The sequence below is a fragment of the Massilia pseudoviolaceinigra genome (assembly GCF_030846505.1).
GTDB lineage: Bacteria > Pseudomonadota > Gammaproteobacteria > Burkholderiales > Burkholderiaceae_D > Telluria_A > Telluria_A violaceinigra.
In genome coordinates, this window is the sequence record NZ_JAVCWL010000005.1 from 1 (window position 1) to 55,489 (window position 55,489).

General features: G+C 64.8%; 56 protein-coding genes and 1 tRNA gene (1 of these 57 cut by a window edge). 36 read left to right on the forward strand and 21 right to left on the reverse strand.

Annotated features, from left to right (window positions below):
• On the forward strand, positions 1-496 hold a 496-nt coding region (locus tag RBA40_RS06175; RefSeq protein ID WP_510184481.1), incomplete at its 5' end, for an RpnC/YadD family protein.
• Positions 497-513: 17 nt separating this feature from the next.
• On the opposite strand, the gene lysA is transcribed toward RBA40_RS06175, so the two are convergent.
• Together lysA and lptM are read right to left on the reverse strand one after the other, a co-directional pair.
• Positions 514-1,791: a diaminopimelate decarboxylase gene (gene lysA / locus RBA40_RS06180; protein WP_306646813.1), complete on the reverse strand. Its 1,278-nt coding sequence runs from the start codon at positions 1,789-1,791 to the stop codon at positions 514-516.
• A 3-nt stretch (positions 1,792-1,794) separates the two neighbouring features.
• Positions 1,795-1,977 (reverse strand): LPS translocon maturation chaperone LptM, encoded by a 183-nt coding sequence (gene lptM, locus RBA40_RS06185; protein ID WP_306646815.1) that lies wholly within the window; start codon positions 1,975-1,977, stop codon positions 1,795-1,797.
• A 41-nt stretch (positions 1,978-2,018) separates the two neighbouring features.
• On the opposite strand from lptM, the gene cyaY reads away from it, so the two are divergent.
• Positions 2,019-2,345 carry an iron donor protein CyaY gene (gene cyaY / locus RBA40_RS06190; RefSeq protein ID WP_306624910.1) on the forward strand — a complete coding sequence of 109 codons (327 nt, stop codon included), beginning with the start codon at positions 2,019-2,021 and terminating at the stop codon, positions 2,343-2,345.
• 95 nt (positions 2,346-2,440) lie between these two features.
• Here the strand turns inward: cyaY and RBA40_RS06195 are convergent, their stop codons facing one another.
• A complete protein-coding gene (locus RBA40_RS06195; RefSeq protein ID WP_306646817.1) occupies positions 2,441-4,792 on the reverse strand; it encodes a penicillin-binding protein 1A in 2,352 nt (783 codons plus the stop codon).
• A gap of 351 nt (positions 4,793-5,143) precedes the next feature.
• Here RBA40_RS06195 and RBA40_RS06200 point away from each other — a divergent pair, with 351 nt between their 5' ends.
• From RBA40_RS06200 to RBA40_RS06235, 8 genes are read left to right on the forward strand one after another with little or no spacing between them, the layout of a single operon-like run.
• Entirely contained in the window at positions 5,144-6,217 is a 1,074-nt protein-coding gene (locus RBA40_RS06200) for a pilus assembly protein PilM (RefSeq protein WP_306647136.1), read from the forward strand.
• Positions 6,217-6,870, forward strand: coding sequence for a PilN domain-containing protein (locus RBA40_RS06205; protein ID WP_306646819.1), 654 nt, complete (start codon positions 6,217-6,219; stop codon positions 6,868-6,870). The genes RBA40_RS06200 and RBA40_RS06205 overlap by 1 nt, the downstream gene beginning before the upstream one ends.
• Before the next feature lie 18 nt (positions 6,871-6,888).
• The gene (locus RBA40_RS06210; protein ID WP_306646821.1) at positions 6,889-7,566 is read left to right on the forward strand and encodes a type IV pilus inner membrane component PilO; all 678 of its coding nucleotides are present in this window, start codon (positions 6,889-6,891) and stop codon (positions 7,564-7,566) included.
• Entirely contained in the window at positions 7,567-8,109 is a 543-nt protein-coding gene (locus tag RBA40_RS06215; protein ID WP_306646823.1) for a pilus assembly protein PilP, read from the forward strand.
• A complete protein-coding gene (locus tag RBA40_RS06220; RefSeq protein ID WP_374710461.1) occupies positions 8,106-10,313 on the forward strand; it encodes a type IV pilus secretin PilQ in 2,208 nt (735 codons plus the stop codon). The genes RBA40_RS06215 and RBA40_RS06220 overlap by 4 nt, the downstream gene beginning before the upstream one ends.
• Positions 10,314-10,342: 29 nt before the next feature.
• Positions 10,343-12,517 (forward strand): hypothetical protein, encoded by a 2,175-nt coding sequence (locus RBA40_RS06225; RefSeq protein WP_306646825.1) that lies wholly within the window; start codon positions 10,343-10,345, stop codon positions 12,515-12,517.
• A gap of 29 nt (positions 12,518-12,546) precedes the next feature.
• On the forward strand, positions 12,547-14,187 hold the full coding sequence (aroKB, locus tag RBA40_RS06230; RefSeq protein WP_374710463.1) for a bifunctional shikimate kinase/3-dehydroquinate synthase AroKB: 1,641 nt from the start codon (positions 12,547-12,549) through the stop codon (positions 14,185-14,187).
• A gap of 1 nt (position 14,188) precedes the next feature.
• A complete protein-coding gene (locus RBA40_RS06235; RefSeq protein WP_306646829.1) occupies positions 14,189-15,322 on the forward strand; it encodes a deoxyguanosinetriphosphate triphosphohydrolase in 1,134 nt (377 codons plus the stop codon).
• Between the two features lie 5 nt (positions 15,323-15,327).
• On the opposite strand, the gene mutY is transcribed toward RBA40_RS06235, so the two are convergent.
• From mutY to mutM, 3 genes are read right to left on the reverse strand one after another with little or no spacing between them, the layout of a single operon-like run.
• Positions 15,328-16,434 (reverse strand): A/G-specific adenine glycosylase, encoded by a 1,107-nt coding sequence (gene mutY, locus RBA40_RS06240; RefSeq protein ID WP_306646831.1) that lies wholly within the window; start codon positions 16,432-16,434, stop codon positions 15,328-15,330.
• Complete coding sequence (locus tag RBA40_RS06245; RefSeq protein ID WP_306646833.1) at positions 16,431-18,365, reverse strand: dynamin family protein; 1,935 nt, start codon at positions 18,363-18,365, stop codon at positions 16,431-16,433. The genes mutY and RBA40_RS06245 overlap by 4 nt, the downstream gene beginning before the upstream one ends.
• Before the next feature lie 50 nt (positions 18,366-18,415).
• Positions 18,416-19,249 (reverse strand): bifunctional DNA-formamidopyrimidine glycosylase/DNA-(apurinic or apyrimidinic site) lyase, encoded by an 834-nt coding sequence (mutM, locus tag RBA40_RS06250; protein ID WP_306646835.1) that lies wholly within the window; start codon positions 19,247-19,249, stop codon positions 18,416-18,418.
• 99 nt (positions 19,250-19,348) lie between these two features.
• On the opposite strand from mutM, the gene RBA40_RS06255 reads away from it, so the two are divergent.
• From RBA40_RS06255 to pth, 7 genes are all read left to right on the forward strand, one after another.
• A complete protein-coding gene (locus RBA40_RS06255) occupies positions 19,349-21,190 on the forward strand; it encodes a tetratricopeptide repeat protein (protein ID WP_306646836.1) in 1,842 nt (613 codons plus the stop codon).
• 43 nt (positions 21,191-21,233) lie between these two features.
• Positions 21,234-21,836, forward strand: coding sequence for an outer membrane lipoprotein LolB (locus tag RBA40_RS06260; protein WP_306646838.1), 603 nt, complete (start codon positions 21,234-21,236; stop codon positions 21,834-21,836).
• A gap of 1 nt (position 21,837) precedes the next feature.
• Positions 21,838-22,740, forward strand: a complete 903-nt coding sequence (gene ispE / locus RBA40_RS06265) for a 4-(cytidine 5'-diphospho)-2-C-methyl-D-erythritol kinase (protein ID WP_306646840.1) — start codon at positions 21,838-21,840, stop codon at positions 22,738-22,740.
• A gap of 64 nt (positions 22,741-22,804) precedes the next feature.
• A tRNA-Gln gene (locus tag RBA40_RS06270) sits at positions 22,805-22,881 on the forward strand.
• 151 nt (positions 22,882-23,032) lie between these two features.
• Complete coding sequence (locus tag RBA40_RS06275) at positions 23,033-23,983, forward strand: ribose-phosphate pyrophosphokinase (protein WP_054265879.1); 951 nt, start codon at positions 23,033-23,035, stop codon at positions 23,981-23,983.
• A gap of 202 nt (positions 23,984-24,185) precedes the next feature.
• Positions 24,186-24,818 carry a 50S ribosomal protein L25/general stress protein Ctc gene (locus tag RBA40_RS06280; RefSeq protein ID WP_099873875.1) on the forward strand — a complete coding sequence of 211 codons (633 nt, stop codon included), beginning with the start codon at positions 24,186-24,188 and terminating at the stop codon, positions 24,816-24,818.
• 113 nt (positions 24,819-24,931) lie between these two features.
• A complete protein-coding gene (pth, locus tag RBA40_RS06285; protein WP_099873876.1) occupies positions 24,932-25,516 on the forward strand; it encodes an aminoacyl-tRNA hydrolase in 585 nt (194 codons plus the stop codon).
• Positions 25,517-25,525: 9 nt separating this feature from the next.
• On the opposite strand, the gene RBA40_RS06290 is transcribed toward pth, so the two are convergent.
• Positions 25,526-27,385, reverse strand: coding sequence for a DUF3857 domain-containing transglutaminase family protein (locus RBA40_RS06290; RefSeq protein WP_306646842.1), 1,860 nt, complete (start codon positions 27,383-27,385; stop codon positions 25,526-25,528).
• A 205-nt stretch (positions 27,386-27,590) separates the two neighbouring features.
• Between RBA40_RS06290 and RBA40_RS06295 the strand changes: the two genes are divergently transcribed.
• From RBA40_RS06295 to RBA40_RS06340, 10 genes are all read left to right on the forward strand, one after another.
• Positions 27,591-28,109 carry an Xre family toxin-antitoxin system antitoxin gene (locus tag RBA40_RS06295; RefSeq protein WP_306646844.1) on the forward strand — a complete coding sequence of 173 codons (519 nt, stop codon included), beginning with the start codon at positions 27,591-27,593 and terminating at the stop codon, positions 28,107-28,109.
• The gene (locus tag RBA40_RS06300; RefSeq protein WP_306646845.1) at positions 28,106-28,579 is read left to right on the forward strand and encodes an RES family NAD+ phosphorylase; all 474 of its coding nucleotides are present in this window, start codon (positions 28,106-28,108) and stop codon (positions 28,577-28,579) included. Before RBA40_RS06295 ends, RBA40_RS06300 begins: the two co-directional genes overlap by 4 nt.
• An 84-nt stretch (positions 28,580-28,663) precedes the next feature.
• Complete coding sequence (locus RBA40_RS06305; protein WP_306646847.1) at positions 28,664-29,749, forward strand: patatin-like phospholipase family protein; 1,086 nt, start codon at positions 28,664-28,666, stop codon at positions 29,747-29,749.
• Positions 29,750-29,757: 8 nt separating this feature from the next.
• Positions 29,758-30,411: an HAD family hydrolase gene (locus RBA40_RS06310; RefSeq protein WP_306646848.1), complete on the forward strand. Its 654-nt coding sequence runs from the start codon at positions 29,758-29,760 to the stop codon at positions 30,409-30,411.
• A 286-nt stretch (positions 30,412-30,697) separates the two neighbouring features.
• Positions 30,698-30,931 (forward strand): hypothetical protein, encoded by a 234-nt coding sequence (locus tag RBA40_RS06315; protein WP_306646850.1) that lies wholly within the window; start codon positions 30,698-30,700, stop codon positions 30,929-30,931.
• 238 nt (positions 30,932-31,169) lie between these two features.
• Positions 31,170-31,586 carry a type II toxin-antitoxin system RelE/ParE family toxin gene (locus RBA40_RS06320; RefSeq protein WP_306646852.1) on the forward strand — a complete coding sequence of 139 codons (417 nt, stop codon included), beginning with the start codon at positions 31,170-31,172 and terminating at the stop codon, positions 31,584-31,586.
• Complete coding sequence (locus tag RBA40_RS06325) at positions 31,573-32,103, forward strand: helix-turn-helix domain-containing protein (RefSeq protein ID WP_306646854.1); 531 nt, start codon at positions 31,573-31,575, stop codon at positions 32,101-32,103. The genes RBA40_RS06320 and RBA40_RS06325 overlap by 14 nt, the downstream gene beginning before the upstream one ends.
• Before the next feature lie 198 nt (positions 32,104-32,301).
• Entirely contained in the window at positions 32,302-33,393 is a 1,092-nt protein-coding gene (gene ychF / locus RBA40_RS06330) for a redox-regulated ATPase YchF (protein WP_099873880.1), read from the forward strand.
• A gap of 264 nt (positions 33,394-33,657) precedes the next feature.
• Positions 33,658-35,343, forward strand: a complete 1,686-nt coding sequence (locus RBA40_RS06335) for a sensor histidine kinase (protein ID WP_306646856.1) — start codon at positions 33,658-33,660, stop codon at positions 35,341-35,343.
• A complete protein-coding gene (locus RBA40_RS06340) occupies positions 35,340-36,077 on the forward strand; it encodes a response regulator transcription factor (RefSeq protein WP_306646858.1) in 738 nt (245 codons plus the stop codon). Before RBA40_RS06335 ends, RBA40_RS06340 begins: the two co-directional genes overlap by 4 nt.
• Here RBA40_RS06340 and RBA40_RS06345 read toward each other — a convergent pair.
• From RBA40_RS06345 to RBA40_RS06405, 13 genes are all read right to left on the reverse strand, one after another.
• Positions 36,064-36,972 (reverse strand): type II secretion system F family protein, encoded by a 909-nt coding sequence (locus tag RBA40_RS06345; RefSeq protein ID WP_306646860.1) that lies wholly within the window; start codon positions 36,970-36,972, stop codon positions 36,064-36,066. The two genes, RBA40_RS06340 and RBA40_RS06345, sit on opposite strands and share 14 nt — an antisense overlap.
• A 12-nt stretch (positions 36,973-36,984) precedes the next feature.
• On the reverse strand, positions 36,985-37,992 hold the full coding sequence (locus RBA40_RS06350) for a type II secretion system F family protein (protein ID WP_306646861.1): 1,008 nt from the start codon (positions 37,990-37,992) through the stop codon (positions 36,985-36,987).
• 9 nt (positions 37,993-38,001) lie between these two features.
• Complete coding sequence (locus tag RBA40_RS06355) at positions 38,002-39,348, reverse strand: TadA family conjugal transfer-associated ATPase (RefSeq protein ID WP_306646863.1); 1,347 nt, start codon at positions 39,346-39,348, stop codon at positions 38,002-38,004.
• Positions 39,335-40,543: a CpaE/TadZ family protein gene (locus RBA40_RS06360; protein WP_306646865.1), complete on the reverse strand. Its 1,209-nt coding sequence runs from the start codon at positions 40,541-40,543 to the stop codon at positions 39,335-39,337. The genes RBA40_RS06355 and RBA40_RS06360 overlap by 14 nt, the downstream gene beginning before the upstream one ends.
• Positions 40,544-40,565: 22 nt before the next feature.
• Entirely contained in the window at positions 40,566-41,006 is a 441-nt protein-coding gene (locus RBA40_RS06365; RefSeq protein WP_306646866.1) for a TadE family protein, read from the reverse strand.
• Positions 41,003-41,431, reverse strand: a complete 429-nt coding sequence (locus tag RBA40_RS06370) for a TadE/TadG family type IV pilus assembly protein (protein ID WP_306646868.1) — start codon at positions 41,429-41,431, stop codon at positions 41,003-41,005. Before RBA40_RS06370 ends, RBA40_RS06365 begins: the two co-directional genes overlap by 4 nt.
• A gap of 5 nt (positions 41,432-41,436) precedes the next feature.
• Positions 41,437-42,732: a pilus assembly protein TadG-related protein gene (locus RBA40_RS06375; RefSeq protein ID WP_306646869.1), complete on the reverse strand. Its 1,296-nt coding sequence runs from the start codon at positions 42,730-42,732 to the stop codon at positions 41,437-41,439.
• Positions 42,733-42,789: 57 nt separating this feature from the next.
• Complete coding sequence (locus RBA40_RS06380; protein WP_306646871.1) at positions 42,790-42,993, reverse strand: Flp family type IVb pilin; 204 nt, start codon at positions 42,991-42,993, stop codon at positions 42,790-42,792.
• A gap of 54 nt (positions 42,994-43,047) precedes the next feature.
• The gene (locus RBA40_RS06385) at positions 43,048-43,251 is read right to left on the reverse strand and encodes a Flp family type IVb pilin (RefSeq protein ID WP_306646873.1); all 204 of its coding nucleotides are present in this window, start codon (positions 43,249-43,251) and stop codon (positions 43,048-43,050) included.
• A gap of 115 nt (positions 43,252-43,366) precedes the next feature.
• Positions 43,367-43,639 carry a hypothetical protein gene (locus RBA40_RS06390; protein ID WP_306646875.1) on the reverse strand — a complete coding sequence of 91 codons (273 nt, stop codon included), beginning with the start codon at positions 43,637-43,639 and terminating at the stop codon, positions 43,367-43,369.
• 10 nt (positions 43,640-43,649) lie between these two features.
• Entirely contained in the window at positions 43,650-45,161 is a 1,512-nt protein-coding gene (locus RBA40_RS06395; RefSeq protein ID WP_306646877.1) for a type II and III secretion system protein family protein, read from the reverse strand.
• Positions 45,162-45,182: 21 nt separating this feature from the next.
• A complete protein-coding gene (gene cpaB / locus RBA40_RS06400; protein ID WP_306646879.1) occupies positions 45,183-46,025 on the reverse strand; it encodes a Flp pilus assembly protein CpaB in 843 nt (280 codons plus the stop codon).
• Positions 46,026-46,043: 18 nt separating this feature from the next.
• A complete protein-coding gene (locus tag RBA40_RS06405; protein ID WP_306646881.1) occupies positions 46,044-46,628 on the reverse strand; it encodes an A24 family peptidase in 585 nt (194 codons plus the stop codon).
• 308 nt (positions 46,629-46,936) lie between these two features.
• Here RBA40_RS06405 and bla point away from each other — a divergent pair, with 308 nt between their 5' ends.
• The 3 genes from bla (at position 46,937) to RBA40_RS06420 (ending at position 49,557) form a co-directional block, all read left to right on the forward strand.
• Complete coding sequence (gene bla, locus RBA40_RS06410; protein ID WP_306646883.1) at positions 46,937-47,827, forward strand: subclass B3 metallo-beta-lactamase; 891 nt, start codon at positions 46,937-46,939, stop codon at positions 47,825-47,827.
• A 10-nt stretch (positions 47,828-47,837) separates the two neighbouring features.
• Positions 47,838-48,125, forward strand: coding sequence for a hypothetical protein (locus RBA40_RS06415; RefSeq protein ID WP_306646885.1), 288 nt, complete (start codon positions 47,838-47,840; stop codon positions 48,123-48,125).
• 229 nt (positions 48,126-48,354) lie between these two features.
• Positions 48,355-49,557, forward strand: coding sequence for a CV39L family lectin (locus tag RBA40_RS06420; protein ID WP_306646887.1), 1,203 nt, complete (start codon positions 48,355-48,357; stop codon positions 49,555-49,557).
• Between the two features lie 87 nt (positions 49,558-49,644).
• Here the strand turns inward: RBA40_RS06420 and RBA40_RS06425 are convergent, their stop codons facing one another.
• Positions 49,645-50,577 carry a LysR family transcriptional regulator gene (locus RBA40_RS06425; protein WP_306646888.1) on the reverse strand — a complete coding sequence of 311 codons (933 nt, stop codon included), beginning with the start codon at positions 50,575-50,577 and terminating at the stop codon, positions 49,645-49,647.
• A gap of 151 nt (positions 50,578-50,728) precedes the next feature.
• Between RBA40_RS06425 and gstA the strand changes: the two genes are divergently transcribed.
• The 6 genes from gstA to RBA40_RS06455 form a co-directional block, all read left to right on the forward strand.
• Positions 50,729-51,343, forward strand: coding sequence for a glutathione transferase GstA (gene gstA, locus RBA40_RS06430; RefSeq protein WP_306646889.1), 615 nt, complete (start codon positions 50,729-50,731; stop codon positions 51,341-51,343).
• Between the two features lie 39 nt (positions 51,344-51,382).
• Complete coding sequence (locus RBA40_RS06435; RefSeq protein ID WP_306646891.1) at positions 51,383-52,477, forward strand: NAD(P)H-dependent flavin oxidoreductase; 1,095 nt, start codon at positions 51,383-51,385, stop codon at positions 52,475-52,477.
• 48 nt (positions 52,478-52,525) lie between these two features.
• On the forward strand, positions 52,526-53,173 hold the full coding sequence (locus RBA40_RS06440; protein WP_306646893.1) for a TetR/AcrR family transcriptional regulator: 648 nt from the start codon (positions 52,526-52,528) through the stop codon (positions 53,171-53,173).
• Complete coding sequence (locus tag RBA40_RS06445; protein ID WP_306646895.1) at positions 53,170-54,138, forward strand: HlyD family secretion protein; 969 nt, start codon at positions 53,170-53,172, stop codon at positions 54,136-54,138. Before RBA40_RS06440 ends, RBA40_RS06445 begins: the two co-directional genes overlap by 4 nt.
• Positions 54,139-54,206: 68 nt before the next feature.
• Positions 54,207-55,085, forward strand: coding sequence for an ABC transporter ATP-binding protein (locus RBA40_RS06450; protein WP_306647138.1), 879 nt, complete (start codon positions 54,207-54,209; stop codon positions 55,083-55,085).
• Positions 55,082-55,489: the 5' portion of an ABC transporter permease gene (locus tag RBA40_RS06455; RefSeq protein WP_306646896.1), read on the forward strand. The gene runs 717 nt beyond the window's last position; the window shows 408 of its 1,125 coding nt (coding positions 1-408); it begins with the start codon at positions 55,082-55,084; its stop codon lies beyond the right edge, outside the window. Before RBA40_RS06450 ends, RBA40_RS06455 begins: the two co-directional genes overlap by 4 nt.

Here is a 55,489-nt window from a genome sequence, read left to right on the forward strand (position 1 = left end):
CGAACTTTCAGCCGGTTCCGATGTCTTATACCAGGTCTTGCCTGCCCTGACGACGTGGTTTGCGGATGCGCCCCAGGCCAGCCTGCGGCGCTCGGTTCAGGTGTGGATCAACGCTCTGCTGGCGCGCGGAGCCAGCGAACGGGCATTGTTGGTGGTTGACAGTGTGGAGGAGGGTGCTGACATGAAAGGTAAGCTTGACACCTGGGCCGAGGAGTTCGAGGAACTCGGCTTTCAAAAGGGGTGTGCGCAAGGTAAGGCGGAAGGCGTAGCGGAAGGCGTAGCGCAAGGCGTCGCGCAAGGTAAGGCAGAAGGGCAAGTCATCGCACTGCGCGGTGCGCTCAAAAGCCTGTTGCGCGTGAGGTTCGGCGACATCCCGGAACCGGCTGCGCAACGGATTGACCGCGCCACGCAGGCAGAACTTGAAGGCTGGATCGAGCGCAGTATCGACTCACCCAGCTTGCCCGCGCTGTTCGGCGATGACGCGGCGCCCGCCTGAGCGCGCCGCGTCCAGGCTTACTTGAGCATCGATTCCAGTGCAAACAGCTCGGCTGGCTCTTCGCGCCGGCGCACCAGGTGCACCGTGTCGCCGTCGACCATCACCTCGGCGGCGCGGCCGCGCGTGTTGTAGTTCGACGACATCGTAAAACCGTAGGCGCCGGCCTGCATGATGGCCAGCAGGTCGCCCTGCGCCACGCTCAGTTCGCGCTCGCGCGCCAGCCAGTCGCCCGACTCGCATACGGGGCCGACCACGTCATAGCTCACGGCCGGCTGCGTGCCCGCCCGCACCTGCTGCACATCCATCCAGGCCTGGTACAGGGTCGGGCGCATCAGGTCGTTCATGGCCGCGTCGACGATGCAGAAATTCTTTTCGGCGCCCGGTTTCAGGAACTCGACGCGGGTGAGCAGCACGCCGGTGTCGCCCACGATGGCGCGGCCGGGCTCGAAAATCACCTTGATCGGGGCGCCGCCATAACTCGCCGCGCGCCAGGCATCGATGCGCGCGAACACGCGTCCCAGGTAGTCGCCCACCGGCACCGGCGGCGCGTCGCCCGCGGCGCCGTAGTTGATGCCGATGCCGCCGCCCATGTCCAGATGGTCGAGCACGATGCCTTCGGCGCCGAGCGCGTCGACCAGTTCGATCAGCTTGTCGAGCGCTTCGAGCAGGGGGGCGTCGTCCAGCAGCTGCGAGCCGATGTGGCAATCGATCCCGACCGCGGTCAGGTGCGGCAGGCTGGCGGCGGTGCGGTAGGTGGCCAGCGCATCGTCGAAGGCCACGCCGAATTTGTTCGCTTTCAGGCCGGTGGCGATGTACGGATGGGTCTTGGCATCGACGTTCGGGTTCACGCGCAGCGACACGCGCGCCTGCTTGCCCATGGCGCCGGCCACTTCGTTCAAGCGGTGCAGCTCGGGAATCGATTCGACGTTAAAGCACAGGATATCGTGCGACAGCGCCAGGCGCATTTCCTCGACGGTCTTGCCGACGCCCGAAAAGATCACCTTGGCCGGATCGCCGCCGGCGGCGATCACGCGCAGCAGTTCGCCGCCCGAGACGATGTCGAAACCGGCCCCGCGGCGCGCCAGCAGGTCGAGGATGGCCAGGTTGGAATTGGCTTTCATCGCATAGCAGACCAGCGCATCGCGCCCGGCGCAGGCGTCGGCGAAGGCGTCGAAGTTCTCCAGCAGCGCCGCTTTTGAATACACATAGGTCGGCGTGCCGAACTGTTCAGCGATGCGGGACAGGGGGGTGCGTTCGGCGTGCAGGACGCTGTCCAGGTGAAAGAAATGCGGCATGGTTTATTGGGCAGCGGGAGAAGAGGGTGGGGGCGGCGTGGTCGGCAGAGTGGCGGCTGCGTTGGCGGGTACGGCGGGCTTGGCGGGCGGCTTGGGCAGGTACAGCGGACCGGTCTGGCCGCAGCCTGCCAGCAAGCCAAAGACCACGGCGGCGATGCCGATATTGAGCGCAGATGAAGACTTCACGATTAGAATCACGGTTTGATTGGCAGACCTTGGAGTGTAGCATGAGCGAAAAAGAATTTTTGGACCTGGCCGAAACGACCCTGAACAAGATCGAAGAGGCGATGGACCGGCTGAACGACGAGGATGTCATCGATGTCGAGTGCAAGCGCAGCGGCAACGTGCTGGAGATCGAGTTCATCGACAACGGCAGCAAGATCATCGTCAACAGCCAGGCGCCGATGCAGGAACTGTGGGTGGCGGCCAAGTCGGGCGGCTTCCACTACAAACGCGTCGACGGCGCCTGGATCAACACGCGCGACGGCAGCGAACTGTTCGCCGCCTTGTCGGACCTGGCCAGCGCCCAGGGCGGGGCCCGCGTCACGCTCTGACGGCAAGATAAACCGGGGTCAGACCCCGGTGTTGCTGGTTGGGGTCTGACCCCGGTTGATCTTGCCGGGTCTGACCCCCGGTCCACCATGCTTGATCAGAACAGTTCGTTCTTGACCGCGTCCTTGACCTTTTCCTCGGCCGGCGTGCCGCGCGCGCCGATGTCGAGGCTCTGCACTCCCGTGCCGGGCGGATTCTCGACATAGTAATAGTCGTCGCCGGACATCACCAGCCCCTCGGGCACCGCCCGCTCCTCGTTCGGCACGCCCTTGAGCGCCTTTTGCATGTAGCCGATCCAGATCGGCAGGGCCAGCCCACCGCCGGTTTCCTTGTTGCCCAGGTTCTTCGGCTGGTCGTAGCCGATCCACGCGATGCCCACCAGTTTCGGGGTGTAGCCGGCGAACCAGGCATCGATCGAATCGTTGGTGGTGCCGGTCTTGCCGGAAATGTCGGTGCGCTTGAGCGACAGGGCCTTGGTGGCCGTGCCGAAGCGCACCACATCCTTGAGCATGCTGTCGACCAGGAAGGCATTGCGCGCATCGATCACCCGGTTCGCTTCGTCGCCCGACTTGTCGGGCGTCGCTTGCGACAGGATCTTGCCGCTGCTGTCGGTGACCTTCGAGATCAGGTAGGGGCTGACCCGGAAACCGCCATTGGCGAACACGGCGTAAGCGCCGGCCAGCTGCAGCGGCGTGGTCGAGCCCGCACCGAGCGCCAGGGTCAGGTAGGGCGGGTTCTTCTCGGACTCGAAGCCGAAGCGGGTCGTGTATTCCTGGCCATACTTGGCGCCGATCTTGTTGAGGATGCGGATCGAAATCATGTTTTTCGACTTGGTCAGCCCGCGCCGCATGGTCATCGGCCCTTCGTACTTGTTGTCGTAATTCTTAGGTTCCCACGCCTGGCCGCCGGTCTGGCCGGCGTCGAACGAGATCGGGGCATCGTTGATGATGGTCGCCGGCGACAGGCCGCGCTCGAGCGAGGCCGAATAGATGAACGGCTTGAACGAGGAACCGGGCTGGCGCCAGGCTTGCGTGACGTGATTGAACTTGTTGCGGTTGTAGTCGAAGCCGCCCACCAGCGCGCGGATCGCGCCATCGGTGGCGTCGGCCGCCACGAAGGCCGACTGCACTTCCGGCATCTGCGTGACCGACCAGGCCGTCCCGCCATCCTGGCTGATGCGGATCACCGCGCCGCGCTTGACGCGCCGGTTGGCCGGGGCCTTGCTCGAGAGCCAGTTCTGGGCGAATGCCAGGCCGGTACCGCTGATCTTGACTTCCTCGCCCGAAGCCGTCACGGCGGTGATGCCGGTGGGCGACGCCTGCAGCACCATGGCGGCGATGATGTCGTCGCTGTCGGGGTGCTCGGCCAGCGCGTTTTCGATCGCTTCGTCGGCTTCTTCCTTCGCCTGCGGGATCTCGATATACGATTCCGGGCCGCGGTAAGGGTGGCGCCGCTCGTACTCCATCACGCCGCGGCGCAGGGCCAGGTAGGCCGCATCCTGGTCGGCCTTGGTGATGGTGGTGAACACGTTCAGGCCGCGCGTATAGGTTTCTTCCTTGAACTGCTCGTACACCAGCTGGCGCGCCATTTCGGCCACGTATTCGGCGTGCACGCCGAATTCGCTGCTGTCGGTCTTGATGCGCAGCGTCTCGGCCTTGGCGGTGTCGAACTGGGGCGTGGTGATGTAGCCCAGCATGTGCATGCGCTGCAGGATGTATTGCTGGCGCGTGCGCGCGCGCTTGGGGTTGACCACCGGGTTGTAGGCCGACGGCGCCTTCGGCAAGCCGGCCAGCATCGCGGCCTCGGCCACGGTGATGTCCTTCAGGTTCTTGCCGAAGTAGATCTGGGCCGCCGAGGCGAAGCCGTAGGCGCGCTGGCCCAGGTAGATCTGGTTCATGTAGACCTCGAGGATCTGGTCCTTGGTCAGGTTTTGCTCGATCTTCCAGGCCAGCAGCACTTCATACGCCTTGCGCTTGAGCGTCTGCTCGCTCGACAGGAAGAAATTGCGCGCCACCTGCTGGGTGATGGTCGAGGCGCCCTGCTTGGCGCCGCCGGTGGCGTTGTGCAAGGCCGCGCGCAGGATGCCGGTGTAGTCGACCCCGCCGTGCTGGTAGAAGCGGTCGTCTTCGATCGCCAGCACCGCCTTCTTCATGACCTCGGGAATGTCCTTGATGTGCACCAGGTTGCGCCGTTCTTCGCCGAACTCGCCGATCAGCACATTATCGGCCGAAAAAATCCGCAAGGGCATCTTGGGGCGGTAGTCGGTCAGCGTGTCGAGCGGGGGCAGATTCGGGTAGGCCATGGCCAGCGCGAACACCACGACCAGCAAGCCGATCAGGGCCGTGCCGGTCAGGCTGCCGAGGACAATTAACAACAGTCGCTTGGGCGAGCGCGCGCGGGCAGGGCGCGACGGGGAAGAGGGGTTGGCGTCCGGCTTGGAAGAGCTCATGCGGGTCGAATCTTTCGCTTTATGGGTGCCCCTCATTATAATGCACCGCCACTGCCTGCGGCACATCGCCAACTACTTGCCTTTAGGAACATTTGTGACCCCCGAACAACTGTGATGACCCATAGTTCACAGAGTGTCGCATTCCAGCCCACAGGCATAAAATTTCAAAACAGAAATACCTTTACATGGGATCACGCTTATTGCTACGATTTAATGTACTGCCTTATGTATGGATGCTAAATGGCGGTTTTGTAACAAATTCCCCGCGTCGGGCACTTTCATTTTTGGTTCTGCAAGGCCCGTTTTGCAGCGTAAGCATTGATTATAGGTAGGTAAGGGAGTACGGTCTTGATGGTCAATTTAGGTTCCTTGTTCGGTCAATCCAGCCCGCCTCTGCTCGGCCTGGACATCAGCACGTCCGGCGTCCGGCTGGTTGAGCTGGTCGTGGTCGGCAAAAACGAGCTGCGTCTCGAACGCTACGCGTCCGAACCGTTCCCGCGTGGTGCGGTCGTCGACGGAAACATCGAAAATATCGAGCAGGTATCGGAGGCGGTGCGCCGCGTCTGGAAGAAAAGCGGTACCCGCGTCAAGCTGGTTGCGCTCGGCATGCCGCCGGCATCGGTGATCACGAAAAAGATCATCCTGCCGGCCGGCATGTCCGAAGACCAGCTCGAAGTGCAGGTAGAGTCCGAGGCGAGCCAGTACATTCCCTTCGCGCTCGACGAGGTCAGCCTCGACTTCGACGTGATCGGACCGGCCGCCAATTCGGCCGACGACATCGACGTCATGCTGGCCGCTTCGCGCAAGGAAAAGGTCGAGGACCGCGTGGCGATTGCCGAAGCGGCCGGCCTGACCGCGGTGGTGATGGATATCGAATCGTATGCGGCGCGCGCCGCGCTCGAACGCGTGACGTCGCAGATGAAGGGTTCCGAAGGCCAGATCGTGGCGCTGTTCCAGATCGGCGCCCAGGTCACCCATATCTCGGTCATGCTCAACGGCGAAACCATTTACGAGCGCGAGCAACCGTTCGGCGGCAACCAGCTGACCCAGGATATCGTGCGCTCGTACGGCCTGTCGTTCGACGAAGCCGACGCCAAGAAGAAAGCGGGCGACCTGCCCGACAACTTCCAGGCCGACCTGCTCGCCCCGTTCCTCGAAAATGCCGCTCTCGAAGTGACCCGCGCGATCCAGTTCTTCTACACCTCCACGCCCTACACCCGGATCGATCAACTGTTCCTGGCCGGTGGCTGCGCGCTCATTCCGGGCCTGCTCGACATCGTGGCGAGCCGTACCAAAATTTCCAGTGCGGTGGTATCGCCTTTCAAAGGCATGTCGCTGGGCCCGTCCGTGCGCGAGCAGCAATTGCGCACTGAGGCCCCCGCCTACCTTGTTGCCTGCGGGCTGGCCCTGCGGAGGTTTGGCTGATGATCAGAATTAACCTGCTTCCCCACCGGGAAGAAAAGCGCAAGCAAAAGAAGAGTGCCTTTGTTGCCCTGATGGCCTTGTCGGCCGTGATCGGCGTGCTGGTCGTGATGGCGGTCGGCGGTTACAACGCGCGCCGCATCTCGATTCAGGAGGAACGCAATGGCGTGCTGAAAGCGGCTATCGTCGAACTCGACAAGAAAATCGTCGAAATCGCCGCCCTGAAACAGGAAATCGAAGCGCTCAAGGCACGCCAGCAAGCGGTCGAAGATTTGCAGGGCGACCGCAACCAGCCGGTCTATCTGCTCGACGAACTGGTCAGGCAGACTCCGCAAGGCGTCTACCTCAAGTCGTTCAAGCAGGATGGCCAGCGCGTCACCGTGGGCGGTTTCGCCCAGTCGCAGGAACGGGTTGCCGAATTGCTGCGCAATATCGCCGGCAATTCGCCATGGCTCGAGCGTCCCGACCTGACCGAGGTACGCGCGGTGCAACTGGCGCAGAGTAAAACCGGCAAGAAAGTCGTCGAGTTTTCGCTGAACCTGTACATCAAGCGTCAGCGCGAGAAGGATGAAGCGCTCAAGCCGGGCCAGAAACCGGCCGCCGGCGCCACTGCTGCCGCCCCCGGCTCACCGGTTCCCGCGACAGCGGCCCCCTAGCCAGAACGGATCGAGAGAATGAATATAGACCTGAAATCGCTGGGTGGCTCGCTCAGCTCCCAGTTCCAGAACCTGGGAGACCGCCCGCCCGGACAATGGCCGATCGCTCCGCGCATCCTGTGCGGCATCGGCGTCATGGCGGCGGTCGTCACGGCTGGCCACTTTTTGTACTGGAGCACCCAGTTCGAAGAGTACGACCAGCTCGCTGCCACCGAGCTGACCCTGCAGGGCGAGTACAAGACCAAGGTCGCCCAGGCGATCAACCTCGAAGCCCTGATCGCCCAGAAGGCGCAGGTGGACCAGTATGTCGAGCGCCTGCAGAAGCAATTGCCGAGCAAGGCTGAAATGGCGGCCCTGCTGTCGGACATCAACCAGGCCGGCGTCGGCCGCGGCCTGTCGTTCGACCTGTTCAAGCCGGGCCAGGTGGTGGTGCGCGATTACTACGCCGAACTGCCGATCGATATCCGGGTGTCCGGCACTTACCATGACATTGGCGCCTTCGCCAGCGACATGGCCAACCTGCCGCGCATTGTGACGCTCAACAATATGGCCCTGACGACCAACAAGGATGGCGGTCTGGTGCTCGAAGCGGTCGCCAAGACGTTCCGCTACCTCGACCCCGAAGAAGCGAACGCGCAACGCAAGATCAAGGCCGACCGCGACAAGAAGGCCAAAGATGGCAAAGGGGCCGCGTAAATGACCACCACACGTAACAGCCTCGCGCTGCTGATCTGCGCGGGCCTGCTGGCCGGCTGCGGCGACAGCGACGTCCAGGAAGTCAATGCATGGATGGACCAGACCAAGAAGGAAACCAAGGTCGACGTCCCGCCGCTGACCGAACCGAAAACCTTCGTCCCGTTTGCCTACAGCACCGCTGGAGAAATCGACCCGTACGATCCGAACAAGCTGCTGGCAGAGCTGGCGCGGGCCGCCAACGGGGCCAATAATCCGCTCAAGCCGGACCCGGACCGGCGCAAGGAGCCGCTCGAAGCCTTCCCGCTCGACACCATGTCGATGGTGGGCAGCATGAAATCGAAAGGTGTCACCTATGCGCTGGTACAGATCGACAAGACCATGTACCACGTCAAGCCAGGCGACCGGGTGGGCCAGAATTTCGGCATCATCACCGGCGTGAACGATGAAGCAATCAGTATCAAGGAAACCGTCCAGGACGCCGGTGGCGAATGGATCGAACGTCCCACCAAGCTAGAGTTGCAGGAAAGTAAGGAGAAGAAATGATCGCACTGAGAATGAATGGCACCGCCCTCATGGGCGCGGTGATCCGCATGGGCGCATTACTGGCTCTGGCCCTTGGCGCCAACAACGCCCTGGCGCAAGACAACGCGATCGAATCGATCACGGCCAACCAGCAGGGCTCGAATGTGGTGGTGAACGTGGCGATGAAAACCGCCCCGACCAAATTGCCGATCGGCTTTTCGATCACCAATCCGACCCGCATCGCCCTCGATTTCGGCGCCACGGTCAATGCCACCGGCAAGACGGCCCAGGACGTGAACCTGGCCGACGTGCGCGGCATTAACGTGGTCCAGGCCGGCACCCGCACGCGCCTGGTGCTGAACCTGAAGCGTCCGCTCAACTACGCCACCGCCATCGACGGCAAGTCGATCATCGTCACCATCGACGGTTCCGGCGGCGTGGCGCAAGCGGTCGACAGCGTCGGCAAGCCGGTGCTCAACGGCGCTTCCTCTTCCTCGGCGCCGCTGGCGTCGGAACAGGCTGGCAAGCGCCAGGTCCTGCGCGACCTCGACTTCCGCCGCGGCGCCAACGGCGAAGGCCGGGTCGTGGTCGACCTGCCGAACAGCCAGGTGGCCGTCGACGTGCGCCAGGTTGGCAACACGGTGGTGGTCGATTTCATGAAAACCGGCTTGCCGGAAACCCTGCGCCGCCGTCTCGACGTGACCGACTTCGGCACCCCGGTGTCGCAGATCACGACCGTGCCGCAGGGCGACAATGTGCGCATGACCGTGGAAGCGCGCGGCCTGTGGGAACAGACCGTGTACCAGAGCGATACGCAGCTGGTCATCGACGTCAAGCCGATCAAGGAAGATCCGAACAAGCTGACCCAGGGTACCCAGGGCTACCGCGGCGAGAAAATCTCGTTCAACTTCCAGAACGTGGAAGTGCGCGCCGCGCTGCAGGCAATCGCCGACATCTCGGGCCTGAACATCATCACCAGCGATTCGGTCAGCGGCAACCTGACTCTGCGCCTGAAGGAAGTGCCATGGGACCATGCGCTCGACGTCGTGCTGCAGGCCAAGGGCCTGGACATGCGCAAGAACGGTTCGGTGCTGTGGATCGCGCCGAAGGATGAACTGCTGACCAAGGAAAAGCTGGAACTCGAACAGCGCGCCCAGATCGCCGACCTCGAGCCGCTCAAATCGGAAATCTTCCAGCTCAACTACCAGAAGGCAGAATCGTTCCGCATGGTGTTCGGCCTCAATGCCGACGGTACGCCAATGGCCGACAGCGAGAGCAATCGCACCCGCATCCTGTCCAAGCGCGGCAGCGCCGTGATCGAACCGCGCACCAACCAGCTGTTCATTACCGACATCTCCTCGAAAATCGAAGACTTGCGCAAGCTGATCCAGAAGACCGACGTCGCTTCCAGGCAAGTGCTGATCGAAGCGCGCCTGGTCGAAGCCAGCGACGGCTTCAGCCGCAACCTGGGCGCCAAGATCGGCTTTGCCGACCTGCGCGGCCTGCGCGGCGGCGACGCCGGCTATGCTTACCGCGGCAACGAGCGCGTCGCCATCGGCGGCAACCTGGTCGGCATCGGCCAGGTCACCCGCCAGACCCCGGACACGGGCGATGGCTATACCAATACCACCATGCTGAACCTGCCGGCTGCCAATATCGGCGGCAACCCGGCCGCCTCGCTCGCTGCCAGCCTGTTCTCGGCTGCCGCCAACCGCTTCCTGAACCTGGAACTGTCGGCACTGGAAGCGGACGGCAAGGGCAAGATCATTTCCAGCCCGCGCGTGGTTACGGAAGACAAGAACGTGGCCGTGATCGAGCAAGGTGTCGAACTGCCGTACGAAAAGTCGACCAGCAGCGGCGCCACCTCGATCGAGTGGAAAAAAGCCAACCTGCGCCTGGAAGTGACGCCGCAGATCACGCCGGACGGCAATGTTGTGCTGGAAGTGAACGTCAACAAGGATTCCAAGGGCGAAGAAACCAGAGCCGGCTTTGCGATCAACACCCAGCACGTGCAAACCAAGGTGATGGTCGAAAATGGCGGTACGGTCGTGCTGGGCGGTATTTACCAGCAAACCGAAAGCAGCCAGGTCCAGAAGGTGCCGCTGCTGGGCGACCTGCCGGTCTTGGGCAATCTGTTCAAGAAAACTTCGCGGATCAACAACAAGACCGAACTGCTGGTCTTCATCACCCCCAAAATCGTCGCAGACCGTCTGTCGACGCGCTAACACCCGAATACATTTAATCAGGACTTAACATGCTGCCGACTTATTTACAACGCGCTTTCGCGAACCCTGTTCGCCTGCTGACCTGCGTCTCCATGGCCACGGCCCTGGCCGCATGCGGCGGCGGCGGAGGCTCCCCGGGCTCACAAACCTCGACCACCAACCCGGGTACCACCAACCCGGGCACCAACCCGGGCACCGTGACACCGGTGCCGGCCGAGCCGAAGATGACGCTGCAACTGGTTGACCCCAACGGCACGCCGATCACCACTCTCTCGGGCGGCCAGACCGGCCAGCTCAAGGCCACCGTGCTCAACGCCAACGGCAGCGTTGCCGTCAACGAGGTCGTCAAATTCAAAACCGACGACAAGCTGCTCCAGTTCACACCGGAATCGGCCACCGCGCTGACCAATGCCTCGGGCGTGGCGATCATTACCGTGAAGCCGGCCAGCGTGCTGGCGGCCGGTGCGGTCACGATCGGCGCCACCGTGGTCGCCAGCGGCAAGACCGCGGAAGCGGCGATCAACCTCGAGGTGGGCGCAGCCCCGCTGACGCTGGGCGAGCTCAAGTTCACGCCTGAACAGACCGACATCCTGCCAGCCTTCGGTACCGCCGTGCTGACCATTCCGGTGACCACCGGCGGCGTCGGCGCCACCACCGTACCTGGCCTGACCATCAATTCCCTGTGCGCCGGCGACGGTACCGCATCGCTGGTGCTCGGCTCGCTGTCGGACGGCAAGCAGCTGGTTACTTACACCAACAAAGGCTGCCTGCGCGTCACCGACACCATCACGGTCACGCTCGGCACCAACACGCAGACCATCAAGATCAACGTGGGCAAGGCCAATATCGGCACCATCCAGTTCGTCGGTTCGGACCTGAACGGCAGCTCGATCGTCCTGCGCGGTTCTGGCGGCTTGGGCCGTAAGGAATCGGCCATCCTGACCTTCCGCGTGCTCGACCAGAACAGCATCGGCCTGGCGGGCGTGGACGTGACCTTCAAGACCACCACCAGCACCGGCGGCCTGATCGTGCAGCCAACCAAGGCAACCTCGGATGCCGCCGGCAACGTCACCACCACCGTAGCCTCGGGCACCATTCCGACGCCGGTTCGCGTGATTGCGCAGGCATCGCGCAACGGCACCACCATCAACGGCCTGTCGGACAGCCTGATCATTTCGACCGGCCTGCCGATCCAGAAATCGATGTCGCTCAGCGCCGACAGCTACAATATCGATGGCTTGTTCTATGACAACGCGGTTGCGAAAGTCACCGTGATGCTGGCCGACCAGTACGGCAATCCGATTTCGGACGACACCGCGGTCAATCTGGTCACCGAGGGCGGCGCGGTTGCATTCTCAAACGAAGGCGGTTGCCGCACCAAGGGCGGCGGTTGCACGGTCGACTTCAAGAGCCAGGCGTTCCGTCCAAAGAACGGCCGCGTCACCGTGCTCGCTTACGTCCAGGGCATCGAAAACTTCACCGATGTCAATGGCGACGGCCAGTACAGCTGCACCAATTACGAGCAGGTGCAGCCAGTCGAACCGGGTACCCCATACCGTCCACTGGTCGATATCTGCAAACCAGGTTCGGGCGAGCCGTATACCGACCAGGGCGATCCGTTCCTCGATGCCGGTGGCGCTGACGTCGTGCTGGGCAATCCGCCAAAAGGCAGTACGCTCGACGGCAAGTACGATGTTCCGCGCGGCGATTTGCCGTTCCCGTACAACCATCCTGTCTACACCACGGCGGGCAACGGCCAGTGGGGCATCAACTACATCTGGCGCGAGGCCGAAATTATCTTCAGTGGCGACACCCCGATCTTCACCCGCCAGGTATTCGATCCGGCTACTTCCACCCTGCGCGACTGGACCGCTGCCGATGGCAATCCGTACCAGATCGTCGGCCTGTCCGGTAAGGATTGCAAGAACCAGACCCTGTATTTCCGCATTGCCGACGAGAACAACAATCCGCTGCCAAGCGGCACGACTGTTGGAACGGGCGACCTGGACAAGGTAGCCCCGGGCCTTCCATCGCCTAGCTCGGTTCCCGCGACCAACCGCATTGGTGGTACGGAGCACTTTGTCAACATCAAAACCGATCTGTTCTGCAGTGCGGGTGAATTCGTGATCCGGACCACGACGCCACGCGGCAAGTCAGTTGCTTCGCAGCTCTTCAAATCGGTTCCGTTCCCAACGACTCCTTGAAATCGGAGAATATCTTCCTGGTAGGGTTGATGGGCGCGGGCAAGACAACCATTGGCCGTATCCTTGCCAGGAAGCTAGGGAAACGCTTTATCGATTCCGATCACGAGATCGAGGCCCGTACCGGCGCCACGATCCCGTGGATTTTCGAAATCGAAGGCGAGGCGAGTTTTCGGCGCCGTGAGGCCGAGGTCATCCGTGACCTCACGGCGCAGGACGGTCTCGTCCTCGCCACCGGCGGCGGGGCCGTGCTCGACCCCGCCAGCCGTGCCTTCCTGAAACAACGTGGCCGCGTGGTTTACCTGCGCGCCAGCGTCAACAGCATCATGCTGCGCACCACCCACGACAAAAGCCGGCCGCTGCTCCAGACGGCCGACCCCCGCAAGAAACTCGAAGAATTGACGGCCCAGCGCGAGCCGCTGTACCGCGAGATTGCCGATCTGGTGATCGACACGGGCCGACCTAACGTACAATCGATGGTCCAAACTATTCTGACGCAACTGTCCGCGCTCGGCCCAGCCGCCGCGAGAACAGGGCGCGGGCCCCAAATGCACACCTTGCAACCATCGCAGCCATCGATCACCGAACAATCCCGGATTTTCCTCAACGTCGACCTGGGCGAACGCAGCTACCCGATCACCATCGGCGCCGGTCTGCTGTCCGACCCGTCGCTGCTTGAGCGGCATATCGCCGGCCATAAGGTCGCCATTGTCACCAACACCACCGTGGCCCCGCTGTACCTCGAACGCGTGGCCGCGCCGCTGCGCGCCGCCGGGCGCGATGTGCTCGAAATCGTCCTGCCCGACGGCGAACAGTTCAAGAACTGGGACAGCCTGATGACCATCTTCGACGCCCTGCTGGCCAACAAATGCGACCGCAAGACCACCATGGTGGCGCTCGGCGGCGGCGTGATCGGCGACCTGACCGGGTATGCCGCCGCCAGCTACATGCGGGGCGTGCCCTTCGTCCAGATGCCGACCACCCTGCTCTCGCAGGTCGACTCCTCGGTCGGCGGCAAGACCGGCATCAACCATCCGCTGGGCAAGAACATGATCGGCGCCTTTTACCAGCCGCGCGCCGTGCTGGCCGATACCGCCTCGCTCGACACGCTGGCGCCGCGCGAACTGTCGGCCGGCCTGGCCGAAGTGATCAAGCATGGCGCCATCATCGACGCCGAATTTTTCGACTGGATCGAAGCGAACATCGGCAGGCTGATGGCGCGCGACCAGCAGGCGCTGGCGCACGCCATTTCGCGCTCCTGCGAAATCAAGGCCGACGTGGTGCGCCAGGATGAACGCGAGGGCGGCCTGCGCGCCATCCTCAACTTCGGCCACACCTTCGGCCACGCGATCGAAGCGGGCATGGGCTACGGCGCCTGGCTGCACGGCGAAGCGGTCGGCTGCGGCATGGTCATGGCGGCCGACCTGTCGCACCGCCTCGGCCTGGTCGACGCGGCCACCGTGGCGCGCATGCGGGCGCTGGTCGCCGCGGCCGGCCTGCCGACCGTCGCACCGGATCTGGGCACCGAACGCTGGCTCGAGTTGATGGAGGTCGACAAGAAGAACGAGGGCGGCGCCATCAAGTTCATCCTGCTCAAACCGCTCGGCAGCCCGAACATCACCAGCGCTCCGCGCGAGCAATTGCTGGCCACCCTGGCTGCCTGCGTCGGCTGACATGCATCCCGAAGCCCACCTCGCCCCGTACGCCGTGCACTCGGAGACGGCGCGCGGCCGGCGCCATGCCGAAACGTCGCACGCGTCGCGCAGCCAGTTCCAGCGCGACCGCGACCGCATCATCCACTGCTCGGCCTTCCGCCGCCTCGAATACAAGACCCAGGTCTTCCTCAATCACGAGGGCGACATGTTCCGCACGCGCCTCACCCACAGCCTCGAAGTGGCCCAGGTCGGGCGCTCGATGGCGCGCAACCTGCGCCTGAACGAAGATCTGGTCGAAGCGCTCGCGCTGGCGCACGACCTGGGCCATACGCCGTTCGGCCACGTGGGCCAGGATGTGCTCAACGAGTGCATGCAGGACCACGGCGGCTTCGAGCACAATCTGCAAAGCCTGCGCGTGGTCGACGAACTCGAAGAGCACTACGGCGCCTTCGATGGCCTGAACCTGATGTTCGATACGCGCGAGGGCATCCTCAAGCACTGCTCGCTGGCCAACGCCAAGCTGCTCGGTCCCGTGGCGCAGCGCTTCATCGACCGCACCCAGCCCTCGCTGGAAGCGCAGCTGACCAACCTGGCCGACGAAATTGCGTATAACAGCCACGATATCGACGATGGCCTGCGTTCAGGACTGATCACCATTGCGCAGCTGGAGGAAGTCGATTTTTTCGCGCGCCGCTGGCACGATGTGCAGAAGACCTATCCGGGCCTGTCGGGCCGGCGCGCCATTTACGAAACCTTGCGCCGCCTGATCACGGTGCTGGCCGACGACCTGATCGAAACGTCCAGCGTGCTGCTGGCCGAAGCGGCGCCGGCGGACGTGGACGCGGTGCGCACCAGCGGGCCGCTGATCCGCTTTTCCGACCCGATGCGCAAGGATGCGACGGAACTGAAGCGCTTTTTGCGCGCCAACCTGTATCGCCACTTCAAGGTGAACCGGATGCGCGTGAAAGCGAGCCGCATCGTGCGCGAGCTGTTCGACGCCTTCATGGCCGAACCGGTGCTGCTGCCGCCCGATTACCAGCTCGGCGGTGACGTCACGCGTCAGGCGCGCAAGATCGCCGACTACATCGCCGGCATGACGGACCGCTACGCGATCCGCGAACACCGGCGCATCTTCTCGCTCGATGATCTTTAATTGGATTAGAACAGGGAAGGCGCGGTCAGGTCCAGCAGCAGCTTCTTGACCGGCGCCGGCAGCGGTGCGCTGTCGATGCGTGCCAGGTCCCACCACAGATACGGCGCCGCCAGTGGCGCGCGCCGCGACAGCGATACCTGGAACGGCGCGATGTGCAGGCGATAGTGCGTGAACACGTGCACCAGCGGCAGCAGCGCCGATATCTCTTCCACCGTACCGAAGGCGCCCGCCAGCGGCGCCACCGCGTCGATGGCGAGCGCGCCGCGCACGGCATGGCCATCGACTTCCGGCAGCGACATCAGCCCGCCCCAGATGCCGCTCTGCGCGCGCTGTTCGAGCAGCACCTGGCCGCCCTCGGTCACCACCAGCACGGCAGCCTGTTTCTCGGGAATGGTCTTTTTCGGTTTGCGCACCGGCAGTTCGGCGGTGCGTCCGGTGGCGTGGGCCACGCAGCGCTCCTGCAGCGGGCAGCGCGGGCAATCGGGCTTGCTGCGCGTGCACAGCGTCGCGCCCAGGTCCATCAAGCCCTGCGTATAGGATTCGATGCCCGATTCGATGCCTTCAAGCGGCAGCAGCGCTTCGGCGCGCCGCCACAAGCCATCTTCGACCGCCTTCACGCCGGGGAATTCATCGATGCCGAACACGCGTGCGAACACGCGCTTGACGTTACCGTCCAGGATGGCGGCGCGCGTGCCGCTCGAAAACGCCGAAATGGCGGCCGCCGTCGAGCGTCCGATGCCGGGCAAATCGGCCAGCAGGGCCGGATCGCTCGGGAACACGCCGCCGTATTCCTCGACCACGCGCTTGGCGCAGGCGTGCAGGTTGCGCGCGCGCGTGTAGTAGCCAAGGCCGCTCCACTGCGCCATCACATCTTCCGATGGTGCCGCCGCCAGGTCGCGCAGGGTAGGAAAGCGCTCCAGGAAGCGCGCGTAGTAGGCCAGCACCGCGGCCACCTGCGTTTGCTGCAGCATGATTTCGGACAGCCAGATGCGGTAAGCGTCGCGCGTGTTCTGCCACGGCAGGGCGTGGCGCCCGTGCGACTTCTGCCAGTTGATGACGGCAGCGGAAAACGAAGGGTCTTCCAGCTGCCCGAACTCGGTCAGTCTTTTCACGCCGCCGCTTCGAGTGCCGCCGCCGTGGTGCGCTGCATGGCTGATTCGACGTTGCCGGCCAAATCGTTCAGACGCCCCTTGACCTTCTCCAGCGCGAACTGGCTCGCCTCGAACGATTCGATCTTCGTTTCCAGGCTGTCGGTCGCATCGTGGATGCGCTGGATCGACGCCAGGCGGTGCTTGAGCTGGTCCTTGTGCTGGCGGATCTGCGCTTCGAGCGGCGACATGATCACCTTCAGCCACGCTTCGACGTCGGCGTTGGCCGCGCGGTAGCTGCGCCGCACGCGCGAAGCGATCGAGTCGAAAAAGCGCTCGATCACGGCATCGCGGCTGGTGATGAGCAAGGTCGTGGTGCCGAACTGCTTGACGTAGACCTCTTCGATGGCGTCGACTTCCTTGCGGTATTTGTCGAGCGAGAGCGTCATCGGCACCGCAAGGCTCAGGCCATGTTCGGCGGCGAATTTACGGTACATCATTTCCATCATCTCGCTGATCTCGGCGATCTTGCCGTTCGAGACCTCGAGATTGGCGCGCGCCTGGTCGAAGAAGTGCTTGACCGGGCCGCGAATGCCGGTGGTGACGAAGCGCGATGCCGCCATCGCTTCGCGCACGGCGGCGATTTCCTTGTGCACGATGTCCATGCCGAGCGTGGTGTACAGCTCCGTGGACAGACGCGCGAACACGGCGCGCGTGCCCTGCAGCTTGAACAGGCTGCCGTCGAATTCCTTCTTCTCGACTTCGACGCGGCGCATCATGTGCGCGATCACGCCCTGGTTTTTTCCGCGCAGGCTTTTCAGTTCCTGCAGCTGCTCGACGATGTCGCGGATGCGCGCGCCGATGGTCGCCTGCTGGATGCTGACCACGGCGTTCAGGTCGTCCGAGAGCTGCTTGCGGATGATGTCCTGCTTGGCCGGAATGAGTTCGTTGAACAGGGCCGCTTCGAGCGCGCCCAGGCGGCTTTTCTCGAGCAGCGCCATGTCGCCGTTGATCTTGCCCACCAGCGCCTTTTGCGCCGACACCGGGAACACCTGGCGTGGTTCGAGGGCCAGCATGTGGGCCACGGTGGTTTGCTGGCGTTCGATCTCGGCGTCGTTTTCCGCCTCGGTCTTGAGTTCATCCCACATCGCGTCGATCTTGTTCATGACCACGATGCGCCCGGCGCCGGCGCCGATGTGCGTGCGCCAGACTTCGATGTCGCTCTTGGTCACGCCCGTTTCGGCGGCCAGGATGAACAGCACCGCGTGCGCGTTCGGGATCAGGTTCAGGGTCAGTTCCGGCTCGGTGCCGATCGCGTTCAGGCCAGGCGTGTCGAGAATGACCAGGCCTTGCTTGAGCAGCGGGTGAGGGAAGTTGATGATGGCGTGGCGCCACAGCGAAATTTCGATCTCGCCGTTGTCGTCGAGCGTGGCGGCGACGTCCGGATCGGTCTCGTCGAACAGGCCGTAGCGCTTCGCTTCCTCGACCTTGACGTGCTTGGTCATGCTGACCTGCTTGAAGGTCTCGTGCATTTCCTCGCCGGCGTCGAGCGAGAGCGGCAGCACGGTCCAGGCGGCGGGGTCGTCGCGGTAGTCGCTGGTCGACAGGTTGCTGGCGCGCGTTTCGATCGGCAGCAGGCGGATGCACGGCGGGAAGGCCGGGTCGTACATCAGCTCGGTCGGGCACATGGTGGTGCGTCCGGCCGCGGACGGCAGGATGCGCTGGCCGTAATCGGCAAAGAAAATCGCGTTGATCAGTTCGGATTTGCCGCGCGAAAATTCCGCCACGAACGCCACCGACAGCCGGTCATCGGCCAGGCGCGCCAGCGCGCGCGCAATGCGCTGCTCGGTTGCCGCGTCGGCCAGTTCGGCCGCGTTGACCCACATCTGATACTTCTCCAGCGCCATGGCCACGTCCTGACGCCATGCGCTGTACTGCTCAAAATCTTGCACCATTATGCTCACGTTGCCCTCGCGTACAGGTTCTTGCGAATCCTGCTCGATTGTCATTTTTGACAATTTACACAATAAAAAGTCGACCGCTGTCCCTGCTTGATCTGACGAATCTCTGCCCCACAGTTGCGGCAAGGCACTCCAGCACGATCATAGACGAAATATGTCTGTTGGAAATAGCCCGATTGGCCATTTACAGCAATAAAGTCACGTAAAGTGCTGCCCCCTTGCACAATAGCCTCAGACAGGATAAGGCGGATCGCCTCGGCCAGCCTGTTGTAGCGTTCCCGGCCGATGCGCGCGGCTGGCGTTTTCGGGTTAATTCCTGCCCGAAACAGGCTCTCGCAAGCGTAGATATTGCCCACGCCCACCACAATGTCGCCCGCCAGCAGCACCTGCTTGATCGGCGCCGAGCGCCTGCGCGTTTCGCGGTACAGCAATTCGCCCGAAAAACCGGCTTCCAGCGGCTCGACGCCGAGGCCGCGCAGCAGGATGTGCTGGTCGAGTTCGCCATCATCGCCGGGGTGCCACAGCACGGCGCCGAAGCGGCGCGGATCGTTCATGCGCAGCACCTGGCGCCCCGCGTCGCCCTCGACCACGAGGTCGAAATGGTCGTGTTTTTTCACCTCGGTGTCCGGCGGCAGCACGCGCAGGTGGCCGGACATGCCCAGATGGATGATCAGGGTGCCATGATCGAAGGCGATGAGCAAGTATTTGCCGCGCCGTCCCGTGTGCAGGATGCGCTGTCCGGCCAGCAAATCGGACAAACCCGGCGGAAACGGCCAGCGCAGTCCCTCCCGGCGCGTCAAGACGCTATCGACGATGCGGCCATCGATATGGGGCGCGACGCCGCGGCGGGTGACTTCGACTTCGGGCAATTCAGGCATGTCGGACAGGAAAATTTATGTTAGTGGCGGTGCGGCCCCGTACGCGAAGCGGGCGTTGGGCGTAGAATCGGAAATCATCGCTGTCATTCTGGAACCACCTTGAAAAACGCTTTCGTCATTGTAACCCTGTCCGGACTGCTCTCGGCGTGCGCCGTGGCGCCAACGCCTCACGCTCCCGCCCTGGCCGGCAGCGCGGCCGATGCCCAGGCGGACGCCCCCGCGCCCGCCGCCACGGCCGAACCCCTGCCGCCGGCTGCCGAGGTCCTCGCCGAAGGCGAACGCGCGTCCGCGCCGGACGAGCCATCGCCGGACCTGAAGCTGCCGCACGTGGCACTGACCAAGGAAATGCTCTACAAGCTGATGAAGGCCGAGCTGGAATTTCGCGGCGGCACCTGGCAGGGCCCGTACATGACCCTGATGGCCCTGGCCCAGCAGACGCGCGACCCGCGCCTGGCCCAGCGCGCCGCCGAAATGGCGCAGGCGGCCCAGAAGGGCAGCGAAGCGCTGGCCGCGATCCGCCTGTGGCGCGAACTGGCGCCCGAATCCGACGAAGCCGGCCAGTACTACATCGCCGCCTCCGTCATGGCCGACGACCTGGGCGAGGCGGGCGAGCTGTTCGCGGCGCGCCTGCGCGATGCCGCGCCCGCCAACCGTGGCATGGCCATGTACCAGATCCAGCAGCTGCTCACCCGCGCCAAGGACAAGGCCGCCGCCGGCGCGCTGCTCGAGCGCCTGCTGGCGCCTTACATCGCGATGAGCGAGGCGCGCGTGGTGCTGGCGCAGTCGGCCTATGCGCGCGGCGCCAGCGACGAAGCGCTGGCCCATGCGCAGGAAGCGCTGCGCATCAAGCCCGATTCCGAAATCGCCGTGCTGACCCTGGCCCAGGTCAGCGGCGAGCAGGGCGACGTCGGTTCCTTGCTGGCCAAGTTCCTCGCCGCCAATCCCGGGGCGCGCGAAGTGCGCGCGGCCCTGGCCCGCATCCTCGTCACGCAAAAGCAGTACGAGCCGGCGCGCAAGGAGTTTCTTGCCCTGCTCAAGGAGCAGCCGGACAATCCGGGCACCCTGTACGCCCTCGGCATCCTGTCGATGCAGCTGTCCGACCCGGCCGCGGCCGAAACCTACCTGGCCGGTTTCATCACGGCGCTCGACAAGAATCCGGGCGACGAGCGCGATCCGGCCAAGGTGCTGATCATGCTCTCGCAGCTGGCCGAAGATCGCGGCGACCTTGCCGCCGCCCGCGCATGGCTGGGAAAAATCGAACCGGAAGACGCGCCGGCCTGGTTCTCGGCGCAGTTGCGCAGCGCCCAGCTGATGGGCAAGCAGGGCGATCTGGATGGCGCACGCGCCTTCCTCGGCGCCCTCAAGGCCGAGGAGCCTGCCCAGCAGGTGCAAGTGGTGCTGGTGCAAAGCCAGGTGCTGCGCGACGCCGGCAAGATCGACGAGGCTTACGCGGTGATGGAGCAGGGCGCGGCGCGCTTTCCCTCCAACCCCGACCTGCTGTACGACTTCGCGCTGCTGGCCGAAAAACTCGGCCGCGTCGACGTGATGGAAAAAAACCTGCGCATGGTGATGGAGCAGGCGCCCGACAACCACCACGCCTATAACGCGCTGGGCTACTCGCTGGCCGAGCGCAATGTGCGCCTGGACGAAGCGCTGGCGCTGATCGACAAGGCCCTCAAAATGGCCCCGTCCGACCCCTTCATCATGGACAGCATGGGCTGGGTCCAGTACCGCCTGGGCAACCTGAACGAAGCCGAGGCGCATCTGCGCCGCGCCTACGCCTTGCGCAACGATCCCGAAATCGCCGTGCACCTGGGCGAAGTGCTGTGGCACAAGGGCCAGAAATCCGACGCCCAGCAGCTGTGGCGCGAAGCGCGTGCCAAGGACCCCAAGAACGACACGCTCAAGAGCACGCTCGCGCGCCTGCAGCTCAAGCTGTGATGGGTCATAATGCCGCGCATCTCCTTTACGCCGTCGGATTGCCATGATGCTCAGATCTAAAACCCGCTTCCTTGCCCTGGCGTGCGCCGCGCTGCTGTCGGCCTGCGTCACCGCGCCGACCAACCTGTCCAAGGCCAGCGTGGCAGCCTACCGCGAAGCCATCGAGCTGAACGGCCGCCTGACCGTGAACTACCAAAAAGATGGCCAGACCGAGACCCTGACCGGCAAGTTCGCCTGGAACCAGACTCCCGCCGCGGTCAACGTCAGCCTCGCTTCGCCGCTCGGCCAGACCATCGCCACCATCAGCGTCACGCCCGATTCTGCCACCCTGGTCCAGGGCGACCGCGCCCCGCGCGTGGCGCGCGACATCGACACCCTGACCGCGCAAACGCTGGGCTGGTCGCTGCCCGTGTCGGGCTTGCGCGACTGGCTGCAGGGTTACGCCACCGGCGCCGACGGCCAGCGCTTTGCCGCCTCGCCCGCCGCCAACACGGTCACCACCGCCGATGGCTGGCGCCTGACCTTCGTGAGCTGGCAAGATCCGGACGCGGCCAAGCCGGTGCCCAAGCGCATCGACGTCGCCCGCGTCGCCAGCGCCACCGTGGAAGCGATGGAAATCCGCATCGTGATCGACCCGCAGGGCTGATATGCGCACCTCCCTGCATGACTGCCCGGCCCCGGCCAAGCTCAATCTTTTCCTGCACGTGAACGGGCGCCGCGCCGACGGCTACCACCTGCTGCAAACCGTGTTCCAGATGGTCGACCATGGCGACCTGCTGCACTTCGACCTGCGCGCCGACGAGCGCATCGTGCGCACCACCGACGTGCCGGGCGTGCCGGAGCAGGGCGACCTGATCGTGCGCGCGCTGCTGCTGCTGCAAGCGGCCTACTTGCGCCGCCACGGCCATCTGCCGCCCGGCATCGACGTGGCCATCGACAAGCGCCTGCCGATGGGTGGCGGGCTCGGTGGCGGCTCCTCGGACGCGGCCACCGCGCTGATGGTCGCCAACGCCTTGTGGGAGACGGGCCTGACGCGCGAGGAGCTGATGGCGCTGGCCCTGCCGCTGGGCGCCGACATTCCGTTTTTCATCTTCGGCCAGACCGCCTTTGCCGAAGGCGTGGGCGAGGCTTTGCTGCCGGTGCAGGCCCCCGATTGCTGGTATGTCGTCATCGAACCAGGGGTCGCGGTACCCACCGCAGCAATATTTTGCTCAGAGCATTTGACAAGGGACACGAAACCCGTCAGAATAACGGACTTTTCCAGACACACCATGAATCGAACAGATTCGACGGGGTTCGGAAGAAATGATTTGCAAGCAGTGGCAGTGAGTTTGTTCCCGCCGGTAGCACAGGCGATCGACTGGCTCTCGGCTCACGGTGACGCCAGGATGACTGGCTCTGGAGCGTGTGTGTTTTGCGCGTTTTCCAGCGAAATGGAAGCTGACACGGTACTTCAACAAGTGCCCGGCATCTGGACCGCATGGAAAGCAAAAGCGCTGATGCATCATCCTCTCAACACGGTGTTGCAAGTTAGTGCGGTTATAGAATAGAATTTGGCCTGGCGTTGTGTTTGACGATAAAATGTCAAGTGTGACGACAAGCAGTCAGTTGCGTAGGGGAATCGCCAAGCTGGTTAAGGCACTGGATTTTGATTCCAGCATACCAAGGTTCGAATCCTTGTTCCCCTGCCATTCGTTTTGCCTGGTCTGTCGATGCGAAGTCAGCGTCCAGCAGGCGGACTCGGTGGCCTCGCTCTCGCGAGTCACTTGTTAGCTTAGCGTCAGCCGGCCGGTTCTGTCCGGCGACATTCAAAGAAATCAACGCTTACCTCTTGGGACTCCCATGGCTTACGAAAACCTGATGGTTTTTACCGGCAACGCTAACCCTGCGCTGGCAGAAGGAGTCGCAAAGAATCTGGGCATCCCTCTCGGCAAAGCTGTCGTCTCCAAGTTCTCGGATGGCGAAGTCATGGTCGAAATTAACGAGAATGTCCGCGGTAAAGACGTTTTTGTCCTGCAATCGACCTGCGCACCGACCAACGACAGCCTGATGGAAATCATCCTGATGGTCGACGCTCTCAAGCGCGCGTCCGCGGGCCGCATCACCGCAGCGATCCCTTATTTTGGTTATGCCCGCCAGGACCGCCGTCCGCGTTCGGCGCGCGTGGCCATCTCGGCCAAGGTCGTGGCCAACATGCTGGAAAAAGCCGGCGTCGAGCGCGTCCTGATCATGGATCTGCACGCCGACCAGATCCAGGGATTCTTCGATATCCCGGTTGACAATATCTACGCGTCCCCGATTCTGCTGGGCGACCTGCAAAAACGCAATTACGACGACCTGCTGGTCGTTTCGCCGGACGTCGGCGGCGTGGTGCGCGCGCGCGCCCTGGCAAAACGCCTCGGCTGCGACCTGGCCATCATCGACAAGCGCCGCCCGAAGGCGAACGTGTCGGAAGTGATGAACATCATCGGTGAAGTTGAAGGCCGTAACTGCGTCATCATGGATGACATGGTCGACACCGCCGGCACCCTGACCAAGGCCGCCGAAGTGTTGAAAGAGCGCGGCGCCAAGAAAGTGGTGGCGTATTGCACGCACCCGGTGCTGTCCGGGCCCGCGATCGACCGCATTTCGGCGTCGCCGCTCGATGAACTGGTTGTCACCGACACGATTCCCCTGTCGGCCGCCGGCCTGGCGTGCGACAAGATCCGCCAGCTGACCTGCGCACCGCTGCTCGCTGAAACGTTCAAGCGCATCAGCAAGGGCGACTCGGTGATGTCGCTGTTCATCGACTAAATAAGCGACTGATCCAGTCGCCAGAAATACCCGATTCGCAGGGTGGCAAGGCGGGAACCGAGCGTTCCTGGCCCTGCCACCCTGAAGTTTATTTCAGTACCAATTTTTCCGGACACGCTAGCGTGGCCGTTTTCGAGTACCCCTGGTCGCGGGGGCGCTCACACCGCAGGGCGATCAAGCCCCGCACTTTTTGGAGTTTCACATGAAAGTTATCGCATTCAATCGCAATCTGCAGGGGTCCGGAGCGAGCCGCCGCCTGCGTATCGCTGGTCAAACCCCAGGTATCATCTACGGTGGCGCTGAAGCCCCGGTCATGATCCAACTGGACGGCAACGCTCTGTACCACGCACTGAAAAAAGAAGCGTTCCACGGTTCGATCCTGGACATGGAAATCGACGGCAAGACCCAGCCAGTGCTGCTGCGCGACTTCCAGATGCACGCATTTAAGCAATTGGTCCTGCACGCCGACTTCCAGCGCGTCGATGCCAACAGCAAGCTGCACAAGAAAATCGCCCTGCACTTCGTGAACGCCGACGTATCGCCAGCAGTCAAACTGCACGGCGCTATCGTCTCGCACGTGCTGCAAGAGTTGGAAGTGTCCTGCCTGGCAACCGATCTGCCAGAGTTCATCACCGTCGACCTGACCACCATCGATGTTGGCCACTCGATCCACGTTGCTGACCTGGTCCTGCCAAAAGGCGTGACCGCGATCACCCACGGCAAGAACCCAACCGTTGCTACCGCTGCTGTTCCAGCTGGCCACGTGTCGGCTGACGCTGCCGCTACCGCTGAAGCCGCACCTGCTGCTCCAGCCGCCAAAGGCAAAAAGAAGTAATCATTCGCGCGCCGCTGCGGCGGCGTGTTGGAGAAAAACCCGCTTGGCCTTGCGCCCAGCGGGTTTTTTATCGTCTGTTATCCTTGCACTCCATTTTGATAATTTAGAACACCATGCCCATTCGCCTGATCGTCGGCCTCGGCAACCCCGGCCCCGAGTACGAACAGACCCGCCACAACGCCGGTTTCTGGCTGGTCGATAACCTCGCCAACAGCCTGCCCGGTTGCCGCCTGCAGCGTGAAACGCGCTTTAACGCCTTCGTGGCGAAAACCTCGGTGGCCGGCCACGAAGTGTTTTTGCTCGAACCGCAAACCTATATGAACCGTTCCGGGCAATCGGTAGGTGCCCTGGCGCGCTTTTACAAGATCAATCCCGACGACGTGCTGGTCGTGCACGACGAGCTCGACCTGGCGCCCGGCGCGGTCAAGATGAAGAAGGGCGGTTCCAGCGGCGGGCACAATGGCCTGAAAGACATCACGGCGGCGCTCGGCACCCAGGATTACTGGCGTTTGCGTCTCGGTATCGGCCATCCGCGCACGCTCGGCTCGCAGCAGCCGGTGGCCGACTTCGTGCTGCACCGGCCGCGCAAGGAAGAACAGATCCTGATCGAGGAAGCCATCGACAAGAGCTTGCGCATCCTGCCGCTGGCGGTCGAAGGCAAGTTCGATATCGCAACCATGCAGCTGCATACCGCCTGACGCCGCGTTTCAGCCGCCCTTGACGATGATCTGGCTCTTGAGGTCGCGCATCATGCGTTCGAGCAGCGGACGCAGGCGCACGTAGTCGGCCGGCGTGCAGATCATGCCGGCATGGCGGAAGCGCACGTTGCGCCGCACCAGCACCGTGTTGGCCTGGCGCGTGTAACTGGCCTGGTACGACAGGCCGGCGGCGTCAAGCGCGAGCGCTTTCGGCAGCGCCATGATGCGGATCCCGGGCGCGAACGCGATTGCGGTTTCGTCGGCGGCATCGATCCCGGGGCAGATAAAGTCTTGCGTGCGGTTTTTTTCCTGCGCCATGCTGGCGACCGACTCGCCCAGTCCACCCCAGAAATTGAAGCTGGTCGCCACTCCGGCCGGCCCCGGCAGGTCGACGAAATTGTCGCTCACGCCGGTAAAACCCATGCGGTACTCATCGCCAGCGCCATCGAGCAGGCCGGCATCGAATGCACCATCGCCGTGCTGGCCCAAGGCTTGCAGCGTGCGCTCGACGAACAGGGCGCGTTCGGCCGGCGCCGTGTCGCGCACCGCCTGGCGGTAAGGCTCGGCCATTGCGCCGCCGGCCGTGCGCACCACCTTGAAACTGCTGCGGCCATTCTTGCCGACCTCGAAGCGCGCCAGCGTGCGGTTGATCTCCGGCTGGACGGACGGCGTCTGCGCCAGCTTGCCTGTCTTGGCCAGCAACACTGGTTTACCGAGCGCGGCCGGCGGCAGATAGCCGGCGGTGACCGCATCCGAGGTGGAATCGAGGTACAGCTCGAGCGCGGGAATGTAGGTGATCACGTGGTTGAAGATGCCCAGGGTAGGGGCATCGGGCAGGCGGTAGGCATTGCCGCTGTTGATCAGGGCGGCGCTGCTGTCGATGCCGGCCGCCGCCAGCAGCGCTTCGAGCAGGATCGCATGGTCCTTGCAGTCGCCGTAGCGGTTGTTCAGCACCGTGGCGGCCGCATGCGGCACCACGCCGCCGGCGCCGGTGTACACGGCCACGTAGCGGATATGGCGGCGCACCCATTCGGACAGGGCCAGCGCTTTCGCACGCGCGGTGTCGAGACCGGCCGTCAGTTCGCGCGCCAGCGCGGCGATGGCCGGGGTAACGGCGGCTTGCGCCTGCGCGCGCGCGTGGTAAGCGCGGGCAAAGGCGGCGTAGTTGGGGAAGGTGGACACCGCCAGCCGCTTGCCGTAATCGAGATAGCTGACCGACTCCGCCTCGATGCGCCGGTTGGGCCCGCTGACGTACTGCCACTGATACACCTGGCGCCCGGATGCGCTGCTTGCCGGGACCGGCACGAAGCCGGCCGCGTCCGCATACAGCAGCATCGAGGAAGGCATGTCGTAGATCAGGTGAAACTGCTTGCTGGCGTAAAACTGGGACGAGGACAAATCCTCGAAATGCCCGGGGAACAAGGCGGTCTTGCGCTTGAGGACGTAGCGCACCGCCACCTTGTCGCCCACCGCGACGTCGGAAAACACGACGATTTTCAGGCGCGTATCCTGGAACATGGGCGCGTCGCCCGAGGCCGGCTCCTGCTGGTCCCTGACCTGTTCCGGCGGCACCGCGATGCGCCGGCCGTCCGGCTTGATGGTGTAGGCTTCGACTTCGCTGATCTCGTCGAGGCTGGTGTTGTAGCTGATGTAGTACTGGCTGTGCGCCTGGACCGCGCGCGGCAGGACGATGGTTTTGACGTTGTCGACCGTGAGGCGGTAGCTGCCGTCGGTGTCGACCACGAAGTGCTGGATGTATTTGTCGACCACCATCGAGGGATCGGTTCCGGTATCGGCGTCGGTGGCGGTTGCGCTGGCGTTGGAAAGAAGGAAGAGGGCGCTCAATACTGCGGCGAGGCAAGTGTGCATGTAGGGCTCCGGACGAGGGGCATCAGCGGCCCATGTTACGCAGGCTCATGCTTCCGGATTTGACTTGCCGCAATCGTGCCCCGGTGGCCGGCATTAAGCTGGCCCGCAGCAGTCCGAATTGGGAAGTGCCGGGCGTGTGGCCAGCGTGTTTCGCGCTTGTTGCCTGCTTCATTCAACCTATACTGACGACTTAAAGGAGGCAACCATGTCCGATATGAAGGCGCCGTCCGCAAAGCCAACGGCTTTGGCCACCACCGCACAGCCGAAGCCGGTTGCCGATGCAGTTGAGCGGGCCGACATTGCCATAACGCAGTCGTATCGAAGCGATCCGCAACAGCGAATCGAACTCATTCGCGGGGGCATTCCCGCTGCTCGCATCAGCCAATTGTCCTCACGCATGGGAATGAGCAAGGAACAACTCATTCATAGTCTTCGCCTTTCCCGCGCCGCCATCAACCGCAAGGAAAGGGACGGAGCATTGCTGTCAAGCGATGAATCCGAACGTGTGCTGGGGGTCGAGACCCTCATTGGCATGGTGCAGAGTATGGTGGAAGAGTCAGGTAACCCGGAAGGCTTTGATGCGGCGCGCTGGCTCGCTACCTGGTTAACTCAGCCGCTGCCGGCGCTGGGCGGCGCAACTCCCGCCAGTTACATGGACACGTTTGAAGGTCAAAAACTGGTCGCCGGGCTGTTGTCCATGATGCAGAGTGGCGTATACGCATGACGGTGTCGCTATGGCGGATCGCAGTCGAGGCAGCAAGCTATTCAGCGAACGATCTCAGCGGAACCGGCGCCAGGATGATGGGAGGGCGCTGGAATAGCAAGGGCACTCCTGTCGTTTACTGCGCCACCAACATTGCACTGGCCACGCTCGAAACAGTGCATTATCTCCGCAGCGGCGGCTTGCCGTTCAACCGCTATCTGGTGCGCGTCGATATTCCCGATCACGTATGGGATGGCCGCGCGGTGCTTGATCCCTTGCCGGGAGGCTGGGATGCGGTACCGGCGGGACTTGGCAGCCGGGTGGCCGGCGAGCGCTGGATCGTTTCCGCCGCTGCGGCACTGCTCCAGGTTCCATCGGTGATCGTCCCGGAAGAGTCCAATGTACTGATCAATCCCGTACACCCGGATGCCGCCGGTATCAGCGCGACAACGATCAAGCGCTGGATTTACGATCCCCGCTTCTTTCCCTGATGCGCGCGCGGGTTGGTTCACCGCCATTCGCTCCTGTGAGCATGCGACTTGCCGCAATGGACGTCTTGTCGCCATAATCACGGCATGCACGCACTTTCCTTCCACGCCGGCCCGCACGCGCTGGCCCACATCCGCCAGCACGGCTTGCGCGCGCGCGACATCGCTGTCGTTCCCGCCGCCGCCGGCGGCCCCAAGGGCTTGATCTTCCAGTCGCTCGACCAATGGCTGTTCGGCGACTGGTTCCCGCAAGCGCCGCGCGAGCGGGCCCTGATTGGCGCGTCGATCGGCGCCTGGCGCATGGCGGCCGCCTGCCAGGCCGATCCGGTGGCCGCGCTGGCCCGCTTGGGCGAGCTGTACTGCGGCCAACGCTACACCGCCAAACCGTCGCCGCAGGAAATCAACGCCGTCTGCCGCAAGCTCCTGCACGAGCTGGTCGGCGGGCACGAAGCGCAAGTGACCGCTCACCCTCACCACCGCCTGCATGTGATCGCGGCGCGCGGACGGCGCGCGCTGGCGGAACCAGCCCACCGGCGCGCCGAAGCGAGCGGCTTTGCCGCCGCCGCACTGCTCAACCTGGCCTCGCGCGCCAGCCTGGGCCGGGTGGCCGAACGGGTCGTCGTCGGCGATGCGCGCGGCGCACCAAGCTGGATGCCGCCCGGTTTCGACAGCTTCACCACCCATTTCGCCACCCTCGACAGCAGCAACCTGGCCGACGCCCTGCTGGCCTCGGGCACCCTGCCCATGCTGATGCCGCCGGTGCGCACGATTGCCGGCGCCCCGCCCGGCGCTTACTGGGACGGCGGCCTGATCGACTATCACCTGGCGCTGCCCTACTCGAACCTGGCGCCGGGCCAGATCGTGCTGTATCCGCACTTCAGCGAGCACATCGTGCCCGGCTGGCTGGACAAGGCGATGCCGTGGCGGCGCATGGCGCGCGGCGCCCAGCGCGGCTGGCTCGACAACGTGCTGCTGGTCGCGCCGACCCCGCATTTCCTCAGCACCCTGCCGCGTGGCAAGCTGCCCGACCGCAAGGATTTCACTTTCTACGGACTCGACCACGACGCCCGCATCCGCAACTGGCAGCAGGCGATCGGGCAGGGGCAGCGCCTGCGCGACGAGTTCGCCGCGTTCGTCGACCAGCCCGACCTGTCGCGCATCCAGGCATTCTGAAAGGCAGCATGATCAAGGGCATCTTGTGGGATAACGACGGCGTGCTGGTCGATACCGAGCACCTGTTTTACGCGGTCAACCGCGAGCTGTTCCTCGAACATCAGATCGCGCTGAGCGAAGCCGATTTTTTCGCCTGGTTCCTGGCCGATAACATTGGCGCCTGGCACCTGATGGCGGCCGGTGGCGCGACCACGGACCAGATCGGCGAGCGCCGCGACGAACGCAACCGCCGCTACGGCGCGCGCTTGCGCAGCGAAACCGGCCTGGCCATGCCGCACATTGACGCCGTGCTCAGGCGCTGTGCCGCGCGCGTGCCGATGGGCGTCGTCACCAGCGCCCGGCGCGCCGATTTCGACATCATCCACGCCGGCCTGGACCTGATGCGCCATTTCCGCTTTGCATTAACCGCCGAGGATTACCGGCACAGCAAACCCTCGCCCGAGCCGTATCTGGCCGGGCTGGACAAGCTCGGCGTGGCCGCCGCCGACTGCCTGGCGGTCGAAGACTCGCCGCGCGGCCTGCAGGCGGCGCGTGCGGCCGGCATCGAATGCATTGTCCTGCGCCACCGCCTCATGCGCGATTACCCGTTCGACGGCGCTTACCGCGTGGTCGACACCGTCGCCCAGCTGGACGCCGAGATTGCCGCCCTGTTGCCATCCTGACAGGCCCATGCCCGGGTATGTCACCGCAAGCCCGGCTTTTGCGGCCTCCGGCCGCGTCCAAGATTACGTCGAGTGCTGTGAAGTGTCAGAGAATCCCTCTTGATCGAGCAATTTGCTCGATGGGCACATGAGGCGAGCACTTGTGGTCTAACTGAGGATTTTCAAAACCAAGCATTGCCAGCAACGAATCGGCATGGAAATAGCGTTTCGCGCACCTTAATTTGAAGGGTGGCGAACCTCTTTTCGAAGTCAGACTTTCACTGACAAGGCGATGCCGTGGTGGCGCATGGCGCGGCGCGGCTGGCTCGACAACGTGCTGCTGGTCGCGCCGACCCCACATTCCTTCAGCACCCTGCCGCGCGGCAAGCTGTCCGACCGCAAGGATTTCACTTTCTACGGGCTCGACCACGACGCGCGCATCCGTAACTGGCGGCAGGCGATTTGGCCGGGGCAGCGCCTGCGCGATGAGTTCGCCGCGTTTGTCGCCCAGCCCGACCTGTCGCGCATCCAAGCATTCTGAAGAGCAGGGTGATCCTGCGATGAGCATCGCCGTCTCCGCCTTCGCAAGGTCGGCGGCGGGGCCGTCTTCCCTGCTGGGATAGACTGTCGGTGAAGCCGCCCAGCGTCAACGGGCCCAGCTGCGCGGCCATGGGCGCGCAACACAGGCACCAGGAAGCGGCCAGGCGTAGGGCCGTGCGTGAGCCAGAAACTCATGCTTATTACATTGTAATGGGTAGTACTGGATGCTACAGTTATCTATGCCTAAAAGAACCGCGCCTTCTGAAGCCGCCTCAACGGCAGCCCGTCGAGTCCCGGAGGCGCGGGTTTTCAAGACAGCTTGGTTCGCCAGAGCGGCACGCAAGCGCGGCATTACCGACCCCGAGCTGTGCAAGGCCATGAAGGAGGTCATGGAAGGCAAAGCCGACCCCTTGGGCGGCGGCGTCTGGAAGAAGAGGCTCAATGACAACATGGATCGATCCATCATTGCCGCAAAAGGCGAAAAGAACTGGATCTTCGTGTTCCTGTTTATGAAAAAGGACCGTGAAAACATCGACAAGGCCGAGGAGGCTCATTTCAAGAAGTTGGCGAGCAGCTATGCACTATTGACGCCGTCAGCCATCGCGGCATTGTTGAAATCAAGCGATTTTGTGGAGATATGCCATGAGGAATGCTAAACCGGCGACAGCAAAGCCGGCCAAGGCCGCAAACAAGCCAGCGAAGAAATCCGCGGGACCTGAACGAATGCAGAAAGCTGACGCCTTGGCGGGGACGACAATAGCCGTCCCTGCGCGCCAGGTGGTGAACGCCCCCAAAACGGGCGCGACCATGAAGAGTGCTCCCACCGCGCGAGCGCGGCCCCACCGCAGCGACGCTTTCGAGGCGATCCACAGCGCCGCGGCCGCACTCCATTCAGTCGGCATTATCGACAAAAAGACGATGCGCGAATTTGACAAGAGTTGCTTTACCCCGCCGTCGTTTACCGCGAGCGACGTGCTGCGTATCCGCAATAAGGAGAACCTCAGTCAGGAAGTTCTGGCGCGCTACATGGGGATAACGAAGTCGACCGTGGTCAAATGGGAGTCGGCCTACAATATTCCAAGCCCAATGGCACAACGGTTGTTGAAAGTCATCGACGAACAAGGCATTAACGCTATTGCCGGAGCGCCAGGACGCAGCACTGGGCGTAGTTAGGCCGAAAACGCAGGAGGGCGTGCTTGACATGGTCCGACGACCGGGCGCCGGGATAGCCGTCCTGACTGCCGCCGCGCCCGTGCATGACACGCCCAAACCCGGTTTTTGCGGCCCCCGGCCCCGTCCAAGGTTACAATATGGGGTTTTGGGGCTTGCCTGTTTGAGCGCCCCTCGTCCATCGAACTAGAAAGTCTTCCCATGAGTCTCCAATGCGGCATCGTCGGCCTGCCTAACGTCGGCAAGTCCACCCTCTTCAACGCGCTGACCAAGGCCGGCATTCCGGCCGAAAACTATCCGTTCTGCACGATCGAGCCGAACGTCGGCGTGGTCGAAGTGCCGGACCCGCGCATGGCCGCGCTGGCTGACATCGTCAAGCCGGAACGCATGGTCAACGCCATCGTCGAATTCGTCGACATCGCCGGCCTGGTCGCTGGCGCGTCGAAGGGCGAGGGCCTGGGCAACCAGTTCCTGTCGCACATCCGCGAAACCGACGCCATCGTCAACGTGGTGCGCTGCTTCGAGGACGACAACGTGATCCACGTGGCCGGCAAGATCAGCCCGCTGGACGATATCGAAGTCATCCAGACCGAGCTGGCGCTGGCCGACATGGGCACCGTCGAAAAAGCCATCCACCGCGAGAACAAGAAAGCCCGTTCCGGCGACAAGGATGCGGCCAAGCTGGTCGCCCTGATGGAACGCATGATGCCGTTCCTGAACGACGCCAAGCCGGTGCGCGCGATGGGCCTGGATGCCGAAGAAATGCTGCTGATCAAGCCGCTGTGCCTGATCACCGCCAAGCCGGCCATGTACGTGGCGAACGTGTCCGACACGGGCTTCACCAACAACCCGCTGCTGGACCAGTTGACCGCCTACGCCAAGGGTCAGAATGCGCCGATCGTGGCCATCTGCGCCGCCATCGAGTCCGAAATCGCCGACCTCGACGATGCCGACAAAGGTGCTTTCCTGGCCGACATGGGCATGGAAGAGCCAGGTCTCGACCGCCTGATCCGCGCCGCCTACAAGCTGCTCGGCCTGCAGACCTACTTCACCGCGGGCGTGAAGGAAGTGCGCGCCTGGACCATCCACGTGGGCGACACCGCACCGCAAGCGGCCGGCGTGATCCACACCGACTTCGAACGCGGCTTCATCCGCGCGCAAACCATTGCCTACGATGATTTTGTCGCGTACAAGGGCGAAGCCGGCGCCAAGGAAGTGGGCAAGATGCGCGCCGAAGGCAAGGAATATGTGGTCAAGGATGGCGATGTACTGAACTTCCTGTTCAACGTCTAAGCCGATTGCCGGATGTCGCCGCCTGTCGGCGCATTCCGGTGAAAAACAAAAGCCCCGTGCATCCTCGTGATGGCGGGTTTTTTTCATGCCGCACTGGTTTTCCGCACCCGGGCGCCAAGGCCCATGGCCCGATGCTGTGACACGCGTCATGGGAGCCCGAAAGTAACAACCTACAATCAATAATCGATTGGCAACAACATCCCGGCCCGACACCACGGCGCCGGCGGCAGGCGGCATGGCTTGACTGCGAACGGAACGACAACGATGGTCATTGCGGACTCCCCCCTCGACAAGGATGCTGCCGGTACGGTGGCGCAGTGGGACGTGGCCTACAGCCAGCTGGTCGCGCGCATCAGGCTGGTTCTGACCGTGTCGGCGGTCCTGGTCGCCGTCCTCGACCACCCCGGTCCGGACCGCGCCAACCTCACCGCGCTGCTGGTCCTGTCCGTTTATGCGTCGCTGTGCGCGGCCGTCTATCTGTTTCCCCAATGCCAGCCGCGCTGGACCCGCGGCAAGCTGCGCCACCGGCTCGACGTGGCCGTGTCGGCGGCCGTGGTGGCCGCGGTCGGGCCGGCCGAGATTTTCCCGCTGGTCTTCCTGCTGTTCGCGATCGTGGTCGCCTCGCTGCGCTACGGCCTGGCCGAAGGCGTGCGCGTCACCATCGCCACCGTCCTTCTGTACTACATGGCGGCCATCATCACGCTGCCCGACGTGACGCCGGCGCGCCTGCTGCTGCGCGCGGCCGTGCTGCTCGCCTTCGGGCGCGTGATCGCCCAGCTGGGCGAAATGCACATCCTGGCGGCGCGCCGCCAGGCACTGCTGCGCGAGCTGAGCCAGGTGGCCAATCCGCGCTTCGGCATCGACCGCAGCATGACCGCCGCGCTCGACCGGGTACGGGCGTTTTTCATGGCCGACAGCTGCCTGCTGCTGCTGGGCGAGCACGACAGCGGCGGCCACGCGCTGCGCACGGTGCGCGCACATGGCCCGACGGTAGCGCCGGTGGACCCGATCGACCCCGCCCTGGCACGCGCCATGCTGCCCGAGCCGCATACGCAGGTGCTGCTGTTTACGCGTGCGTGGCGCTGCTGGCGCGCCGTCGGCGGCTGCGCGCTCGCTCATGGCGGCGAGCCCCCCGCCTGGGCGCCGCACCACCCCGCCCGCCTGGAGGAAGTGGCCGACCTGCTGGGCGCCACCTCGTTCATCAGCGCCCCGGTGAGCTTTGGGCGCGGCAAGGGCCGCATCTACGTGGCCACGCGCATGCGCCACCTGGGCCGCGGCGATGCACTGTTCCTGGCGCGTATCGCCGAACAGGGCTTGCGCGCCATCGACCGCATCGATCTGCTGGACCGCATCGCTTCCGACGCAGCCGGCCTGGAGCGCAAGAAGATCGCGCTCGACCTGCACGACACGGCCATCCAGTCCTACATCGGCTTGCAGCTGGGCCTGGTCGCCCTGTGCCGCAAGGCCGAGCCCAGCAATCCGCTCGCCCCCGACCTCGACAAGCTGGTGACGATGGCGGCCGAGGTCATCGCGCAGCTGCGTGACGAGGCCCAGCGTGCCTGCGGCGCCGCGCCCGCCGACGACGCCATGTTCCTGGCCGCGCTGCGCCGCCAGGCGGCCCGGGCGCTGGCGACGTACGGCGTCGAGATCGGCATCGATGTCGGCGCCAACGTCACGCTGGGCGACCGGCTCGGCGCGGAAGTGCTGCAGATCGTGCGCGAAGGCATCAGCAACGTCTGCCGCCACACCGACGCCACGGCGGCCAGCGTGGCGCTGCGCTGCAGCGGCGCCATGCTGCACATCGACATCAGCAACCCGCACGGCGGCAGCGCGCCGCCGGCCTTCCAGCCGCGTTCGCTCAGCGAGCGCGCCAGCGCCCTGGGTGGCGCCGCCTCCGTGCGCCAGGGTAGCGCCAACGACACCATTGTCACCGTGGAGATTCCATTATGAAAAATGAAGCACAGGATGTATCGGGCCCGATAAAAGTCATGCTGGTGGAAGACCACCAGACCATGCTGTGGGGGCTGCAAACCCTGGTCGATGCCGAACGCCCGCGCATGACGGTGGTGGGCACGGCGCGCACCTGCGCCGAGGCGCTGGCCGGGGCCGCGCAACTGGCGCCGGACGTGATCCTGCTCGACCTCGACCTGGGCGGCGTGTCCACGGTCGAGTTCCTGCCGGAACTGCTGGCCAACGGCGTCTCGCGCGCGCTGGTGCTCACCGCCGCCCACGATCCGGACCTGCTCGACCTGGCGGTACGGCGCGGCGCGCGCGGTATCCTGCACAAGGAAGTGACGGCCGAACAAGTCATCAAGGCCATCGCCAAGATCCACCGCGGCGAACTCTGGTTCGACGCCGACACCATGGACCGCGTGTTCGGCCAGATGCTGGGCTGGCGCCGCGCGCTGCGAGCCGACCCGCCCGAGGAAAAGCACGCCGCCCTGACCGCGCGCGAACGCGCCATCGTCAGCGCCGCCGTCGAACACAGCGGCTGCGCCAACCACGAGGTGGCGCAGCGCCTGTTCATTTCCGAGCACACCCTGCGCAACCACCTCAGTTCGATCTACCGCAAGCTCGACGTCCCCAACCGGCTCGGCATGTACGTCTACGCGATCCGCCACGGCCTGGTCCAGCCCCAGCCCGGCCAGAGCGGCCCGCGCCACGAGCGCCTCAATGGGCACTGAGCACCGGCATGATGGTGCGCACGATGATGATCATCGCCGGCCCCAGCACCACCATGATGATCGCCGGAAAGATGAACAGGGCCAGCGGAATGAGCATCTTGGTCGGCACCTTGGCCGCGTGCTCCTCGGCCCGCACCTGGCGCTTGTGGCGCAGGTCTTCCGAAAACACCCGCAGCGATTCGCCGATGCTGGTGCCGAACTTGTCCGACTGCGCCAGCATCGTGGCGAAGGTGCCGACTTCCTCGATGCCGGTCCTTAGCGCCAGGTTGCGCAGCGACTGGGCGCGGCTGGCGCCGGCGCGCATCTCCAGGTTGGTCAGGTGCAGTTCCTCGGCCAGCGCGCGGCTGCTCATGCCCATCTCGTCGGCCACCCGCGTCAGTGCGGCGTCCAGCCCCAGGCCCGCTTCCACGCACACCAGCATCAGGTCGGCGGCATCGGGAAAATGCTCGAAAATCTCGCGCTTGCGCTCGCGCAGGCGCAGCCACAGCGCCAGGTTCGGCAGGTAGCAGCCGGCCAGCGCCGCGATCCCCAGGTTCATCAGCACCGTCATTTCGTCCATGCCGGTGAAGGCGCGCAGCAGCAGCCAGGTAGCGCCCGCGAACACCAGCGGCAGCACCGTCTTGAGGCCGAAATAGATCAGGCGCGCGTCACTGCGCCGGATGCCGGCATTGATGAAGCGCAGGCGCAGGGGCGAACTTTCCCAGTCGCCGGCGGGCGCCAGCACGCGCGCGAACGGGCCGACCGCCTGCGCCACGGTGGCGCTCCAGTCGGTTGCGGCGGCCGGGTTGCCGATCGCGTCCAGCCGCCGGTCGAGGCGGGTGGGCACGAGCAGCAGGTACAGGCCGGCGATGGCGGTGGTAACGGCCAGGCAGACCAGGGCAGCGAGCACGAACATGATGATCCCCTTTCAGATACGGATACGAATGATGTGGCGCAGCAGCAGAATGCCGAACGCCATCGAAATGAGCATGCCGCGCACCAGGCTCTGGCCCAGCGGGTCGGTCCACAACGGCGCCATGAAGTCCGGATTGAACACGCTCATCAACCCGCCGATGGCGAACGGCAGCAGCGACAGCAGCCAGGCCGACATGCGGCCCTCGGCCGAGAGCACGCGCACATGCCAGAACAGCTTGAGGCGCTGGCGGATCAGGCGGCTCAGGTTGGCCAGCACCTCGGTCAGGTTGCCGCCCGAATCGCGCTGGATCAGCACGGCCACCACGAAGTAGCGCAGGTCGGTGATCGGCGCGCGCACGCTCAGGTTGCCCAGTGCCTGTTCGAGCGAGACGCCGAAGTTGATTTCGTCGTGCACCAGCCGGAATTCGCTGGCGATCGGCTCGGCCATTTCCTCGCCGATCATCTGCAGGCCGGCCCCGAAGGCGTGCCCGGCGCGCAGGGCGCGCGCCAGCAGGTCCAGCGCGTCGGGCAATTGCTGCTCCAGCTTGGTCAGGCGACGGCGGCGGCGGCGCTGCAGGTACGCCAGCGGCAGCCAGGCCGTCACGCCGGCAGCCAGCGCGCCGGCCATGAAGGGCTGGTGCAGCACCCCCGTCACCAGCAGGAAGCTGGCCGCGCCCAGCGCCACGCAGGCCAGCAGCAGTTTCGAGACGGTCCAGTTCAGGTTCGCCTGCAGCAGATAGCGGTCGAGCTGGTGGGCGCGCGGCAGGCGCAGCAACAGGCGCTGGAACAGCGGCAGCTCGCTCATCATGCGCTCGCGCAGCAGGTGCGACTGGGCCGAACTGTCGCCCGCCGCCGACAAGGCGTTGAGGCGATGTTCGATCTTCCTGGCCTGCGGTCCCTTGTAGGTCTTCCACATCAGGTAGAGCCCCTCGAACAGCAGGATCACCGCGATGAACACCAGCACCGACAGCAGCGGCGAAATGGGAGCGCCGGCGCTGGCGCCATTGACTTGACTGAGCATGATGGCCTCCTACTGGTAGCGGCGGGTGCTGTCGAACATGGCGTCGGGCAGGCTCACGCCGAACGCGCGCAGGCGGTCGCTGAACTTGGGGCGCACGCCGCTGGCCTGGAAGTAGCCTTCGACGGCGCCGTCGGCGGCCACGCCGGTCTGGCGGAAGGCGAAGATTTCCTGCATGGTGATGATGTCGCCCTCCATGCCGGTGATCTCCTGGATGCTGGTGATCTTGCGGCGCCCGTCGATCAGGCGCAGGCCCTGGATCACCACCGTGATGGCCGAGGCGATCTGCTGGCGCGCCGCCTTGTGCGGCAAATTCAGGTTGGCCATGCCGATCATGTTCTCCAGGCGCGAGAGGGCGTCGCGCGGGTTGTTGGCGTGGATGGTGGTGAGCGAGCCGTCGTGGCCCGTGTTCATGGCCTGCAGCATGTCGACCGCCTCGGCACCGCGCACCTCGCCGATGATGATCCGGTCCGGGCGCATGCGCAGCGCATTGCGCACCAGCGCGCGCTGCGTGATTTCGCCCTTGCCTTCGATGTTGGCCGGGCGCGTCTCCATGCGCACCACGTGCGGCTGCTGCAGCTGCAGTTCGGCCGCGTCCTCGATGGTGACGATGCGTTCGGCCGGCGGAATGAAACCGGACAGGATGTTGAGCAGGGTGGTCTTGCCGGCCCCGGTGCCGCCGGCGATGATCATGTTGACCTTCGACTTGCACAGCCCTTCGAGCACGGTCGCCATGTCGGGCGTGAGGCTGTGCAGGTCGTGGATCAGGTTATCCATTCTCAAAGGAATGTGGGCGAAGCGGCGGATCGACATCATCGGGCCGTCCAGCGCCACCGGCGCGATCACGGCGTTCACGCGCGAGCCGTCCGGCAGGCGCGCGTCGACCATGGGGCTCGATTCGTCGATGCGGCGGCCCACCAGCGAGACGATCTTGTCGATGATGCGCAGCAGGTGCTTTTCGTCGGTGAAGCGCACCGTGCTCAGTTCCAGGCGGCCCTTGCGTTCCACGAAAATGCGGTTGTAGCTGTTGACCAGGATGTCGGAGACGGTCGGATCGGCCATCAGCAGTTCCAGCGGGCCGAAGCCGAGCATCTCGTGCTGGATGTCGCGGATCAGCGAGCGCCGTTCGGATTCGTTGATGGCCGCCTGCTCCTCGTCGAGCAGGCGTTCGGCCATCACCGCGATTTCGCCGCGCAGCATGGGCCCTGGCAGCGCTTCGAGCGCGGCCAGGTCGAACTTGTCGAGCAGTTTCAGGTGGATGCGCCCCTTGATGGCGTGGTAGTCGTCGCTGGCGCCGGAGGCAGCCACGCGCATGTCGGCCTGGCTGTCGATGGCATTGAGTTGTTCACGGAAGGACATGGGATTCTCCTGAGTGGCGTCCAAGCAGGCGCCCGGTAAGGCGGCCGAACAGGCGTGCCGGCGCGCCGTCCTGCGCTGTGTGCGCGGCCTGCGGGCGCGTCATGAGCGCTTCGGCCAGACCGGCCACGCCGTGCAGCACCGGATTGGCGCGCGCGTTCGCCGTCAGGGGTTCGCCATGGTCGATCGCCGCGGTCACCTGCTTGTACGAGTTGGCGACCGTGTGGATCGCATACTTGCCCAGCGCCCGTTCGATCTCGGTCACGCCGATCGGGCCCTTGCGCTCGAAACGGTTGACGATCAACTCGATCTTGTCGGCGCCGTAATCGAGCGACTTGAAAATGGCCAGCATCTTCTTGGCGTTGCGGATCGACGCCAGGCCGGCCTGCAGCACCGGATAAATGCGGTACGCGCGGTCGAGCGCCTTGATGCTCAGGGTGGTCACCGGGCGCCCGATATCGAGCACCACGTAGTCGTAGTGCCGCACCGCCAGCGCCAGTATCGCCTCCACGTGCGCCGCGCTGATTTCGACCGCCTGGGCATGGTCGTCGGGCGCGGCCAGGATGCTGAAATTGGGCGTCACCTTGACCGTGCTGGCGGCCAGGAAGGAGGCGTCCAGGCGCGCGATGGCGCGCGCCACGTCGGCCAGGGTCGATGCGGGACGGCCATCGTGCACGAATGCGAGCGCGTCGCCGAACTGCAGGTTCAGGTCGATCAGCAGCACGGAACGGGTTTGCGCCAGCTGGTATCCCAGGCTGGTGGCGAGGAAGGTGGCGCCGCTGCCGCCCTTGCAGGAGATGAAGGCGAGGACCTTGCCTTCGCTGTGCGCCTGGGCGCCGCGCAGCTTGGCGCCGATGCGCGCAAGCGCCGCCTCCAGTTCGGCCGGCGCGAGCGGGGCCGGCAGCACCTCGCGCACGCCGGCGCGCATGGCGTTGATCAGGAAGTCGGGCGTGCAGATCGCGCACAGCAGCACCACGGCGATGTGCGGGTGGCCGCTGGTGAGCGCGCCGATGGCGGCCAAACCCGCGCTGTCGGCGCAGCCGTCGACCAGCATCAGGTCGGGCTGGTCGCGCCCGGCCAGCGCCAGCAGGTCGCCGGCGCCGCCCACGGTGGGCAGCACCACGTGCGCGCCGCCCTGCAGCAGCTGGCCGATCTCGTTGATGCGTATTTTGTCGGGCGATACGATGGCAATTTTCATGGCGGGTTCCTTGGTTGGGGTTTTATTGGCAGATGAGCGCGTTATTCGGATCGCGCCGCATCATTTCGCGCGGCAGATAGGTGCTGAACGCGGGCAGCGCGCGCACCGGCATCACCGCCCCGACCACCGGGGAGAGCCAGCGGTAGTGCAGGCTGGTGACGGTCACCGTCACCCCGGCGCAGCTGGCGGCGTCGCAGCCGGACGGCTCCCACGCCAGCGCCACCGCGCCGATTTCGGGCACCATCATGCGCATCTTCTGCAGCACCTGTCCCTGGTTGGCCGGGTCGGCGCACACCACCGCGTAGCGCGCGCCGGCGCGCGTGGCCTCGGTGGCCGCGTTCCAGGTGAACAGCATGCGCGCCACGTCGGTCACGCCGAGCAGGAACATGAAGAAGAGCACCAGCACGAACGCCAGTTCGATCGTCGTCGCGCCGTTCCGGGGAGCTGTTTTCCTGGTTTTCATAATGGGCTGCGCATGGTGGCGCTGATATCGTTGAAGGAAATGACCGCGAACCTGGCCCCGAACATATTGGCCATCAGCGGCCGGAACTGGTAGCCCGATACCCGGATCGTGACGGTGTTCATCAGCGGATCGCTGCCTGCCGTCTGCCAGGTCGGCGCCGGCACCCTGGCCGCCGTCAGCGCCGGGTCGAGCAGCGTGCCGGTGCCGGCGACGTTCCCGTACAGGATCATGTTGCGCGCCTCGACGACGTGGGTGCCCGGCGTTTGCACCGACAGGTAGCGCACCGCATTGCGCACGGTCTTGGCGGTGGTGTTGTAGCGGTAGACGGCGCGTCCGAGTTCGGCGCACATCAGCGAGACAATGAGCAGCAGCGGCAGCACGAACGCGAATTCGACCAGGGCCACGCCTTGTTGACGTTTTTTCATGGCGCTCACCTCACCAGTACCGGCACCAGCGGCCCGGCCGCGCCACCGGGCGTGCCGCCCGGCGCGCAGGGCGAGGTCGCAATCCCTGCCAGGCCGCGAAACTCCAGCTGGGCCGGGTCGTTGGGGCCGCTGAGTGGATGCAGCATGAACATGCACACGAAGTCGGTCACCTGGGAGGCGCCATTGATCACCGGGACGATCACCAGGCGCCGGCTGGTGCCGTACTGGCGGTGCTCGCCGGCTGCGCCGGGCGTGGCCAATTTCTGGAAGCTGTTCAGGCGGTTGTTGTCGCCGAAGGCGATCAGCGACCCGGTCTTGATGCTGGTGCCGGTGTCGGCCAGCGAGGCGTAGGCGGCGCGCTTGGTGATGTAGTTCTGGGCGCTGGCGTGCGAGCCGGGCGCCGGGGTGCCGGCAAAGGCGTTCTGCGGCACCGCGTTCTTCCAGTTGGCGGCGGTGTAGGAGTAACCGCTCTGGTCGGGATGGTTCAGGGCGGGGGAGTCGCTGTTCTTGTAGACCCCGAAGCGGTAGTTCCACGGCCGGTCCACGCTGGTCTGCGCGCCCGGGGTGCCGAGCGTGTCGCCCAGGCGCGTGCCGCAGTAGCCTCCTTCGGCCAGTTCGGCGGCCGTTTCGCTGGCGCTTTTGCTGCCATCGAGGTTGTACCAGCCCATTTCGCCGGCCGACGCAGCCGCGCCACCCTTGTCGAATACGGTCACCCATTCGCCGACCAGGAAACCGTAGTTGTTCGATGGCGTGCCGCCCGCCTTGGCTTTCATCGCCACCGGGATCGGGCAGGTACTCTGGGCGCTGCCGCGCGTGGCGACCGCACTGGCCAGCACCGCGCGCGTGGACGGATTGGCCGTGCCGTTGCCGGCAAACGTGCCCAGCGCGTGCAGCAGCCACATTCTGATCTCGCTCTGGCGGTGCTCGCACTGGGCGTAGCGCGCGCTGGCGGGGGCGGTGGTGGGCATGTAGCCCTGGTCCCGGAAGCTGATGCCGGTGTCGGGCAACTGGCCCTTGCCGTCCCAGCTCGCCGACTGAAGGTTGACCCGGTTCAGGTTAGCCACGGTGGTGCCGGCCCGGCGCGCCCGCGCCAGTGCGCTCGACTGGCCGTCGAGTTCCTGGGCGGCGGCCAGGGCGCAGCTGTCCATGGCCGTCTGCAGCTCGGTCTTGACGATGAACAGGCGCCCCAGGTCGAAGGCGATGGCGACAAACCCCAGCAGGAAAAACAGCAGGAAGCAGACCGTCAGGATCACCGCGCCGTGCTGGCGCTGGCGAACTGCGTATCGATTGTGCGGGATCATGGTTTTCATCCAAAAAATGACGGGCCGCAGGCAGGCCGCGGTCCGTCGGCTGGTGGGTCAGGCGCAGGCGCCACCGGTCAGGCAGGATTCGACGCGGGCAATGAAGCCGGAGAAGCTGGTACCGGTGAGATTGCGCAGCGCGACCACCAGGATGATCGAGACGACCGCGATGATCAGCGCGTATTCGACCACCTGGGCGCCTTCATCGTCGCGCAGGAAGGAGCGGATGCCGCGGCTGGCGTTGTTGAGCAGGGCGTTCATGGTGTGGACCTTTCAGTTCTGTTATCGGGAAGATTTTTTTTGGTACGCCGGGCATCAGGCGCAGGCGCCGCCGGTCAGGCACGATTCGACGCGGGCGATGAAGCCGGAGAAGCTGGTGCCGGTGAGGTTACGTAGCGCCACCACCAGGATGATCGAGACGACCGCGATGATCAGCGCATACTCGACGACCTGGGCGCCTTCGTCGTCGCGGGCGAAGGATTGGACCGAGTGGCTTATCGATTTCAAAAAAGTGTTCATTTGACGTACCTTTCATGTGAGATGGAGGGACAAACATGCCCGCCCCTGCGGGCGGGGTACTGCTCCGGACGGCGGCCCCATGGCCGCTGCCGGATCCTGCGGCGAGCCTGCCGGCTCACTTGGCGGCGGGGCCGCCGATGTTGATGACGTTGACCACCGGCGGCGGCGCCTTGAAGCTGTCCTGGTAGCGCGTCATGGCGTCGCGCGCGGCCTGGCCGTCGATGCCGGCCACCGGGTCGGGCGTGGCGTCCGCCTGCGGGTTGATGGTCATGGCGCTGCGTGCCTCGCGCACCGCGTCGCCGAAACGCGCGTCGTAGCGGGGGGCCGCGGCGCAGCCGGCCAGCATGGCCAGCACGGGCAGCGCGGCGCGGCAAATGAGTGTGTTCATGGCGCTCTCCTTATTCGGTTTTTGCGGGGGCGGACTTGCCTTCGGTCTTGCCCATGAAAATCCGGTCGGCACGACTGGCCGGCACGTGGTGGTCGGTCGGCGCCGCCAGTTCGCTGGCCGGTTTGACCAGGCGCGGCGTGACGATGAAAATCAGCTCGGTCTGGTCTTTCTGGAACTCGGTCGAGCGAAACAGCGCGCCGAGCACCGGTATGTCGCCCAGGCCGGGGAAGCGGGACAGGGTTTCGGTCACGTTGTTGCGGATCAGGCCGGCGATGGCGAAGCTCTGGCCATCGCCCAGCTGCACCGTGGTGTCGACCCGGCGCGTGGTGATCGACGGCAGCACCGAGGTCACCCCGCTGCTGGTGGTGAAGGGCGAACCGGTCTGCGCCAGCTCCGATACTTCCGATACCAGCTTCAGGTTGATGCGGGCCCCGCCCAGCACTGTCGGCGAGAACTTGAGGCCGACCCCGAATTCCTTCTCTTCCAGGGTGACGGTGGAGCCGCCGCTGTCGCGCGACTGGGCCACCGGAATGAAGATCTTCCCGCCCGACAGGAAGCTGGCCGACTGGCCGCTGATGGCCATGATGTTCGGTTCGGCCAGCACCCGCACCAGGCCATCTTTTTTCTGCGCATCGACCCCGAACAGGGTGGCGCCGCGCGCTCCCGCCGACAGGCGCGCCGCGGCGGCCGAATTGCCGCCCCGGACCGCGGCGTCGGCCACGGCGCCCAGTGCCGCGCCCGAGCCGCCGTGACTGTACTGGCCAACCATCGCCGGCGCGCCGCCCAGGATGCCCGAGATGACGCGCGTGCTCAGGCCGTCGGCCGAGGCCACCATGCGGGCAAAATCGACACCGAACTTGTCGAGCAGGGTCTTGCTGACTTCGGCGATCTTCACTTCCAGCATCACTTGCTGGGGCGAACCGACGCGCAGCAGGTTCAGCACGCGCTTGCCGCCGCCGTAGGCACCGGCCACGCGCAGCGCTTCGTCGAGCTGGCCGGCGTCGCGCACCGTGCCGGTCAGCACGATGGCGTTTTCGGCGCTCTTGACGACGATGCCGGTTTCCTCGGGCATCAGCTCGGCCAGCTTGGCTTGCAGGGTGGCCGGGTCGATCTCCACCACGATGTCGCGCAGGTAGCACACGCCGCTCGCATCCTGCAAGATGAGGCTGGTGGCGCCGGCCTTTTTTCCGAGCAGGAACAGGTCGGTCGGACTGAGCAGCAGTACCTCGATCTCGGCGATGCTGCCCACGTCCGCCGCGTCGCCCGCCGCCGCCGGGGTTGCGGTGCTTGCCTGTTTGGCGTCGCGCTGGCCGCTGGCCACGATGCGGGTTACCGGCGCCGTCAGCGCAATCACCGACGACTTACCGAGCATCACCTGCGCTGCCTTTGCGACGACCACCGACTTGCAGTTTTTCGGCCCGCCTGCGCCCCGCGTTGCTGCTTCCGCTGCTGCCCAGGCCGGCGTGGCAACTATGCCTGCGGTCGCGACGGTCCATGCCGCCATGCGAATGTGCTTGTTCATGATTCAGGTCTCCGTGGCTGTTCAAAAGCAGTTCACTGCCAGCACGCCGTGCTGGATCACTTCCACACAATGGCGGCGGCTGGCGGCCGGCGCGGCCGCGGTCATGGCCGGACGAGGTTTGCGCACCGCCGCCGGGGCGGGCAGGGGCGCCGGCGCTTTCCTGCCGCCGAACAGCTCGTCCTTGGTGATGCCGGTGGTCGCCACGGTCTTCTGGTCGACCTGGTTGCGCAGTACCAGCGACAGGGTGCCGACGCTGCGCGCCAGGTCGAGCTTCTCCGAGTCTTCCAGCGACAGTTCCAGGGTGACGGCGCTGACCACTTTCGGTTTGGTATCGTCGCGGCCCGCTTCCTGCGCCACCGCCAGCACCAGCACCCGTTCGAGGACCGTCTTGCTGATCTGCTTGCCCTCTTCATTGCCCGATTTTTCCTGCTGCGCATTGACCATCACATCGACGTAGTTGCCGGGCAGGGCGAAGCCGGCCACGCCCACCACATCGTTGACGCGCACCGTCATGGCCCGCTTGCCCTCGGCGATGACAGCCGACAAGCCGCCCTTGGTGCCCTGCGGCGCCAGCTTGCCGTCGAGCAGAGGTTCGCCGCGCAGGATGCCGACTTTGGCGATGCGGTCCTGCAGTTCGCCGGCGTTCTTGAAGGCGCCCGGCGGGGTGGCGCTGGCCGGCCAGTCGAGGTTGGTCAGCATTTCGGGGTTGATCTTGCTGCCGGGTTCGATGTCGACCGCCGCCACGACGACTTTGTTCAGGCTCACGCCGCCCTGGCGCGATACCCATCCGGCGGCGTAGACGGCCGCCGCCAGTCCGATGACGAGGGCGAACGCGATCAGCCCGAGTGCCTTGAGGTTTTTCATGGTGATCTCTTTCCGAGGTCAGACGAGGTTGAATTGCTGGGCCACCAGATAGCTCGTGGTGCCGAGCGCGATGCTGATGCCGTAGGCGAGCTTGCCGACCGATTGCATGGCTTCCGGCTGCAGCCGTGGCGTGCCGCTGGCGACGGCGGACCACAGCATGCCGCGCATGGCCGCGCCGGTGTTGGCCAGCATCCGTCCCATCACCCGCTTGCGCAGGCCGAACACGAGGGCGGCGATGCCGGCGGTGATCACGCAAAACAGCAGGGCGTACAGGGTCGCGTTAAAGCCGAGAAAGGCACCGACCATCGCCATCAGCTTGACGTCGCCGGCGCCCATCGTGCCGATCGCGTACATCGGCAGCATCGCGCCGAAACCGAGCAGCATGCCGGCCGGCGCCCAGGTCCAGCCGGCGCGCCAGTCGGGCGGAACGACCGTGTTGTAGACCAGTGCGAACAGGATGCCGCCGCCGGTGATCAGGTTGGGAATGCGGAAGGTGCGGTAGTCGCACACCGCGGCGGCCGCCAGCAGGGCCAGCAGCACGCCGGTACGCGGATCGGTGACCAGCATGCCGAGCAGTTCGAAAAAGAAAGCAGTTTCGTCCATGATTACTCGCCGGTGATGTTGTCGGGTGACCCTGCAAGGCCCGGGGCCGTTTGCGTGATCGATGGAGTGAGTATATTTAGACGGGCTCGGCGGCGAATCGGCGGGATGTCCTTTTCCGGATGGGACGGCGCTCCTGATTTTCAGGCCCGCGCATGGGGCGCACGGACCAGGCAAGGGCAGGGCGGCGTAGTACGAATGTCACGCGCCGCCGTGGCCCAAGGGGTGCTGTTTAAGGTGTAACATTGCAAACTTCGCATTGCGCGAATCGGCTGGGCGCGTCGGCGCCCATTCTTCATTGGAGATAATGCATGGCAATCTTGCGCAGGCTGGCACTCGCCCTGGCGATCACGGCAACAGGGATGGCGGCGGCAATGGCCGAGGACGTCAAGTGCGATCTCTGCGAGGAGTGGAACCAGCCGCAGCAGCCGTTCCGGATCGTCGGCAACACCTATTATGTCGGCCCGCGCGGCTTGTCGGCGGTGCTGGTGACCGGTGACCAGGGCCACATCCTGCTCGACGGTGCGCTGCCCCAGTCGGCACCGCTGATCATGCGCAACATCGCTGTGCTCGGCTTTCGCATCGAGGATGTGAAGCTGATCGTCAACTCCCATGCGCACGGCGACCATGCGGGCGGCATTGCGCAATTGCAGCGCGCCAGTGGTGCCACCGTGGCCGCGAGCGTACTGGCGGCGCGGGCGCTGCGCGCCGGCCTGGTCGGGCCGGACGATCCCCAGTACAAGGCCAACAACCCGGACCGTTTTCCGAAGGTGGCGCAGGTGACCGAGGTGGCCGATGGTGGCGTCCTGCGCGTGGGAGCGCTGGCCGTCACGGCCCACCTCACCCCCGGCCATACCACCGGCGGCACCACGTGGTCGTGGCAATCGTGCGAGAACGGGCGCTGCTTCAATGTGGTGTACGCCGACAGCTTGAACCCGATGTCGCAGGATGGGTTCCGCTTTCTGGGCAACGCCACCGAACCCGACCGCTCGGCATCGTTCCAGGCCAGCATCGACAAGATCGCCGCACTCAAGTGCGATGTGATGATCGCCGTGCATCCAGGTTTTTCGAACCTCCTGGAAAAGCATGCGGCGCGCACCAGCGGCAGCAACCCCTTCATCGTGCCGGGCGAGTGCCGCACGTACGCGGCCAGTGCGCATCAACGGCTGGCCAAACGCATCAAGAGCGAAGCTTCGCAGTGACGCCACTGTCATGATCGCGCGCATCGTCTTCGTCGCGCTTCATCTGCTGCTCGTCGTCGGCCTGACCTTTGCCTGTGCCGATGGCGCCAGCGGATCGTCGTGGCGGCGCGCGCTGCTGATCCTTCCCGCGCTGGCCAGTCTGGCGCCGCTGCCGTTTGCGGTGCTGGCGGACGTGAAGCGCAATGCGAAGACGGCGAGGACGCTGCTGCTCAGCGTCATGCTATCGCTTCCCGTGAGCGTCATTCTTTTACTCCTGCTACTCGTCTTCAGGCGCCTCGACAATGCTGGGTGGCATTGAGCAAGCGCCTGCGTCGACGCCGGTAATTTTCCCTTGGCGATATTCTTCAAGCCCGTGCGTCCGGCCATGACGGTAGCGTGCAGTGCGCCTCAAGTGGCTCGTTGAGCTGGCACATTGGACGCCGCATCCGCGTACTTACCATGACTGAAAGCCTCGCGCCGATCGTTACGGCGAACTACATGAGGCCGATATGAAACTCTTTCAATAGCAACGAACAGAGGAACTTGTCATGGCCAAGAGTCCAGTAACATCATTTCCCACAGCGGCAACAGCGGTTCCCGTTGCAGATAATTCAATGCATCGAGAACGCCAGCCTGATGCCCTCCAGGGTAACTCGGGAGGATGGGCCGCCGACTGGTTCCTGATTCCCGGCCCAACCGTGTTCGAACACAACGCGCAACGGATCGCTGCCGTGGCGCGGGCACCGGGCATCCTGGACCTGTTCGTCATCGGTTTCGATAACCGTGTGTGGTCCACATTCTGGACCGAGGGCACCGGATGGAACGCCGACTGGTTCCCGCTCCCCGGCGCGGCCAGGTTCGACCACAGACATCAACAGGTCACCGCACTGTCGCGGGCGCCGGGCATCCTGGATCTGTTCGTCATCGGATACGACAACCATGTCTGGTCCACCTACTGGACCGAGGCCTCGGGGTGGAGCAGCGAGTGGTTCCGGCTTCCCGGCGCAGCAGTCTTCGATCACCAGACGCAACAGGTCGCTGCCGTCGCGCGGGCGCCGGGCATCCTGGACCTGTTCGTCGTCGGATTCGATGACCGCGTCTGGTCCACGTACTGGACTGAAGCCTCGGGATGGAATAACGACTGGTTCCGGCTTCCTGGCAGGGCGACCTTCAACCACAACACGCAACAGGTGGCGGCGCTGGCGCGCACTCCGGGTAATCTCGATCTGTTCATCATTGGATTCGACAATAGTGTCTGGTCCACTTACTGGAGCGACGCAACAGGCTGGAGCAGCGATTGGTTCCCGCTTCCTGGCGCGACCAGGTTCGATCACGCCAAACAGCGGGTCGCTGCCGTTGCGCGGGCGCCGGGCATCCTGGATCTGTTCGTCATCGGATTCGATAATCATGTCTGGTCCACGTACTGGACCGATGCCACCGGATGGAGCCGCGACTGGTTCCGGCTTCCCGGCGGGACGAGCTTCGATCATGGCACGCAACACGTGACGGCGCTTGCGCGGGCCCCGGGTAACCTGGATCTGTTTCTCATCGGCTTCGACAATCGGGTCTGGTCCACCTACTGGAGCGATGCCACGGGGTGGAGCAGCGACTGGTTCCAGCTTCCGGGCGGGACGACGTTCGACCATGCCAGGCAGCAGATCGCCGCGGTTGCGCGCACCAGCGGCATTCTGGATCTGTTCGCCATCGGATACGATAACCGTGTCAGGAGTACGTACTGGAGCGCCGGGTGAGGCCGCGCGCGGCGACGCCGGCGCCGTCTCGAGCCTGGCGTCGCATTGCCTGGCGGCGATCATGAATAGCGCGATTGCCGGGTTACGTCACGCGCCGTGGGGCTCCGGCGCGCCGGTTCGGGCCTCCAGCAGGAAGTCCACGAACGCGCGTACTTTCAGTGACAAGTGCCGGCCGTGAGGATACATCACGGAGAACGGGCGCGAGCAGCCTCCATGCGCGGACAATACTTCGACCAGCGACTTGTTGCGCAACTGTTCTTCGATCGTAAATCGATATGCCTGGAACAGGCCCGCGCCGCTGCGCGCCAATGTCACCCCGGCGAGTATGTCTTCGTACAAGCAATAACTGCCGGTCGCCGCCACCTCGATTAACTTTCCTTTTTCGTGAAACAGCCAGGGAATCGGGCGGCCAGTACTGGGCAACACAAAGTTAATGCAGTCGTGCTGCGCAAGGGAGGCGATTGAATCCGGCATGCCGGCCCGGGCGAGATAGCCGGGCGCGGCCACAACGACCAGCTCCGCATCTTCCAGCTTGCGGGCGACAAAGCTCGAATCGGCAGGTTCGCGCGCACGGATCGCGAGGTCATAGCCTTCATCGACAAAATCGATATTGCGGTTGCTGACATGAACATCGACCCGCACCTCCGGATGCAGTGCGCGAAACCGCGGCAGTAGCGGCAGCACGCGATGGTGGCCGTAGGTTGTCGGCACGCTGATCCGCAGCACGCCGGAAGGCATGCTTTGCAGGCCAGTCAGCGCACGTTCGGCATCGATCAGTTGGGTGAGCGCCTGCCGGCATTGCTCGAAATAGCGGCGCCCGTCGTCCGTCAAGCTCACTTGCCGCGTGGTGCGCACAAACAGCCGCGCGCCAAGCCGCGCCTCGAGCCGCGATACCGAACGGCTCACCGCAGCGGGCGTCACGCCAACCGCATTGGCGGCGGCGGTAAAACTGCCGGATTCGGCAGCGGCGCAGAACAGCTCGATGCTGCCTACCAAAACATCCTCGAAATGGCGTCTCATTTGGTTGTTTTATTCATTACATGATGTATCAAATGAATTGCGTGAATGTGGATTTATCTCTGAAAAGAACATCAATAGACTACACCATATTGCAGTTCATGCAATCAGCCGCTTTCGGCGTCATTGAAGCCAACCTCATCGGAGAACAACCATGAAACTCTATTATTCGCCCGGCGCCTGCTCGCTCGCGCCACATATCCTGCTGTGCGAAGCAAAACTGCCGCATACGCTCATCAGGGTCGACACCAGCACGCACCTGACCGAAGACGGGACCGATTTTTACACCATCAATCCGAAAGGCCATGTGCCGGTTCTCGAACTCGATGATGGCCAGCGACTGTCCGAAGGACCGATCATTGCGCAATTCATTGCAGACCATGCTCGCCGCGACGATTTGATGCCCGCCGCCGGATCGATGGCGCGCTATCGGGTGATGGAGTGGCAGAACTACATCACGTCCGAGCTGCACAAGTCGTTCAGTCCGTTGTTCAATCCGGCAGTGGACGTGGCGGCCAAGGCAGTCTTCGGCGCAATCCTGAGCAAGAAATTCGCCTGGGTGTCAGATCAATTACGTGGCAAGCCCTACCTGACCGGTGACAGCTTTACCGCCGCCGACGCCTACCTCTTCACGGTCGCGGGCTGGGCCAACTACGTCAATCTCGATTTGTCGGACTTCGAGCATGTGCAGGCATTCCTCAAACGCGTTGCATCGCGCGCGGCTGTGCAGGAAGCGATGAAGGCAGAAGGTTTGCAGAACTCGAAATGAACAAAACAGTCCTCCAGCCAAACATCGGGAATCTGAACCATGTGGAAAAATACTGAAGTAGCGCGCCGCCTTGGCTTGGCCGCGCCGATCATCCAGGGGCCGTTCGGCGGCGGTATTTCGTCGGTCGACCTGGTCGTGGCGGTTTGCGAAAGCGGCGGCCTTGGTTCATTCGGCGTCCATCATCTTGATGCAAGCGGCATCCGCGATGTCGCGAGCCTGATCCGGGCACGCACATCGGGTCCGTTCGCATTGAACTTATGGATCCCGCTGGACGACGCCGACGAGCCGCGGATTGATGACGCGGCATTCGCACGCAATACGGCATTGTTGCAGCCATACTTCACGGAGCTCGGGCTGCCAATACCGCAACGGCCGAAGCGGTTCGCTCCGCCTTACGCCGAGCAAATCGAGGCAGTGCTTGAAGCACGTCCGGCGGTGTTCAGCTTTGTGTTCGGGATACCGTCGCCGGGTGTGCTCGAGCGCTGCCGCGCGCTTGGCATCGTGACCCTTGGCGCCGCGACCACGGTCGACGAGGCGATCGCGCTGGAACAAGCCGGCGTCGACATGATCGTCGCCACCGGTTGCGAGGCCGGCGGGCACCGCGTGTCCTTTCTGCGCGGCGCCGAAGAGTCGCTTACGGGCACCTTTTCGCTCATACCGCAGGTGGCCGATGCCGTTCGCATTCCGCTGATCGCCGCAGGCGGCATCGCTGACGCACGCGGTATCGCAGCCGCGCTGGCGCTGGGCGCCCAGGGCGTGCAGATCGGCACGGCGTTTCTCGCATGCGAAGAATCGCATGCCGACGCGACCCATCGCAAGATGCTTTTCAGCCCGGACGCGCGCTACACGGGGTTGACGCGGGTATTCAGCGGCAGGCTGGCGCGCGGCATCCGCAACCGGCTGATGAGCGAATTGCAGCCGCACGCCGCGCAAATACCGCAATACCCGGTACAGAACTGGTTTACCGGAATAATGAAAAAAGCCGCCGGTGCACGGGAGCGTTCCGACCTGATGTCGCTATGGTGCGGACAGTCGGCCCCACTGCTCACGCATCGCGATGCACGCTCGCTGATGGCCGCCCTGGTGGAGGAAACGTCGGTGATCAGCAGGCGAATGGGTGGCGATTCTTCCTGAACGCGGAAATGTGCTTTCTTATTACTACACAAGTGTATAATAAGTCGCATGAACCGCCCTTCCCAAAAAATCGATGCCCAGCTGATCGCCTCCGGCATGGTCTTGCTGCCCCAGACCGGCTGTGCCGGCCTGTCGGTGCGCAAACTGGTCGAACACGCCGGGGTCAACCTCGGCATGTTCCACTACCACTTCAAGAACAAGGATAACTTCCTGCGCGTGCTGCTGCAGCACATGTACGAGGAAATGTTCGCCGCCCTCACGCTCCGGGCGCAAGCGTCGCGCAGCGGTGCGCAAAATCTCGATGGCGCCCTGCGCGTGCTGGCCGGTTTTGCCTGCAAGCACCGCCACCTGCTGCTGATGCTGCTGTCGGAAGCGAGCCGCGGCGAGGCGCTGCCGGTGTCGTTCCTGCGCGAGAACCTGCCGCGCCACATCACGGTGCTGGCCCGGCTGCTGCGCCAGGGCCAGGCCGAGGGCGACATCATCGACGCCCCGGCCATGCAACTGCTGCCGTTCATGCTCGGTGCGATCGCCGGCCCCGTGCTTGCCGGCGGCGCGCTCGAACGCCTGCCCGCAGCGCCGCCCGAACTGGCGGCGCTGGCGCAGCAGGCGCTGTTGTCGGAAGCTGCCATCGCCCTGCGCATCGACCTGGCCATGCGCGCCATTCTCATCGCTTCCAAGGAGCCTGCGCCGTCATGAACCTGTCCCAGCTCGCGCGCGTCTGCGCCGCGGCCTTGCCACTCACCCTGTGCGCGGCCTGCGGGCCGGCGCGCGACGATGCATTTCCCGGCTACGCCGAAGGCGACTATGTGCGCCTGTCGGCTCCCCTGGCCGGCACATTGACCGCGGTGCAGCTGCGCCGCGGCGATCAGGTCAAGGCCGGCGCGCCTGCCTACGTGCTGGAACAGGCCAGCGAAACGGCGGCGCGCCAGGAAGCGCAAAGCCGGGTAGGCCGGGCCGAGGCCCTGCTGGCCGACTTGCGCAAGGGCGCGCGCAGCGATGAAGTGGCGGCCCTGGTCGCCGCGCTGCGCGAAGCCGAAGCGGCGCTGGCGCTGTCGCAGGCGAACCTGGAACGCGAACGCAAGCTGGTGGCCGACAAATTCATCTCGCGCGCCCGGCTCGACCAGTCGACGGCGGCGCTGGCGGCCGACCGCGCCCGCGTGGAACAGGCGCGCGCCCGCCTGCGCAGCGCCGGTACCAGCGCCAGGAGCGACCAGGTCGCGGCGGCGGAAAAGGAAGTCGAGGCCGCGCGCGCCCAGCTGGCGCAGGCACAGTGGAAGGTCGACCAGAAAGCCCAGGCCACGCCGGTAGGCGGCATGGTCAGCGATGTGGCCTACCGCGCCGGCGAATGGGTGCCGGCCGGCGCGGCTATCGTTACACTGCTGCCGCCGGCGAACATCAAGGCCCGCTTCTTCATTCCCGAAACAGAGCTGGGCAAGATCCGGATAGGGCAGGGCGCCGTCATCGCCTGCGACGGCTGCGCGCAGCCGGTGAAGGCGCGCATCACCTTCATTTCGCCCGAGGCGGAGTTCACCTCGCCGCTCATCTACAGCAAGGAAAACCGCGCCTCGTTGGTGTTCATGGTGGAAGCGACGCCCGAGCCGGGACAGGCGGTGCTGCATCCCGGCCAGCCGCTGACGGTGCGCACGGAGCCGCGGCCGTGATCTCGTCCGTGATCTCGCCGGCCATCGTCATCGATGTGCAAGGCCTGACCAAATCGTATGGCGGACGCATGGTGGTCGACCATGTCGACATCCGCGTCGAGCGTGGCCGCATCTATGGCTTCCTGGGCCCGAACGGCAGCGGCAAGACCACCACCATCCGCATGCTGTGCGGCCTGCTCACCCCCGACCAAGGGCAGGGGCGCTGCCTCGGCTACGACATCCGCACCGAGGCGCGCGAGATCAAGAAGCAGGTCGGCTACATGACGCAAAAATTCGGCCTGTACGACGACTTGAGCATCGAAGAAAACCTCGACTTCGTCGCCCGCGTCTACCAGGTCGCCGGACGCCGCCAGCGCATCGCCGACACGCTCGACCGGCTTGGCCTGGCCAGCCGCCGCGCGCAGCTGGCCGGTTCGCTCTCGGGCGGATGGAAGCAGCGGCTGGCGCTGGCTGCCTGCCTGATCCACGACCCGCAACTGCTGCTGCTCGACGAACCGACGGCCGGCGTCGACCCGTCCGCGCGGCGCGAATTCTGGGACCAGATCCACGACCTCGCCGCCGCCGGCATGACGGTGCTGGTGTCGACCCACTACATGGACGAAGCGGAGCGCTGCCACCAGCTGGCCTACATCGCCTACGGCAAGCTGCTCGCGCGCGGCAGCGTGGCCGAGGTGATCGCCGGCGCCGGGCTGCACACCTGGTCGCTCTCCGGGGCGGATCTGCAGCGCGCCGCCCACAGCCTGCGCGGCGCGCCGGGCATCCGCACCGTCGCGCCGTTCGGCATGGCCCTGCATGTGAGCGCCGACTCCGCCGATGCGTTCGCGCAGGCGCTGGCGCAGCCGGCCCTGGCAGCGCTCACGGCCACGCCGATCGAGACCAGCCTGGAAGACGTCTTCATCGCGCTGATGCAGGACGCGCAGGATAACTTTGGCGGAGCGGCGTCATGAACTGGCGACGCATGCTGGCGGTGCTGCTCAAGGAATTGCGCCAGGTGGGGCGCGACCGGCTCACTTTCGGCATGATGGTCGGCATTCCGATCATGCAGCTGATCCTGTTCGGCTTTGCCATCAACGGCGACGTGCGGCACTTGCCGCTGGCCGTGGCCGACCTTGACCGCAGCGTGTTCTCGCGGCGCCTGGTGGCTGCGCTGGAGACGTCGCAGTACTTCCGCACCGTGCGCCACGTCAAAGGCCCGGCCGAGGGCGACGCGCTGCTGGCACGCGGCGAGGTGCAGTTCGTGCTGGTGGTGCCGGGCGACTTCTCGCGCAAGCTGGTGCGCGGCGAGCGGCCCGCGATCCTGCTGGCGGCCGACGCCACCGATCCGGCGGCCACCGGCAACGCGCTGGCGTCG

What these genes read in the sequence shown, in the direction of transcription:
- lysA (WP_306646813.1), bottom strand. Translation starts at nt 1,791, where the DNA reads ATGCCGCATTTCTTTCACCTGGACAGCGTCCTGCACGCCGAACGCACC.
- cyaY (WP_306624910.1), top strand. Translation starts at nt 2,019, where the DNA reads ATGAGCGAAAAAGAATTTTTGGACCTGGCCGAAACGACCCTGAACAAG.
- RBA40_RS06195 (WP_306646817.1), bottom strand. Translation starts at nt 4,792, where the DNA reads ATGAGCTCTTCCAAGCCGGACGCCAACCCCTCTTCCCCGTCGCGCCCT.
- RBA40_RS06200 (WP_306647136.1), top strand. Translation starts at nt 5,144, where the DNA reads ATGGTCAATTTAGGTTCCTTGTTCGGTCAATCCAGCCCGCCTCTGCTC.
- RBA40_RS06205 (WP_306646819.1), top strand. Translation starts at nt 6,217, where the DNA reads ATGATCAGAATTAACCTGCTTCCCCACCGGGAAGAAAAGCGCAAGCAA.
- RBA40_RS06210 (WP_306646821.1), top strand. Translation starts at nt 6,889, where the DNA reads ATGAATATAGACCTGAAATCGCTGGGTGGCTCGCTCAGCTCCCAGTTC.
- RBA40_RS06215 (WP_306646823.1), top strand. Translation starts at nt 7,567, where the DNA reads ATGACCACCACACGTAACAGCCTCGCGCTGCTGATCTGCGCGGGCCTG.
- RBA40_RS06220 (WP_374710461.1), top strand. Translation starts at nt 8,106, where the DNA reads ATGATCGCACTGAGAATGAATGGCACCGCCCTCATGGGCGCGGTGATC.
- RBA40_RS06225 (WP_306646825.1), top strand. Translation starts at nt 10,343, where the DNA reads ATGCTGCCGACTTATTTACAACGCGCTTTCGCGAACCCTGTTCGCCTG.
- aroKB (WP_374710463.1), top strand. Translation starts at nt 12,547, where the DNA reads ATGGGCGCGGGCAAGACAACCATTGGCCGTATCCTTGCCAGGAAGCTA.
- RBA40_RS06235 (WP_306646829.1), top strand. Translation starts at nt 14,189, where the DNA reads ATGCATCCCGAAGCCCACCTCGCCCCGTACGCCGTGCACTCGGAGACG.
- RBA40_RS06245 (WP_306646833.1), bottom strand. Translation starts at nt 18,365, where the DNA reads ATGGTGCAAGATTTTGAGCAGTACAGCGCATGGCGTCAGGACGTGGCC.
- mutM (WP_306646835.1), bottom strand. Translation starts at nt 19,249, where the DNA reads ATGCCTGAATTGCCCGAAGTCGAAGTCACCCGCCGCGGCGTCGCGCCC.
- RBA40_RS06260 (WP_306646838.1), top strand. Translation starts at nt 21,234, where the DNA reads ATGATGCTCAGATCTAAAACCCGCTTCCTTGCCCTGGCGTGCGCCGCG.
- ispE (WP_306646840.1), top strand. Translation starts at nt 21,838, where the DNA reads ATGCGCACCTCCCTGCATGACTGCCCGGCCCCGGCCAAGCTCAATCTT.
- RBA40_RS06275 (WP_054265879.1), top strand. Translation starts at nt 23,033, where the DNA reads ATGGCTTACGAAAACCTGATGGTTTTTACCGGCAACGCTAACCCTGCG.
- RBA40_RS06280 (WP_099873875.1), top strand. Translation starts at nt 24,186, where the DNA reads ATGAAAGTTATCGCATTCAATCGCAATCTGCAGGGGTCCGGAGCGAGC.
- pth (WP_099873876.1), top strand. Translation starts at nt 24,932, where the DNA reads ATGCCCATTCGCCTGATCGTCGGCCTCGGCAACCCCGGCCCCGAGTAC.
- RBA40_RS06290 (WP_306646842.1), bottom strand. Translation starts at nt 27,385, where the DNA reads ATGCACACTTGCCTCGCCGCAGTATTGAGCGCCCTCTTCCTTCTTTCC.
- RBA40_RS06295 (WP_306646844.1), top strand. Translation starts at nt 27,591, where the DNA reads ATGTCCGATATGAAGGCGCCGTCCGCAAAGCCAACGGCTTTGGCCACC.
- RBA40_RS06300 (WP_306646845.1), top strand. Translation starts at nt 28,106, where the DNA reads ATGACGGTGTCGCTATGGCGGATCGCAGTCGAGGCAGCAAGCTATTCA.
- RBA40_RS06305 (WP_306646847.1), top strand. Translation starts at nt 28,664, where the DNA reads ATGCACGCACTTTCCTTCCACGCCGGCCCGCACGCGCTGGCCCACATC.
- RBA40_RS06310 (WP_306646848.1), top strand. Translation starts at nt 29,758, where the DNA reads ATGATCAAGGGCATCTTGTGGGATAACGACGGCGTGCTGGTCGATACC.
- RBA40_RS06315 (WP_306646850.1), top strand. Translation starts at nt 30,698, where the DNA reads ATGGCGCGGCGCGGCTGGCTCGACAACGTGCTGCTGGTCGCGCCGACC.
- RBA40_RS06320 (WP_306646852.1), top strand. Translation starts at nt 31,170, where the DNA reads ATGCCTAAAAGAACCGCGCCTTCTGAAGCCGCCTCAACGGCAGCCCGT.
- RBA40_RS06325 (WP_306646854.1), top strand. Translation starts at nt 31,573, where the DNA reads ATGAGGAATGCTAAACCGGCGACAGCAAAGCCGGCCAAGGCCGCAAAC.
- ychF (WP_099873880.1), top strand. Translation starts at nt 32,302, where the DNA reads ATGAGTCTCCAATGCGGCATCGTCGGCCTGCCTAACGTCGGCAAGTCC.
- RBA40_RS06335 (WP_306646856.1), top strand. Translation starts at nt 33,658, where the DNA reads ATGGTCATTGCGGACTCCCCCCTCGACAAGGATGCTGCCGGTACGGTG.
- RBA40_RS06340 (WP_306646858.1), top strand. Translation starts at nt 35,340, where the DNA reads ATGAAAAATGAAGCACAGGATGTATCGGGCCCGATAAAAGTCATGCTG.
- RBA40_RS06345 (WP_306646860.1), bottom strand. Translation starts at nt 36,972, where the DNA reads ATGTTCGTGCTCGCTGCCCTGGTCTGCCTGGCCGTTACCACCGCCATC.
- RBA40_RS06350 (WP_306646861.1), bottom strand. Translation starts at nt 37,992, where the DNA reads ATGCTCAGTCAAGTCAATGGCGCCAGCGCCGGCGCTCCCATTTCGCCG.
- RBA40_RS06355 (WP_306646863.1), bottom strand. Translation starts at nt 39,348, where the DNA reads ATGTCCTTCCGTGAACAACTCAATGCCATCGACAGCCAGGCCGACATG.
- RBA40_RS06360 (WP_306646865.1), bottom strand. Translation starts at nt 40,543, where the DNA reads ATGAAAATTGCCATCGTATCGCCCGACAAAATACGCATCAACGAGATC.
- RBA40_RS06365 (WP_306646866.1), bottom strand. Translation starts at nt 41,006, where the DNA reads ATGAAAACCAGGAAAACAGCTCCCCGGAACGGCGCGACGACGATCGAA.
- RBA40_RS06370 (WP_306646868.1), bottom strand. Translation starts at nt 41,431, where the DNA reads ATGAAAAAACGTCAACAAGGCGTGGCCCTGGTCGAATTCGCGTTCGTG.
- RBA40_RS06375 (WP_306646869.1), bottom strand. Translation starts at nt 42,732, where the DNA reads ATGATCCCGCACAATCGATACGCAGTTCGCCAGCGCCAGCACGGCGCG.
- RBA40_RS06380 (WP_306646871.1), bottom strand. Translation starts at nt 42,993, where the DNA reads ATGAACGCCCTGCTCAACAACGCCAGCCGCGGCATCCGCTCCTTCCTG.
- RBA40_RS06385 (WP_306646873.1), bottom strand. Translation starts at nt 43,251, where the DNA reads ATGAACACTTTTTTGAAATCGATAAGCCACTCGGTCCAATCCTTCGCC.
- RBA40_RS06390 (WP_306646875.1), bottom strand. Translation starts at nt 43,639, where the DNA reads ATGAACACACTCATTTGCCGCGCCGCGCTGCCCGTGCTGGCCATGCTG.
- RBA40_RS06395 (WP_306646877.1), bottom strand. Translation starts at nt 45,161, where the DNA reads ATGAACAAGCACATTCGCATGGCGGCATGGACCGTCGCGACCGCAGGC.
- cpaB (WP_306646879.1), bottom strand. Translation starts at nt 46,025, where the DNA reads ATGAAAAACCTCAAGGCACTCGGGCTGATCGCGTTCGCCCTCGTCATC.
- RBA40_RS06405 (WP_306646881.1), bottom strand. Translation starts at nt 46,628, where the DNA reads ATGGACGAAACTGCTTTCTTTTTCGAACTGCTCGGCATGCTGGTCACC.
- bla (WP_306646883.1), top strand. Translation starts at nt 46,937, where the DNA reads ATGGCAATCTTGCGCAGGCTGGCACTCGCCCTGGCGATCACGGCAACA.
- RBA40_RS06415 (WP_306646885.1), top strand. Translation starts at nt 47,838, where the DNA reads ATGATCGCGCGCATCGTCTTCGTCGCGCTTCATCTGCTGCTCGTCGTC.
- RBA40_RS06420 (WP_306646887.1), top strand. Translation starts at nt 48,355, where the DNA reads ATGGCCAAGAGTCCAGTAACATCATTTCCCACAGCGGCAACAGCGGTT.
- RBA40_RS06425 (WP_306646888.1), bottom strand. Translation starts at nt 50,577, where the DNA reads ATGAGACGCCATTTCGAGGATGTTTTGGTAGGCAGCATCGAGCTGTTC.
- gstA (WP_306646889.1), top strand. Translation starts at nt 50,729, where the DNA reads ATGAAACTCTATTATTCGCCCGGCGCCTGCTCGCTCGCGCCACATATC.
- RBA40_RS06435 (WP_306646891.1), top strand. Translation starts at nt 51,383, where the DNA reads ATGTGGAAAAATACTGAAGTAGCGCGCCGCCTTGGCTTGGCCGCGCCG.
- RBA40_RS06440 (WP_306646893.1), top strand. Translation starts at nt 52,526, where the DNA reads ATGAACCGCCCTTCCCAAAAAATCGATGCCCAGCTGATCGCCTCCGGC.
- RBA40_RS06445 (WP_306646895.1), top strand. Translation starts at nt 53,170, where the DNA reads ATGAACCTGTCCCAGCTCGCGCGCGTCTGCGCCGCGGCCTTGCCACTC.
- RBA40_RS06450 (WP_306647138.1), top strand. Translation starts at nt 54,207, where the DNA reads ATGGTGGTCGACCATGTCGACATCCGCGTCGAGCGTGGCCGCATCTAT.